This window comes from Streptomyces sp. NPDC055013 (assembly GCF_053608645.1).
The window spans coordinates 170,881-228,551 of sequence record NZ_JBSGVW010000006.1; the positions used below are offsets into that span (position 1 = coordinate 170,881).

Annotated in this window: 43 protein-coding genes, 3 tRNA genes and 1 pseudogene (3 of these 47 cut by a window edge); 14 read left to right on the plus strand and 33 right to left on the minus strand. The window is 72.3% G+C overall.

Annotated features, from left to right (window positions below):
* Positions 1–11 carry the 3' portion of a winged helix-turn-helix transcriptional regulator gene (locus ACWGDB_RS10510; protein ID WP_453822076.1) on the plus strand. It extends 436 nt beyond the left edge of the window, so only the last 11 of its 447 coding nucleotides appear in the window; the start codon falls outside the window, past its left edge; its stop codon occupies positions 9–11.
* Here ACWGDB_RS10510 and ACWGDB_RS10515 read toward each other — a convergent pair.
* From ACWGDB_RS10515 to ACWGDB_RS10530, 4 genes are all read right to left on the minus strand, one after another.
* Positions 1–647, minus strand: partial view of a class F sortase gene (locus tag ACWGDB_RS10515; protein WP_453822077.1) — the 5' portion only. 52 nt of this gene lie to the left of the window's left edge; the window shows 647 of its 699 coding nt (coding positions 1–647); its start codon is at positions 645–647; its stop codon lies off the left edge, out of view. The two genes, ACWGDB_RS10510 and ACWGDB_RS10515, sit on opposite strands and share 63 nt — an antisense overlap.
* A gap of 117 nt (positions 648–764) precedes the next feature.
* On the minus strand, positions 765–1,283 hold the full coding sequence (locus tag ACWGDB_RS10520; RefSeq protein WP_453822078.1) for a hypothetical protein: 519 nt from the start codon (positions 1,281–1,283) through the stop codon (positions 765–767).
* Between the two features lie 275 nt (positions 1,284–1,558).
* Entirely contained in the window at positions 1,559–2,491 is a 933-nt protein-coding gene (locus ACWGDB_RS10525) for an aminoglycoside phosphotransferase family protein (protein ID WP_453822079.1), read from the minus strand.
* Between the two features lie 197 nt (positions 2,492–2,688).
* The gene (locus tag ACWGDB_RS10530) at positions 2,689–4,335 is read right to left on the minus strand and encodes a M4 family metallopeptidase (RefSeq protein ID WP_453822080.1); all 1,647 of its coding nucleotides are present in this window, start codon (positions 4,333–4,335) and stop codon (positions 2,689–2,691) included.
* 282 nt (positions 4,336–4,617) lie between these two features.
* Between ACWGDB_RS10530 and ACWGDB_RS10535 the strand changes: the two genes are divergently transcribed.
* The gene (locus ACWGDB_RS10535; protein ID WP_453822081.1) at positions 4,618–5,052 is read left to right on the plus strand and encodes a gamma-glutamylcyclotransferase family protein; all 435 of its coding nucleotides are present in this window, start codon (positions 4,618–4,620) and stop codon (positions 5,050–5,052) included.
* A 552-nt stretch (positions 5,053–5,604) separates the two neighbouring features.
* On the opposite strand, the gene ACWGDB_RS10540 is transcribed toward ACWGDB_RS10535, so the two are convergent.
* The 3 genes from ACWGDB_RS10540 to ACWGDB_RS10550 form a co-directional block, all read right to left on the minus strand.
* On the minus strand, positions 5,605–7,785 hold the full coding sequence (locus tag ACWGDB_RS10540) for a molybdopterin oxidoreductase family protein (protein ID WP_453822082.1): 2,181 nt from the start codon (positions 7,783–7,785) through the stop codon (positions 5,605–5,607).
* A gap of 202 nt (positions 7,786–7,987) precedes the next feature.
* Positions 7,988–8,284 carry a hypothetical protein gene (locus tag ACWGDB_RS10545; RefSeq protein ID WP_383595498.1) on the minus strand — a complete coding sequence of 99 codons (297 nt, stop codon included), beginning with the start codon at positions 8,282–8,284 and terminating at the stop codon, positions 7,988–7,990.
* Positions 8,285–8,459: 175 nt separating this feature from the next.
* Positions 8,460–9,146, minus strand: coding sequence for a SanA/YdcF family protein (locus tag ACWGDB_RS10550; protein ID WP_453822083.1), 687 nt, complete (start codon positions 9,144–9,146; stop codon positions 8,460–8,462).
* A 223-nt stretch (positions 9,147–9,369) separates the two neighbouring features.
* Here ACWGDB_RS10550 and ACWGDB_RS10555 point away from each other — a divergent pair, with 223 nt between their 5' ends.
* The 5 genes from ACWGDB_RS10555 to ACWGDB_RS10575 all read left to right on the plus strand — a co-directional run bounded on the left by ACWGDB_RS10555 (position 9,370) and on the right by ACWGDB_RS10575 (position 16,480).
* Positions 9,370–10,242: a sirohydrochlorin chelatase gene (locus ACWGDB_RS10555; protein WP_453822084.1), complete on the plus strand. Its 873-nt coding sequence runs from the start codon at positions 9,370–9,372 to the stop codon at positions 10,240–10,242.
* An 89-nt stretch (positions 10,243–10,331) separates the two neighbouring features.
* Positions 10,332–11,585: a deoxyguanosinetriphosphate triphosphohydrolase gene (locus tag ACWGDB_RS10560; RefSeq protein WP_453822085.1), complete on the plus strand. Its 1,254-nt coding sequence runs from the start codon at positions 10,332–10,334 to the stop codon at positions 11,583–11,585.
* 172 nt (positions 11,586–11,757) lie between these two features.
* On the plus strand, positions 11,758–13,023 hold the full coding sequence (locus ACWGDB_RS10565) for an NAD(P)/FAD-dependent oxidoreductase (RefSeq protein ID WP_453822086.1): 1,266 nt from the start codon (positions 11,758–11,760) through the stop codon (positions 13,021–13,023).
* Between the two features lie 130 nt (positions 13,024–13,153).
* On the plus strand, positions 13,154–15,055 hold the full coding sequence (gene dnaG, locus ACWGDB_RS10570; RefSeq protein ID WP_453822087.1) for a DNA primase: 1,902 nt from the start codon (positions 13,154–13,156) through the stop codon (positions 15,053–15,055).
* 114 nt (positions 15,056–15,169) lie between these two features.
* Complete coding sequence (locus ACWGDB_RS10575) at positions 15,170–16,480, plus strand: RNA polymerase sigma factor (protein ID WP_453822088.1); 1,311 nt, start codon at positions 15,170–15,172, stop codon at positions 16,478–16,480.
* Positions 16,481–16,599: 119 nt separating this feature from the next.
* Here the strand turns inward: ACWGDB_RS10575 and ACWGDB_RS10580 are convergent, their stop codons facing one another.
* The 4 genes from ACWGDB_RS10580 to ACWGDB_RS10595 all read right to left on the minus strand — a co-directional run bounded on the left by ACWGDB_RS10580 (position 16,600) and on the right by ACWGDB_RS10595 (position 22,397).
* A complete protein-coding gene (locus tag ACWGDB_RS10580) occupies positions 16,600–18,528 on the minus strand; it encodes an ABC transporter ATP-binding protein (RefSeq protein WP_453822089.1) in 1,929 nt (642 codons plus the stop codon).
* Entirely contained in the window at positions 18,528–20,261 is a 1,734-nt protein-coding gene (locus ACWGDB_RS10585) for an ABC transporter ATP-binding protein (RefSeq protein WP_453822090.1), read from the minus strand. The genes ACWGDB_RS10580 and ACWGDB_RS10585 overlap by 1 nt, the downstream gene beginning before the upstream one ends.
* Positions 20,262–20,432: 171 nt before the next feature.
* The gene (locus ACWGDB_RS10590) at positions 20,433–21,887 is read right to left on the minus strand and encodes a xylulokinase (RefSeq protein ID WP_453822091.1); all 1,455 of its coding nucleotides are present in this window, start codon (positions 21,885–21,887) and stop codon (positions 20,433–20,435) included.
* A 201-nt stretch (positions 21,888–22,088) separates the two neighbouring features.
* Positions 22,089–22,397: a YtxH domain-containing protein gene (locus ACWGDB_RS10595; RefSeq protein WP_328881859.1), complete on the minus strand. Its 309-nt coding sequence runs from the start codon at positions 22,395–22,397 to the stop codon at positions 22,089–22,091.
* A 156-nt stretch (positions 22,398–22,553) separates the two neighbouring features.
* On the opposite strand from ACWGDB_RS10595, the gene ACWGDB_RS10600 reads away from it, so the two are divergent.
* From ACWGDB_RS10600 to ACWGDB_RS10610, 3 genes are all read left to right on the plus strand, one after another.
* Positions 22,554–22,626 (plus strand) — tRNA-Asn (locus tag ACWGDB_RS10600).
* Between the two features lie 5 nt (positions 22,627–22,631).
* Positions 22,632–22,704: transfer RNA gene (locus tag ACWGDB_RS10605), tRNA-Asn, on the plus strand.
* Between the two features lie 178 nt (positions 22,705–22,882).
* A tRNA-Ile gene (locus ACWGDB_RS10610) sits at positions 22,883–22,959 on the plus strand.
* A gap of 46 nt (positions 22,960–23,005) precedes the next feature.
* On the opposite strand, the gene ACWGDB_RS10615 is transcribed toward ACWGDB_RS10610, so the two are convergent.
* From ACWGDB_RS10615 to ACWGDB_RS10635, 5 genes are all read right to left on the minus strand, one after another.
* Complete coding sequence (locus ACWGDB_RS10615) at positions 23,006–24,745, minus strand: VanW family protein (protein WP_453822092.1); 1,740 nt, start codon at positions 24,743–24,745, stop codon at positions 23,006–23,008.
* 647 nt (positions 24,746–25,392) lie between these two features.
* Positions 25,393–25,788 (minus strand): universal stress protein, encoded by a 396-nt coding sequence (locus ACWGDB_RS10620; RefSeq protein ID WP_362382568.1) that lies wholly within the window; start codon positions 25,786–25,788, stop codon positions 25,393–25,395.
* A gap of 49 nt (positions 25,789–25,837) precedes the next feature.
* Positions 25,838–27,343 carry a tripartite tricarboxylate transporter permease gene (locus ACWGDB_RS10625; RefSeq protein ID WP_453822093.1) on the minus strand — a complete coding sequence of 502 codons (1,506 nt, stop codon included), beginning with the start codon at positions 27,341–27,343 and terminating at the stop codon, positions 25,838–25,840.
* Positions 27,344–27,350: 7 nt separating this feature from the next.
* A complete protein-coding gene (locus ACWGDB_RS10630) occupies positions 27,351–27,890 on the minus strand; it encodes a tripartite tricarboxylate transporter TctB family protein (RefSeq protein WP_453822094.1) in 540 nt (179 codons plus the stop codon).
* Positions 27,887–28,849: a Bug family tripartite tricarboxylate transporter substrate binding protein gene (locus ACWGDB_RS10635; RefSeq protein ID WP_453822178.1), complete on the minus strand. Its 963-nt coding sequence runs from the start codon at positions 28,847–28,849 to the stop codon at positions 27,887–27,889. Before ACWGDB_RS10635 ends, ACWGDB_RS10630 begins: the two co-directional genes overlap by 4 nt.
* A gap of 145 nt (positions 28,850–28,994) precedes the next feature.
* Between ACWGDB_RS10635 and ACWGDB_RS10640 the strand changes: the two genes are divergently transcribed.
* Together ACWGDB_RS10640 and ACWGDB_RS10645 are read left to right on the plus strand one after the other, a co-directional pair.
* Entirely contained in the window at positions 28,995–30,686 is a 1,692-nt protein-coding gene (locus ACWGDB_RS10640) for an ATP-binding protein (protein ID WP_453822095.1), read from the plus strand.
* On the plus strand, positions 30,683–31,387 hold the full coding sequence (locus tag ACWGDB_RS10645) for a response regulator (RefSeq protein ID WP_383595538.1): 705 nt from the start codon (positions 30,683–30,685) through the stop codon (positions 31,385–31,387). The genes ACWGDB_RS10640 and ACWGDB_RS10645 overlap by 4 nt, the downstream gene beginning before the upstream one ends.
* On the opposite strand, the gene ACWGDB_RS10650 is transcribed toward ACWGDB_RS10645, so the two are convergent.
* The 8 genes from ACWGDB_RS10650 to ACWGDB_RS10685 all read right to left on the minus strand — a co-directional run bounded on the left by ACWGDB_RS10650 (position 31,384) and on the right by ACWGDB_RS10685 (position 45,202).
* Positions 31,384–31,680: a DUF1876 domain-containing protein gene (locus ACWGDB_RS10650; RefSeq protein WP_453822096.1), complete on the minus strand. Its 297-nt coding sequence runs from the start codon at positions 31,678–31,680 to the stop codon at positions 31,384–31,386. The two genes, ACWGDB_RS10645 and ACWGDB_RS10650, sit on opposite strands and share 4 nt — an antisense overlap.
* Before the next feature lie 351 nt (positions 31,681–32,031).
* On the minus strand, positions 32,032–33,066 hold the full coding sequence (gene mreB / locus ACWGDB_RS10655; protein ID WP_453822097.1) for a rod shape-determining protein MreB: 1,035 nt from the start codon (positions 33,064–33,066) through the stop codon (positions 32,032–32,034).
* 170 nt (positions 33,067–33,236) lie between these two features.
* On the minus strand, positions 33,237–37,865 hold the full coding sequence (locus tag ACWGDB_RS10660; protein ID WP_453822098.1) for an SAV_2336 N-terminal domain-related protein: 4,629 nt from the start codon (positions 37,863–37,865) through the stop codon (positions 33,237–33,239).
* A gap of 85 nt (positions 37,866–37,950) precedes the next feature.
* On the minus strand, positions 37,951–38,967 hold the full coding sequence (locus ACWGDB_RS10665) for an AAA family ATPase (protein WP_453822099.1): 1,017 nt from the start codon (positions 38,965–38,967) through the stop codon (positions 37,951–37,953).
* 56 nt (positions 38,968–39,023) lie between these two features.
* Complete coding sequence (locus tag ACWGDB_RS10670) at positions 39,024–40,907, minus strand: VMAP-C domain-containing protein (protein ID WP_453822100.1); 1,884 nt, start codon at positions 40,905–40,907, stop codon at positions 39,024–39,026.
* 66 nt (positions 40,908–40,973) lie between these two features.
* Complete coding sequence (locus tag ACWGDB_RS10675; protein ID WP_453822101.1) at positions 40,974–42,314, minus strand: carboxyl transferase domain-containing protein; 1,341 nt, start codon at positions 42,312–42,314, stop codon at positions 40,974–40,976.
* Entirely contained in the window at positions 42,307–43,752 is a 1,446-nt protein-coding gene (locus tag ACWGDB_RS10680; protein WP_453822102.1) for an acyl-CoA synthetase, read from the minus strand. Before ACWGDB_RS10680 ends, ACWGDB_RS10675 begins: the two co-directional genes overlap by 8 nt.
* A 73-nt stretch (positions 43,753–43,825) precedes the next feature.
* Positions 43,826–45,202 (minus strand): SLC13 family permease, encoded by a 1,377-nt coding sequence (locus ACWGDB_RS10685; RefSeq protein ID WP_453822103.1) that lies wholly within the window; start codon positions 45,200–45,202, stop codon positions 43,826–43,828.
* A gap of 234 nt (positions 45,203–45,436) precedes the next feature.
* On the opposite strand from ACWGDB_RS10685, the gene ACWGDB_RS10690 reads away from it, so the two are divergent.
* Positions 45,437–46,147 carry a FadR/GntR family transcriptional regulator gene (locus ACWGDB_RS10690; RefSeq protein WP_427841209.1) on the plus strand — a complete coding sequence of 237 codons (711 nt, stop codon included), beginning with the start codon at positions 45,437–45,439 and terminating at the stop codon, positions 46,145–46,147.
* Positions 46,148–46,157: 10 nt separating this feature from the next.
* On the opposite strand, the pseudogene ACWGDB_RS10695 reads toward ACWGDB_RS10690, so the two are convergent.
* Positions 46,158–47,208 (minus strand): annotated as a pseudogene (locus ACWGDB_RS10695) (MerR family transcriptional regulator).
* Between the two features lie 193 nt (positions 47,209–47,401).
* Here ACWGDB_RS10695 and ACWGDB_RS10700 point away from each other — a divergent pair.
* A complete protein-coding gene (locus ACWGDB_RS10700; protein ID WP_453822179.1) occupies positions 47,402–48,283 on the plus strand; it encodes an ATP-grasp domain-containing protein in 882 nt (293 codons plus the stop codon).
* Here the strand turns inward: ACWGDB_RS10700 and ACWGDB_RS10705 are convergent.
* The 8 genes in view from ACWGDB_RS10705 to ACWGDB_RS10740 are tightly spaced (at most 24 nt apart) and all read right to left on the minus strand, a layout consistent with a single transcriptional unit that may run on beyond the window.
* A complete protein-coding gene (locus tag ACWGDB_RS10705) occupies positions 48,280–48,879 on the minus strand; it encodes a hypothetical protein (RefSeq protein ID WP_453822104.1) in 600 nt (199 codons plus the stop codon). The two genes, ACWGDB_RS10700 and ACWGDB_RS10705, sit on opposite strands and share 4 nt — an antisense overlap.
* Positions 48,845–49,648 carry an FkbM family methyltransferase gene (locus ACWGDB_RS10710; protein WP_453822105.1) on the minus strand — a complete coding sequence of 268 codons (804 nt, stop codon included), beginning with the start codon at positions 49,646–49,648 and terminating at the stop codon, positions 48,845–48,847. The genes ACWGDB_RS10705 and ACWGDB_RS10710 overlap by 35 nt, the downstream gene beginning before the upstream one ends.
* Entirely contained in the window at positions 49,645–49,884 is a 240-nt protein-coding gene (locus ACWGDB_RS10715) for a Trm112 family protein (RefSeq protein WP_383624420.1), read from the minus strand. The genes ACWGDB_RS10710 and ACWGDB_RS10715 overlap by 4 nt, the downstream gene beginning before the upstream one ends.
* Positions 49,881–50,807, minus strand: a complete 927-nt coding sequence (locus ACWGDB_RS10720) for a hypothetical protein (protein WP_453822180.1) — start codon at positions 50,805–50,807, stop codon at positions 49,881–49,883. The genes ACWGDB_RS10715 and ACWGDB_RS10720 overlap by 4 nt, the downstream gene beginning before the upstream one ends.
* Before the next feature lie 24 nt (positions 50,808–50,831).
* Positions 50,832–51,587, minus strand: coding sequence for a class I SAM-dependent methyltransferase (locus tag ACWGDB_RS10725; RefSeq protein WP_453822106.1), 756 nt, complete (start codon positions 51,585–51,587; stop codon positions 50,832–50,834).
* A complete protein-coding gene (locus ACWGDB_RS10730; RefSeq protein WP_453822107.1) occupies positions 51,584–52,981 on the minus strand; it encodes a condensation protein in 1,398 nt (465 codons plus the stop codon). The genes ACWGDB_RS10725 and ACWGDB_RS10730 overlap by 4 nt, the downstream gene beginning before the upstream one ends.
* Complete coding sequence (locus tag ACWGDB_RS10735) at positions 52,978–57,444, minus strand: alpha-(1->3)-arabinofuranosyltransferase domain-containing protein (RefSeq protein ID WP_453822108.1); 4,467 nt, start codon at positions 57,442–57,444, stop codon at positions 52,978–52,980. Before ACWGDB_RS10735 ends, ACWGDB_RS10730 begins: the two co-directional genes overlap by 4 nt.
* Positions 57,441–57,671 carry the final stretch of a class I SAM-dependent methyltransferase gene (locus tag ACWGDB_RS10740; protein WP_453822181.1) on the minus strand. Its footprint extends 588 nt past the window's final position, so the window shows 231 of its 819 coding nt (coding positions 589–819); its start codon lies beyond the right edge, outside the window; it ends in the stop codon at positions 57,441–57,443. Before ACWGDB_RS10740 ends, ACWGDB_RS10735 begins: the two co-directional genes overlap by 4 nt.

The following is a 57,671-nucleotide window of genomic DNA, read 5'->3' on the forward strand; positions in this document are numbered from 1 at the left end:
GTCGTCCGTGAGTAACCGCCACCGCAGGTGATCACCCGCAGCTCGGGGCGCGGCGCCGGGCCGTACACCTTCTCGTCGGGGAAGGCCTCGGCGTCGTAGACCTCGACGGCGTCGACCGAGAAGAGCGCCGTGCCGCCGTCGCGCCGCTCCACCTCGATCGTGCTGCCCTTCTTCAGGGCCCCGAGGCGGTAGAAGACAGCGGGCCCTTCGGCGTTGTCGACGTGGCCGGCGACGATCGCGGTGCCGGTCTCACCGGGCGTGGTGCCGGCCTCGTACCACCCGGCGAGGTTCTTCCGCTCGGCGGGCGGCGCATCGAGGCTGCCCGCCTTCGTCAGTCCGAGGCCCATGAGGGGAGCGGAGACGCGGATCGAGGGGATGCGGATGTGGTCGGGAGGGGACGGTGGGAGTGCGGGGGCGGCGGTCCGGTCGGCTCGGGGGGTCTCGTCGGCGGCAGCGGTCTCGCGGGCCTCTGCGTGGGCCCTCGCGTCGGCACCCGTCCTGGCACCTGCCTGCGCGGCCGACGGCTGCGGCGGGGCGTGCGTCTCGGTGCCGTTGGTCAGGAGCCAGGCGCCGGAGCACAGGGCGAGGGCGGTGGCGGCGGCTATGGCGGCGTTGCCGACGCTCCTGCGACGACTGCGACTGCGCACGTGAGCCTCCCGGGACTCTCCTCGGTTCGCCCTCGTCCCCCTCCGGGCCGCGAGGGGCGTCGGACCCGGAGGGGGAGGGGACGTGCGGTACCGGCGACGGACAGCGGAGGGTGTCCGTCAGATCCCGTCGCCTCTCGCCCGGCGATGCAGGAGCCAGGTACCGCCCGCGGCGGCGACGGCGAGAGCCGTCACGCCGGCCGCGGTCTGCACGGGGTCGCGGCCGAACGCGCCGCCGACCCCCGTCTTCACACTTCCTTTCGGATGCACCTGCCCGCGCGCGGCCGTCAGCGTGACGACCAGGTCGCCCGTCACCTTCCGCCCGCCGTCGGCGCAGGTCGCGACGATCTCGTACGTCCCCGGCTGCGCGCTCGGCGGCACCCGGAACTGCCCGGTCGCGTCCTCCTCGTCCGCGCCCGGCGCCAGCGAGAACGAACCGGCACCGACCGCGCTCGCGTCGCCCGCCGCACCGCCGTTCCGGCAGGCGGCCGTGTCCACGGAGACCTGCCCGCCCGGTACGACCGAGGCCGGGGAGACCTTCAGGTCACCACCGTCGCCGCCGTACGCGGGTGCGACGACGACACCGACGGCGCCGACCGCCAGCGCGGTCCCGGTCAGCAGACGGGCGGTACGTCGCATCGAAGCTCCTCCGAGCGCACGGACTCACGACCCGCGGCACCCCCAAGTGCCGCCGCCTCGGCCGAGCCCTGCCCTTCCGAGCAAAGGGCCACCACGCCACGAGCGCTTCCCGAGAAGGCGCCTGAATGGGGTGAACGGGTGTCGTGCGGGAGGGGGGACAAGGTTGGGGCAGGCGCTGTTTCAGCAGGTCAGTGCCGGGTTCGCGGTGGGTCGGGGGAAGAGAATGGGTTGGGTGGGGGAGGGGGGTGTGAACGGGTGACTCGGTGTCGGCCGGTTCAGCCGGACGCGTCCCCCGTAGCCCACTCCGCCAGCACCTCGGCCACCGCACGGCGCCCCACCGCCGCCAGCACCGGATTCGTGCCGTTCCCGCAGACCTCGCCGTAGTAGTGCTCCGCCGTCAGCCCGAAGCGCAGCGCCCACCCCCGCCCCCGCGCCCACGTCGCCTCGTCGACGTCGGCCGCCGCGCGGAACACCTCGCGGCTGCCGGCGTCGAAGACCGTCCACGCCGCCATCGTGTCGGCGGCCGGGTCGCCGAGCCCGAAGCAGCCGAAGTCGATGACCGAGGTGAGGCGGCCGGAGGAGGTCAGGAGGTTGCCCGGGAGGAGGTCGCCGTGCAGCCAGACGGGGGCGGCGTCCCACTGCGGCCGGCGCAGGACGTACTCCCAGGCCGCCGTCGCCGCCGTCGCGTCCAGCGTGCCCGCGGCACCCAGGTCACGGATCGCGGCCCGGACGCCGGCGTCATCCGCGCCGACCGGTCCGCCTCGGTAGGACGGCGGGCCCTCACCCACGTCCACGCTCCGAAGTGCCGCAGTGAAGCGCCCCAACTCCCCGGCAGCATCCCGCAGTTCTGTCAGCGGTGCGTCGTACGCGTTCTCGCCGGCCAGCCACTCGTACACGCCCCACGGGAGCGGGTAGCCGTGCCCGGGTGCGCCCTTCGCGAGCGGCGCGGGGACGGTGAGGGGGAGATGCGGGGCCAGGCGCGGCAGCCAGCGGTGCTCCCGGTCGACCTGGCGTCCCCCGCCGGGAAGCCGGGGCAGCCGTACGACCATGTCGTCGCCCAGCCGGTACATGGCGTTGTCCGTCCCGGCGGAGCCGACCCGCACCACCGCCAGCCCACCCCAACGCGGAAACTGCTCCGCGACCAGCCGGGCAACCAGCCCCTCGTCGATGTCCAGCTCGTCGGCGTGCATCTTCGTGGGCGAGGACATATGACTCCAAAGCGGCGAGGGAGGGGGGCCGGCCGGCAGCGGAGCGTATCCGAACCCCTGCCGACCCCGCTGCCCAACCTGCGGTGACCCAGCCAACCCAGGGGCGCGGGGAACTGCGCGACCAGCCACGGATGACCCACACCCGGCCACGCACCTCCACCCTGCGGCGCGTTGCCGCCCCTCAACTCCCCAGCAACTCAGCCCACGTTCACCGCACGCCAGGCAGCCCCCACCGCGGAGTACTCCGCACTCCCGGCCCCGTAGAGGTCCTTCGCCGCGCTGAGCGTCGCGGACCGCGCCCCCGCGTAGTTCGTCGAGGACGTCATGTAGACCGTCAACGCCCGGTACCAGATCTTGCCGAGCTTGCCCCGGCCGATCCCCGTCACCGAAGAGCCGTCACAGGTGGGCGAGTTGTAGTTGACCCCGTTGACCGTCCTCGCCCCGCTGCCCTCGGCCAGCAGATACGCGAAGTGGTTGCCGATGCCCGACGAGTAGTGGACGTCGAGGTCCGCCGTCCCCGTGCTCCAGCAGTCGACCGAGACGCCGTCCTTCGACGGCTTGTCCATGTACCGCAGGGCGCTCCGCCCGAGCCCCGACCTGACGACCTTCTCGCCGATCAGATAGTCGCCCGGGTCCGCGGAGTTGCCCGCGTGGAACTCCACGAGCGACCCGAAGATGTCCGACGTCGCCTCGTTCAGGCCACCGGACTCGCCCGAGTACGTCAGCGCGGCCGTCTTCGACGTCACGCCGTGCGTCATCTCGTGGCCGGCCACGTCCAGCGACACCAGCGGTCCGAGCTGGGTGCCGTCACCGTCGCCGTACGTCATGCAGAAGCAACTGTCGTCCCAGAAGGCGTTGTTGTAGTCGTTCCCGTAGTGCACGCGGTTGAACGAGCCCTTGCCGTCACCCGCGATGCCGTTACGGCCGTGGACACCCTTGTAGTAGTCCCACGTCACGTCCGTGCCGTACTGGGCGTCCACCGCGGCCGTCGCACGGTCGCTCGCCGCGCCGGTGCCCCAGCGGTTGTCGGCGTCCGTGAAGACCGTCGACGGGGCGCGGCTGAGGCAGATGGTCAGGATGCACAGGTCGGTCTTGTTGGTCGCGTCGCCGGTGTACGTGCCTCCGCGCGTGGCGTCCTTCAACTGGTACGTCGACCCCGACTTCGTCGTCTCCAGCGGCACCGTGCCCGCGTACAGCGACTTCCCGTCGCCCGAGGCCTTCTCGATGCTGTCCCACGCGTCGATCCGCGCCCCGGTGCGGGCGTCGGTCAGTACCGTGTGGGCGACCGGGTTGCCGGCGGAGTCCTGGGCGACGGCGTCGGTCCGCCAGGCCAGCTTCGGGGCGCCGTGCAGGGCGTCGACCACCAGCTCGGGCTTGGACGTGAGCCTCTTCAGCGTCTCGCCGACGTTGGCCGCACGCAGCACGGTCGCCGCGAGGTCGGCCGCCTTCGGCGCCGAGACCTTGGGCGTCACGCTCGACAGGGAGAGCGCGTCCCCGGTCGCGCGGGTGGCGCTGCGGTACGTACCGTCCTTCGCCAGGTGGACGACGAAGTCGCCGCCCAGGACGGGGAGTTCGCGGTAGGTGCGGTCGTAGCGGACGTGCTGGGTGCCGTCCGCGTCCACGATCACGTCCCGCACGGTGGTGCCCTGCGCGGCCGTCAGCCCCAGGCTCCCCGCCTGCTCCTTCAGGGCCGACGCCGCGTTCTTCAGCGCGGTGGCCCTGGTCGGACTGTCGTCCGCGCCGGCGTTGGGGGACAGCGTGGTGGCCAGCAGGGTGGCGGTGGCGGCGACGATGCCGGCCGTGGCGAGTCGGGAACCGCGCAGGTGCGGCCGTATTCGGCTCATCGGTCTCCTTCGAGCGGGCGGGAGCACAGAAGATGACCAAGATTCAAGGGGCCGTGCGCATGCCGTGGACAGGGTGAGTACGTGCAGGTGTGTGAGGGGAGAGGACCGTTTCTGCGAAGGCGGTGATCCTGGTGTGCGCACCTGTGCCCACCGCGCCGCCAGGCCGGTACCCCGACCGCGCGCCCCCGGCCGGTACGCTGCGCCTCGGCCGGCCGCCCAGGCCCCCGGCCATCCGCCCAGCCCCAGCCCCGCGCCGCGCCGGCGCCGAGGAGACGGCCCGAAGTGACCCCGCCGCCCCTGCCCTTCTTCGTCTACGGCACCCTCCGCCCCGGCGAGCCCAACCACGACGCCTTCCTGCGCGGCCGCACCCTCACCGAGGAACCGGCACGACTGACCGGGGCGCTGCTGTACGACGGCCCCGGCTACCCGTACGCCGTCGAGGCCCTGGGTGGGCGCGGCACGGTGTACGGCGATCTCGTCACGGCGCGACCCGAGGAGTACCCCGCGCTCCTCGCCGCCCTGGACCACCTGGAGGAGTACGCCCCGAGCGACCCGAGCAGCCTCTACGAACGCGTCGCCCGCGAGGTGCTCCGCGACACCGACGGAACGGCCGTACAGGCGTGGGTGTATGTCGCGGCACCCCCGGTCGCGGCCCGCCTGCGTACCCGCGGCAGGCTCATCGAGAGCGGCGATTGGGCGAGACGGCCGCTTGGCTGAGTCGGGTGCGGCACGGCTGGGTGACGGCGGTCTGGCCGTGTCGATCGTCGGTGCCGGTGAGTCGGGTGTCCGTGTGGCTGTGTTGAGCGTCGGTGCCGGTGAGTCGGGTGTCCGTGTGTCTGTGTGGCTGTGTCCAGCGTCAGTGCTGCTGTGTCCGGTGTCCGGCTGCCGAGTCAAGTGGCCGCCTGGCTGAGCGGAGCGTGGGCGCGGCTGAGGTGGGTGTCCGCCCGGCTAATCCGGGCGCTTGTCCAACGAGCCGGGCGCCCGCCCAATCAAGCCGGGCGCGCCCGCCCGACCGAGCCGAGCAGTCGCCCCGCCCCAACAGCTCCCTAACCGACCCCGACCGAGCCGAGCAGTCGCTCCGCCCCGACAGCTCCCTAACCGACCCCGACCGAGCCGAGCAGTCGCTCCGCCCCAACAGGCTCCCCAACCGACCCCGACCGAGCCGAGCAGTCGCTCCGCCCCAACAGGCTCCCCAATCCACCCCGACCGGAGCCGATCAGCCGCCCAACGGCTCGGCGGCCCAGCCCGCGCCCAACAACCCCCGCCCGCCTAAGACTTCACCGCCTCCACCCGCACCGCGCACGCCTTGAACTCCGGCATGCGGGACGTCGGGTCGAGTGCCGGGTTGGTCAGGGTGTTGGCTCGGCCCTCGCCCGGCCAGTGGAAGGGCATGAAGACGGTGTCCGGGCGGATGCCGGTCGTGATGCGGGCGGGGGCCACCGCACGGCCCCGGCGTGAGACCACGGCCACCGGGTCGCCCTCGGCCGCCCCGAGCCGCGCCGCCAGCCGGGGGTGCAGTTCCACGAACGGGCCCGGCGCGGCGGCGTTCAGTTCGTCGACGCGGCGGGTCTGGGCGCCGGACTGGTACTGCGCCACGACCCGGCCGGTCGTGAGGAGGACCGGGTACTCGTCGTCGGGTTCCTCGGCGGCCGCCCGGTGCGACACGGGGACGAACCGCGCCCGTCCGTCCGGCGTGGCGAACCGGTCGAGGAAGAGGCGGGGCGTGCCGGGGTGCACCGCGCCGGCGGTCTCGCCGTCCTGCGCCGGGTCGTCGTCACCGGCCGCTGCGGCCACGTCCAGCGAGGCGTCCTCGCAGTCCGTGGAGCCCTCGTCGCCGGCGTCGGCCACCGCAGGGCACGGCCAGAACACCCCGTTCTCCTCCGCCAGCCTGCGATACGTGATCCCCGAGTAGTCCGCCGCCCCGCCAGCACTGGCCCGCCGCAGTTCCTCGAAGACCTCCTCGGGGTCGGTCGGGAAGCCCTTCTCCACGCCAAGCCGCGCTGCCAGCTCGTGCATGACCTCCAGGTCGCTGCGGATGCCCTCGGGCGGGGTGATCGCCCGGCGGCGCAGCAGGACCCGGCCCTCCAGGTTGGTCGTCGTGCCCGTCTCCTCGGCCCACTGCGTGACCGGCAGGACGACGTCCGCCAGCTCGGCCGTCTCCGACAGCACGACGTCGCAAACGGCAAGGAAGTCGAGGGACTTGATGCGTTCCTCGATGTGTCCGGCGCGCGGCGCCGACACCACCGGGTTGGAGGCCATCAGCAGCAGCGACCTGATGTCCGTGCCGAGCGCGTCCAGCAGCTCGTACGCGCTGCGCCCCGGCCCGGGCAGGCTGTCCGGGTCGACGCCCCACACCTCGGCGACATGCCGCCGCGCCGCCGGGTCGTCCAGCTTGCGGTAGCCGGGCAACTGGTCGGCCTTCTGACCGTGCTCGCGCCCGCCCTGCCCGTTGCCCTGCCCGGTGAGACAGCCGTACCCGGACAGCGGCCGGCCCGCCCGTCCCGTCGCCAGGCACAGGTTGATCCACGCGCCCACCGTGTCCGTGCCCTTGGACTGCTGCTCGGGCCCGCGCGCGGTGAGCACCATCGCGTGCTCCGGCTCACAGAACAGCCTTACGGCTTCCCGGAGTTGAGGAACGGACACCCCCGTGATCCGCTCCACGTACTCCGGCCAGTGCGCCATCGCAGCGGCCCGCGCGTCCTCCCAGCCGGCCGTGCGCTCCTGGACGTACTCCTCGTCCACCCGTCCCTCGGCGACGACCAGGTGCAGCAGCCCGAGGGCCAGCGCGAGGTCGGTGCCGGGGCGGGGTGCCAGGTGCAGGTCGGCCTGCTCGGCGGTCTTCGTGCGGCGCGGGTCGACGACGATGAGCGTGCCGCCGTTCTCGCGCAGCTCGTTGAAGAAGCGGAGCGAGGGCGGCATCGTCTCCGCGAGGTTGGAGCCGACGAGGATGACGCAGCCGGTGCGCGGGATGTCCTCCAGCGGGAACGGCAGCCCCCGGTCCAGGCCGAACGCCTTGATCCCGGCCGCGGCCGCCGACGACATGCAGAAGCGGCCGTTGTAGTCGATCTGCGAGGTGCCGAGCACGATCCGCGCGAACTTGCCGAGGCTGTACGCCTTCTCGTTCGTCAGACCACCGCCGCCGAAGACCCCGCACGCGTCCGGGCCATGTTCCGTACGCGTGCGGGCCAGGCCCTCCGCGACGCGGTCCAGCGCCTCGTCCCAGGTGGCCGGCACGAGCGTGCCGCCCGACCGCACCAGCGGCGAGGTCAGGCGGACGCTCGATTCCAGCACCGCGGGCGCCGTACGGCCCTTGCCGCACAGCGCCCCCTTGTTCACCGGGAAGTCCGGCCGCTCGACCACCGCGACACCCCCGCCCTGCAAGGGCGTGAGGTTCATTCCGCACTGCAGGGCGCAGTACGGGCAGTGCGTGGGCGTCGCGGAGTTCGGCATGTCGTTCAGCGTGCTTCGGGCGTGTTACGTGCGGCACGGCTCCCTGTTACGCGTCCGGGACGGTGACCTCTTCGCCGGCGTCGGGGCGCCGTGAGGGGTGCCGTTCCTGTCGGCACGGCCCCGCATGCCGAAGGGCGGGAGCAGGGCATCGGCCCCGCTCCCGCCCGGTCAGGGACGGTCCTTGGTCAGAGGACGCCCTTGGTCAGCACTCGTAGGCGTAGTACGGGGTGTCGCCGGGCTCCAGACCGATCCTGGCGATCGCGCCGGGGCCGATCTGGATGCACGGCGGGTCGAACCCGTCGACCTCGACGGTCGCGTAGATCGTGTACCCGCACTCGTTCCAGATGTCCGCCCAGCCGTAGCCGTAGTCGACGACGTGGGCGCAGCCCGGCTCCCTCGCGTCAGCGGCCTCGGCCGCGGTGGCGGTTCCCGCGGCGGTCGCCCCGGTGAGCAGTGCCACCACGGCAGCCGTGGCGAACAGCGAGCGAAGACGAGTCATCACGTGTCCTTTCCCCCAGGTCGCGGCGGGCGGTCCGATCCGCCCCCGCACTGCTATGGAAACTATGGGTAGTTGACCGACTACGGATAGCTTCCGCCTGGCTCTTCACGCGGTTGGCTGGCGTGCGCGCGTCAAAACCTGCGCGTGAGAGCGTGCGCCGCCCCGCCCGGGCGCCTCACCGCTCCGCCGCCAACGCGTTCGCCACCCCCGCCTCCCGCCGCCCGAGGAACCGGGGATCCGGCTCGAACACGGCGTCCAGGGCCGCCTTTCCGGCCGCGAAGATCTCCCGCGAGCCGCCGTAGTACCAGGTGGCATCGTGCTTGGCGTCGACCCCGACGCCGTACGACGTCACCCCCGCCTCCTGACACAGCGCGACCGCCCGCCGGATGTGGAAGCCCTGGCTGATCAGCACCGCCTCGTCGATGCCGAAGATCTTCTTCGCGCGGACGCAGGAGTCCCAGGTGTCGAAGCCGGCGTAGTCGCTGACGATGCGGGAGCCGGGCACGCCGTGCCGGGTCAGATACGTCCGCATGGCGTCGGGCTCGTCGTAGTCCTCGCGGCTGTTGTCGCCGGTGACGAGGACGACCTTGACGCGCCCCTCGCGGTACAGCTCGGCCGCAGCGTCGAGCCGGTGCGCGAGGTAGGGGGACGGCTCGCCCTCCCACAGGCCGGCGCCGAAGACGACGGCGACATCGGTGCGCGGCACGTCGGCCGTGGTGTGCAGCCGGCCCCCGGTCACGACGTACATCCAGGTGGCCGGAAGCAGCCCCAGCACGCACGCCGACATCACGGCCTGCACCAGCCGCCGCTGCCCGGCGCGGGTGCGCGGCAGACGTGGTCTTCGCAGCTTCGGTCGGCGCATCTGGATGGTCCCTCCCCGGTCGGCGAACCGCCTGTCCTCGACACTCAGGGACGTCCTGTCAGCCCCCGCGGTTCACTCCGGGCGACGTGACCAGCTTCACTCCGGCTGCGAAACCGCAGGTCACCCCACCTCACACACCCCTGACCCCCCACGGTGAACCCGGTGTAAAAACCCGTCATTCCCGCGCAACGGGGAGGCAACGTCCCGCCGCCACCATCGGTTCATGACGGCGTCGAACCCGCTTCACGACGAGTCCACGACGGTCCACCTCGACAGTACGGCGCACCTCATGAACCGGATCAGCAGCCAGCTCGCCAGCCAGCTCAGCCTCGTCTCGCTCGACGGCAGACGGCGCCCCGAACCGCCCGCGCTCGTCGTCGTGGCCCACGGCAGCCGCGACCCGCGCGCCCTGAGCACCGTACGCGCGCTCCTCGACAAGGTCCGCGCCCTGCGCCCCGGCCTGCCGGTCCACCTCGGTCACATCGAGCTGAACGATCCTCTGCTCCCCGACACCCTCGCCGCCCTCGGCACCGGCGAGGCGATCCTCGTCCCCCTTCTCCTCAGCCGCGGCTACCACGTCAAGCGGGACATCCCCGAGATGGCCGCCGAATCCGACGTCCACGCGCGCGTGGCCCCCGCGCTGGGCCCGCACCCCCTGCTGGTCGAGGCCCTGTATGCCCGCCTCGTCGAGGCCGGCTGGCGCAGCCGCATGGACGAGCCGACCCGCCGCGCGAGCGCGGTCGTGCTGGCCGCGGCAGGCTCCCGCGACCCCGAGTCAAAGGTCGACACGGCCCGCACGGCCCACCTCCTGGCCAACCGCCTGGGCGTCCCGGTGATCCCGGCCTACGCGACGACGGCGACCCCGACCGTCCAGGAGGCCGTCACCGCCCTGGCAGCACGGGGCCGCACACGGGTAGCGGTCGCCTCCTACTTCACGGCCCCGGGCCGCTTCGCGACGGAGTGCGCGGCCGCGGCCCCGTGGATCGCGTCCGCCCCGCTGGGCACCCACCCGGCAATGGCGAAGCTGATCCTTCACCGCTACGACAGCACTGTCGTCACACCGTTGACGACAACACCGGAACTGGCGTCGGCCTAGCGCGCCGGGCCGGGCGACGCCCTTCTTTCAGGGGCGCGGGGCGAAACACAACCCCCCGTTTGTCACTGTCTGCCTTTAGTGTCGGGTGCATGTACTACGACGAGTCGGCAGTCGAACGCTGGGCGGCCGAACCCGACAAGCGCCCCGGCCGCACCGCCTTCCAACGTGACCGCGCCCGAGTACTCCACTCCGCGGCCCTGAGGAGACTCGCCGGCAAGACACAGGTAGTCACCCCAGGAACCCACAGCCAGGCCTGGGACCCCAGCCCCCGCACCCGCCTGACCCACTCCCTGGAGTGCGCCCAGGTCGGCCGAGAGCTCGGCGCAGCCCTCGGCTGCGACCCCGACCTCGTGGAAGCGGCCTGCCTCTCCCACGACCTCGGCCACCCCCCTTTCGGCCACAACGGCGAAGTGGCACTGAACGAATTCGCCGAGGACTGCGGCGGTTTCGAGGGCAACGCCCAGTCCCTGAGGCTCCTCACCCGCATCGAACCCAAGCGGTTCACCCCGGAGGGCTCCGTGGGCCTCAACCTCACCCGCGCCACCCTCGACGCCGCCACCAAGTACCCGTGGCCGCGCGGCGCCCACCCGACCGACCCGAAGTCCTCGAAGTTCGGCGTCTACGAGGACGACCGCCCCGTCTTCGACTGGGTCCGCAAGGACGCCCCCGGCACCCGCACCACCTTCGAGGCCCAGGTCATGGACTGGTCCGACGACGTGGCGTACTCGGTGCACGACGTCGAGGACGGCCTGCACGCCGGCCACATCGACCCCAACTGCCTGCACGCCGAGCCGGAGCGACAGGCGATCTTCGAGGTCGCCATCGGGCGGTACGCCCCCGAGGACACCGACCCGGCCGAGCTGGCCGCCGCCCTCGACCGGCTCCAGGAAGAACCGTGGTGGCCGCACGGCTACGACGGTTCGGCCGTCGCCCAGGCCCGCTTGAAGGACGCCACCAGCCAGCTCATCGGCCGGTTCTGCCTGGCCGCCGAGAGCGCCACGCGCACCGCGTACGGCGCCGGCCGGCTCTCCCGCTACGGTGCCGAACTCGTCGTACCGCACGAGACCCGCCTGGAGTGCGCGGTCCTCAAGGCCGTCGCCGACCGGTACGTCATGCAGCGCGCCGAGCAGGAGCGGCTGCGCGCCCACCAGCGCATCGTCGTCGCGGAACTGGCCGATGCGCTCACCGCCCGCGCGCCCGACGGGCTGGACCCGCAGTTCCGGGCCCTGTTCGACGAAGCCGAGGACGACCGCGCCCGCAAGCGTGTGATCGTCGACCAGATCGCCTCCCTGACGGACGCGTCGGCCCGCACCCTGCACACACGGCTCACGCAGCGGGCCTGAAGGGGCCCGGGACACAGGGGCGGTGCGCTCACCCGAGCGGTGCGGGTGAGACACCTGTGGCGAACGGGCACTCGAAAGTGACCCTCCGTGGCCTGATCGGGTCACCCCCTCTTCCCGCATCACGCTGCGTGCGGGACGCTCATGTGGCGGCACCCTTACGAGGAGGCATCAAGTGGTCGACGCGGATCAGACATTCGTCATCGTCGGAGGCGGACTCGCCGGCGCGAAGGCGGCCGAGACGCTCCGAGCGGAGGGCTTCACCGGGCGGGTGATACTGATCTGCGACGAGCGCGACCACCCGTACGAGCGGCCGCCGCTGTCCAAGGGCTACCTCCTCGGCAAGGAGGAGCGCGACAGCGTCTTCGTGCACGAACCCGCCTGGTACGCGCGCAACGACATCGAGCTGCACCTCGGCCAGACCGTCGACGCGATCGACCGTACGGCGAAGACGGTGCGGTTCGGCGAGGACGGCACCGTCGTCCACTACGACAAGCTCCTGCTGGCCACCGGCGCCGAGCCGCGCCGCCTGGACATCCCGGGCACGGACCTGACCGGCGTCCACCACCTGCGCCGGCTCGCGCACGCCGAGCGCCTCAAGGGCGTCCTGACCTCCCTCGGCCGGGACAACGGGCACATCGTGATCGCCGGCGCCGGCTGGATCGGCCTGGAGGTCGCGGCGGCGGCCCGCGAGTACGGCGCCGAGGTCACCGTGATCGAGCCGGAGCCGACGCCGCTGCACGGGGTGCTCGGCCCCGAGCTGGGCGGACTCTTCGCCGAGCTGCACCGTGAGCGCGGGGTGCGCTTCCACTTCGGGCGGCGGCTGACGGAGATCGTCGGCCAGGACGGCATGGTGCTGGCCGTCCGCACGGACGACGGCGAGGAGCACCCCGCGCACGACGTCCTGGCGGCCATCGGCGCCGCCCCGCGCACCTCGCTGGCGGAGTCGGCCGGACTGGAGATCGCCCACCGTGCCTACGGCCGCGGCGTCGTGGTCGACGAGCGGCTGCGCACCTCCGACCCGGACATCTACGCGGCCGGCGACGTCGCCTCCTTCCCGCACGCCCTCTTCGACACCCGGCTGCGCGTGGAGCACTGGGCCAACGCGCTCAACGGCGGCCCGGCGGCGGCGCGCGCGATGCTCGGCCGCGACGTCACCTACGACCGCGTGCCCTACTTCTTCTCCGACCAGTACGACTTGGGGATGGAGTACAGCGGATGGGCGCCGCCGGGGTCGTACGACGAGGTGGTGATCCGCGGGGACGCCGGGAAGCGGGAGTTCATCGCGTTCTGGGTGAAGGACGGCCGGGTGCTGGCCGGGATGAACGTGAACGTGTGGGACGTCACAGACCCCATTCAGCAGCTGATCCGCTCGAAGGCACAGGTGAACACGGACGCCCTGGCGGACCCGCACATTCCACTCGAATCCCTCGCACCGTAGGTGTCAGTCCGCACCCGTGCTGCAATTCCCGGGGGCCGCTGCATCGAAAGCCGCTCCGCGGCGGGCCGGCCCCCCGGCCGGAGACCCGACTCGCCCCAGGAGTGTCAGTTCTGCCCCGTAGAATCACCCTGTGGCAGGACGGATCAATGACGAGGACGTGAAGGCGGTACGGGACGCGGTCCCGATCGACGCCGTGGTGTCCGAGTACCTCCAGCTGCGCAACGCCGGGGGCGGGAACCTCAAGGGGCTGTGCCCCTTCCATGACGAGAAGTCGCCGTCCTTCCAGGTCAGCCCGAGCAAGGGGTTCTTCCACTGCTTCGGCTGCCAGGAGGGCGGCGACACCATCACGTTCGTGATGAAGGTCGACCACCTCTCCTTCTCCGAGGCGGTCGAGCGGCTCGCCGCCCAGGCCGGCATCACCCTGCGCTACGAGGAGGGCGGGTACAACCCGTCGCACCAGCGCGGCGAGCGGATCCGCCTGGTCGAGGCCCACAAGGTCGCCGCCGACTGGTATGCCGAGCAGCTGGCGAGCGGTCCCGAGGCCGACACCGGCCGGATCTTCCTCGCCGAGCGCGGCTTCGACCAGGCCGCCGCCGTCCACTTCGGCGTCGGCTACAGCCCCCAGGGCTGGGACCACCTGACCCGCTATCTGCGCGGCAAGGGCTTCACCGACAAGGAACTGCTCCTGTCAGGGCTGTCGCAGGAGGGCCGCCGCGGCCCCATCGACCGCTTCCGGGGCCGCCTGATGTGGCCGATCCGCGACATCGGCGGCGACGTCGTCGGCTTCGGCGCCCGCAAGCTGTACGAGGCGGACAACGGGCCCAAGTACCTCAACACCCCCGAGACGGCGATCTACAAGAAGTCCAACGTCCTCTACGGCATCGACCTCGCCAAGAAGGACATCGCGAAGTCGAGCCGCGCGGTCGTCGTCGAGGGTTACACGGACGTCATGGCCTGCCACCTCGCCGGCGTCACCACCGCCATCGCCACCTGCGGTACGGCCTTCGGCGGCGACCACATCAAGATCCTGCGCCGACTGCTCATGGACAATGGCTCGGCCCGCGTCATCTTCACCTTCGACGGCGACGCGGCCGGCCAGAAGGCGGCCCTGCGCGCCTTCGAGGACGACCAGAAGTTCGCGGCGGAGACGTACATCGCCATCGCGCCGGACGGCATGGACCCCTGCGAACTGCGCCTGGCGAAGGGCGACGACGCGGTCGCCGACCTGGCCGAACCGCGCACCCCGCTCTTCGAGTTCGCGCTGCGCCAGATCGTCCTGCGCTACGACCTCGACACCCCGGCGGGCCGCGCCGCCGCGCTGGACGAGGCGGCCCCGATCGTCGCCCGCATCAAGAACAGCGGCGCCCAGCACGAGGTGGCCGTCCAGCTCGCCGGCCTGCTCGGCATCCTGGACACCCAGTTCGTCGTCAAGCGGGTGGCACAGCTGGCGCGTTGGGCACGCGACCGGGGCGGCCGCGGCCCGGCCCCGCAGTCCCGCGACTCCCGGCAGTACGACGCCGCCCCCGGCCCCCGCAACTCCGGCCCGGCCCTCACCCTGCGCAACCCGGTCTACGCCACCGAGCGCGAGCTCCTCAAACTCGCCCTCCAGCGACCCGAGTTGGCCTCCCCGGCCTTCGACGCGTACGGCGTCGACGAGTTCACCGCCGCGCCCTACGCCGCCGTACGCCAGACGATCATGGACGCGGGCGGCGCGGAGTACGGCACCCAGGACCCGCAGGAGTACCTGGTCCGCGTCCGCGAGGCGGCCCCCGACGACCAGGTCCGCGCGATGGTCACGGAGCTGGCGGTCGAGCCGATCATGCGCCGCACCGTGGACGAGGTGTACGCGGGCACGGTGCTGGTCCAGGTCCGCCGCCGCGCGGTGGAGCGCCGGATCCGCGACATCCAGTCCCAGATGACCCGCCTGTCCACGGGCGGCGACCCCGCCCAATTGGCCGCCGTGCAGAACGAACTGTGGGTGCTGCAGCAGTACGACCAGGCATTGCAGGGGCAGGGCGCCGCAGCGCTCTGACCGATCCGCGGGCATCCGCGAACGGCAGGGTAACCACGCGGTCACGGACCGGACGCAAAAAGTCACCGCACGCCCCTCGTGGCGGCGATGTGTCGTACTCCACACTGGGTTCCGGTGCCTGAGTCCTCGGAGCGCGGCCGACCCGTTCCCCACGGGTCCCACACCCCCGCGGTTCCGCTCATCGCGTACGGGACGGACAGCGGCGAGGCCGCCGACTCCGCCCTCGAAGCAGCGCTGCCGTATGCATCGGCAGCGATCATCCTGGAGGTCGCCCCCGTGCAGACCCAGACCCTGATCGAGACCGACAAGAGTACGGACGGCCCGGAGCCGGACGCGGAGACCGACGTTCTCGTCGCGGTCCCGCCGCAGAGCCGTGTCGCGCACCACCCCGAGTCGGAGCCGGGGGCCACGCCCGAGCCCGCGGAGCCGCCCGTCGGGGCGCTGGACGGCGCCGACGCCGCCGAGCCGGTGGAAGCACCGCTGCCGGCCCGCTCTCGCGCCGCCGACACCAGCGGACCCTCCTCCGACCTGTTCCGCCAGTACCTGCGGGAGATCGGCCGCATTCCCCTGCTCACCGCGGCGGAGGAGGTCGAACTCGCCCGCCGCGTCGAGGCCGGCCTGTTCGCCGAGGAGAAGCTGAGCACCACACCCGACCTGGAGAGCCGCCTCGCCCTCGACCTGGACCGCCTGGTCGTCATGGGCCGGATGGCCAAGCGCCGGCTGATCGAGGCGAACCTGCGTCTCGTCGTGTCCGTGGCGAAGAGGTACGTCGGCCGCGGGCTGACCATGCTCGACCTCGTCCAGGAGGGCAACCTCGGCCTGATCCGGGCCGTCGAGAAGTTCGACTACGCCCGTGGCTACAAGTTCTCGACGTACGCCACCTGGTGGATCCGCCAGGCCATGTCCCGCGCCCTCGCCGACCAGGCCCGCACCATCCGGGTGCCGGTCCATGTCGTCGAGTTGATCAACCGGGTCGTCCGCGTCCAGCGCCGCATGCTCCAGGAACGCGGCTACGAACCGACGCCGGAAGAGGTGGCCGCCCACCTCGACCTCGCGCCCGAGCGGGTCAGCGAGGTGCTGCGGCTGGCCCAGGAACCGGTGTCGCTGCACGCGCCGGTGGGCGAGGAGGACGACGTGGCGCTCGGCGACCTCATCGAGGACGGCGATGCGGCGTCGCCGGTGGAGTCGGCGGCGTTTCTGTTGCTCAGGGAGCACCTGGAGGCGGTGCTGTCGACTCTGGGCGAGCGCGAGCGCAAGGTCGTTCAGCTGCGGTACGGCCTCGCGGACGGGCGCCCGCGCACGCTGGAGGAGATCGGCCGCATCTTCGGCGTGACGCGGGAACGCATCCGCCAGATCGAGTCGAAGACCCTCAACAAGCTCAGGGATCACGCATTTGCGGATCAGCTGAGGGGCTACCTGGACTGAGGCCGTCTGCGGGCCGGTGGGGGTTGGTCGCGCAGTTCCCCGCGCCCCTGAGGTACGTGCAGCTCACGCCCTTTAGGGGCGCGGGGAACTGCGCGACCAGCCACAGCGGACCCGCAGCGTCAGTCCACCTCCGCCACCGCCTGAGCGAACTGCGCCTTGTACAGCCGCGCATACGCCCCGTCGGCCGCCGACAGCTCCCCGTGCGCGCCCTGTTCCACGATCGAACCGTTCTCCATCACGAGGATCGTGTCCGCGTCCCGGATGGTCGACAACCGGTGTGCGATCACGAACGACGTGCGCCCGTGCGCCAGCTTCGCCATGGCCTTCTGGATCAGGACTTCCGTACGGGTGTCGACAGACGACGTCGCCTCGTCGAGGACCAGGATCACCGGATCCGACAGGAACGCCCGGGCGATGGTGATCAGCTGCTTCTCACCGGCGCTGACCCCGCTGCCCTCGTCGTCGATCACCGTGTCGTACCCGTCGGGCAGCGTACGGATGAACCGATCGGCGTGGGCGGCCCGAGCCGCCTCCTCGATCTCGCCCCGGGTGACCTCCCGAGCGGCGCCGTACGCGATGTTCTCCGCGATCGTGCCGCCGAACAGCCACGTGTCCTGCAGCACCATCCCGATCCCGGCCCGCAGTTCGTCCCGGGACATCCGGGCGATGTCGACCCCGTCGAGGGTGATGCGCCCGGACGAGACGTCGTAGAAACGCATCAGCAGGTTCACCAGGGTCGTCTTGCCGGCACCCGTGGGCCCGACGATCGCGACCGTGTGCCCGGGCTCCACCGCCAGCGACAGGTCCTCGATCAGCGGCTTCTCCGGGTCGTACCGGAAGGACACGCCCTCCAGCGCCACCCGCCCCCGCAGCTCCTCCGGCCGCACACCCGGCACGGGATCCGCGTCCTGCTCCTCGGCGTCCAGCAGCTCGAAGACCCGCTCCGCCGACGCGACACCCGACTGCACGAGGTTCGCCATCGAGGCGACCTGCGTCAGCGGCATCGAGAACTGCCGTGAGTACTGGATGAAGGCCTGCACGTCACCGATGGACAGCGAGCCGGACGCCACCCGCAGACCGCCGACCACCGCGACCAGGACGTAGTTGATGTTCGACACGAACAGCATCAGCGGCTGCATGACCCCGCTGTTGAACTGCGCCTTGAACCCGGCCTCGTACAGCGCCTCGTTCTGCTCGGCGAACTGCTGTGCCGACTCCTCCTGCCGCCCGAACACCTTCACCAGGGTGTGCCCGGTGTACATCTCCTCGACGTGCGCGTTGAGCTTGCCGGTCGTGCGCCACTGCTGCACGAAGTGCGGCTGCGACCGCTTGCCGACGCGCGTGGCGACCACGAACGACAGCGGTACGGTCACCAGCGCGACCAGCGCCAGCAGCCAGGACACCCAGAACATCATCGCCAGCACACCGATGATGGTGAGCACGGAGTTGATCAGCTGGCCCATCGACTGCTGGAGGGTCTGCCCGATGTTGTCGATGTCGTTGGTCGCCCGGGACAGCACCTCACCGCGCCGGCTCTTGTCGAAGTACGACAGCGGGAGCCGCGACAGCTTCGTCTGGACGTCCTCACGCATCCGGTACATCGTCCGGTTCACGGCCCGGTTCACCAGCCGCGTCGCCACCGCCATCAGCAGACCGGCGACGAGGAACACCGCGAGCGCGAAGAGCAGTACGTTCCCCACCGCGCCGAAGTCGATGCCCTGGCCGGGCGTGAAGTCGGTGCTGCGCAGCATGTCGGCGATCTGGTTGTCGCCGCGCTCCCGCATGGCCGCGAGGACCTGCTCCTTGCTCATCCCGGACTCGAACTGCCGCCCGACGATGCCCGCGAAGACCAGGTCCGTGGCGGCACCGAGGATCTTCGGCCCGGCGACCGACAGGCCCACGCTCACGACCACGCAGACCAGCAGCGCGTAGATGGTGACCCGTTCGGGCTTGAACTGCGCGACCAGTCGCCTGCCCGAGACCTTGAAGTCCAGCGAGCGCTGATCGGGGCCGCCGCCGGCCATCATCCGCCCCATCGGCCCGGCCATCAGGCAGCCTCCGCTTCCGTCAGCTGGGAGAGCACGATCTCCCGGTAGGTCTCGTTGTCCGCCATCAGCTCGTGGTGCCGGCCCGTGCCGACGACCTGCCCCTCGTCGAGCACGACGATCCGGTCCGCGTCCCGGATGGTCGCCACCCGCTGGGCGACGATGACGACGGTCGCCTCGGCGGTCTCGCGCCCGAGCGCCGCACGCAGCGCGGCGTCGGTGGCGTAGTCGAGGGCGGAGAAGGAGTCGTCGAAGAGATAGATCTCCGGACGCTGGACCAGCGTCCGCGCGATCGCCAGCCGCTGCCGCTGACCACCGGAGACATTGGTCCCGCCCTGCGAGATCGGCGCGTTCAGGCCGCCCTCCAGCCGCTCGACGAACTCCTTGGCCTGCGCCACCTCGAGCGCCTGCCACAGCTCCTCGTCCGTCGCGTCCGGATTGCCGTAGCGCAGGTTGGTCGCCACCGTCCCGGCGAACAGATACGGCTTCTGCGGCACCAGCCCGACGGTCCTGGCGAGCACCTGGGGATCGATGGCCGCCACGTCCTCCCCGTCCACGAGCACCCGCCCGTCGGTCGCGTCGAACAGCCGCGGGACGAGCCCCAGCAGGGTCGACTTCCCGCTGCCCGTCGAGCCGATGACGGCGGTCGTCTCGCCCGGCAGCGCGACCAGGTCGATCGACTTCAGCACCGGCTCCTCGGCACCCGGGTAGCGGAACCCGGCACCCCGGATCTCCAGATGACCGTGCCGGCGCAGCTCCCGCACCGGCGCGACCGGCGGCACCACACTCGAGGACGTGTCCAGGACCTCCTGGACGCGCTCGGCACAGACCTCCGCGCGCGGCACCATCATGAACATGAAGGTGGCCATCATCACGGACATCACGATCTGCATGAGATAGGCGAGGAACGCCGTCAGGTCACCGATCTGCATCCCGCCGCTGTCGATGCGATGGGCGCCGAACCACACCACCGCGATCGAGGACAGGTTCACCACCGTCATGACGATCGGGAACATCAGCGCGAGCAGCTTGCCCGTCCCCGTCGCCATGTCGGTGAGCTCGACGTTGGCCTTGCGGAAGCGGTGCTGCTCGTACTCGTCGCGCACGAAGGCGCGGATCACACGGTTGCCGGTGATCTGCTCGCGCAGCACCCGGTTCACCGTGTCGAGGCGCACCTGCATGGCCCGGAACAGCGGCCGCAGCCGGCGAACGATCAAGGTCACGCTGATGCCGAGGACCGGCACCACGGCCACCAGCACCGCGGACAGCGGCACATCCAGGCCGAGGGCGAGCACGATGCCGCCCACGCACATGATCGGCGCCGACACCATCAGCGTGAACGTCATCAGTGCCAGCATCTGCACCTGCTGGACGTCATTGGTCGTACGGGTGATCAGCGAGGGCGCGCCAAAGTGGCCCACCTCGCGTGCCGAGAACGACTGCACCCGGTCGAAGACGGCGGCCCGCACATCCCTGCCGAGCGCCGCCGCGGTGCGGGCGCCGTAGTACACGGCACCGATGTTGCACACCACCTGCGCCAGCGAGATGCCGATCATCAGGGCGCCGTAGGACAGGATGTAGCCGGTGTCGCCGGTGACGACGCCCTTGTCGATGATGTCCGCGTTCAGCGTGGGCAGGTAGAGCGTGGCGCAGGTCTGCAGGAACTGCAGCAGCACCAGCCAGGCGATGGGTTTTCTGTAGGGCCTGAGGTAGGTCCGCAGAAGTCGTATGAGCACGCTGCTTCTCTCGGAGTCGACGACGGGGCGATTGGTTGCCCCTGGCCCCTATCGTCGAACACTCCGGCCGCGTTACCCCAACCGATTAATCCGTCAGAGCCGCTTCATACGGCCTTCCGGGTGCGAACTCCTACCGGTCTCTTACGTTCCACCGGGCCGCGGGCCCCGGCACTACGGCCGGAACGCCCCGGGATGCGTCTGCTCCCGCACCGACACGAACTGCTGCCGCACCGCCTGCCCCACCGCCAGCTCCTCACCCGGCTCCAGGACCTGCGCGGATGCGCCCTGCCAGACCGGCGGGGTCCGCGGGTCGAGCGTGCCCTGCGACACGCCCAGCGCCCAGGCGGCCTGCCGGGCCGCGCCGATCGCCGCGTAGTCCGCGGGCTGCGGTACGACGACCTGCGCACCGAAGAGCATGGGCGCCGCCGCCTGCACCGCCGACAGCTCGGCCGCCGCACCCAGCAGGAAGATCCGCCGCACCTCGACACCCCGGCCGCGCAGCACGTCCAGCGCGTCCGCGAGCCCGCACAGCATGCCCTCGAACGCGGCCCGCGCCAGATGCTCCGGCTTCATCGACTCCCGCCGCAGCCCCGCCAGCATGCCCGCCGTGTGCGGCAGATGCGGCGTCCGCTCACCCTCCAGATAGGGCAGCAGCACGAGGCCGTGCGAACCCGGCGTCGACTTCATCGCCAGGTCGGACAGACCCTCCAGATCGGCCACGCCGAGGAGTTCGGCGGCGCCACGCAGGGTGCGTACGGCGTTGAGGGTGGTGACGACCGGGAGGTGCATGCCCGTGGCGTCGGCCAGCGAGGTGATCATCCCGCTGCTGTCGACGAGCGCCTCGGGGTGCACCGCCATCACGGACCCGGAGGCGCCGAGCGACACCACCGCGTCGCCGAGCCCGATGCCGAGCCCGAAGGCGGCGGCCATGGTCTCGCCGGTCCCCGCCGAGATCAGCAGCCCCTCCGGCGTCGTACCGGCCGCTTCGGCGGGCCCGATCACCTCGGGCAGCATCGCCTGGTGGCCGAGCGCCAGCTCGACGAGATCGCTGCGGTAGGCGCCGGTCGCCGCCGACCAGTACCCGGTGCCGGAGGCGCCGCCGCGGTCCGTGGTCCTTCTCACAGGCCGGCCGAGCAGCTGCCACACCAGCCAGTCGTGCGCCTGCATGAGAACGGCGGCGCGTGCGGCGTTCTCCGGCTCGGTCTTGGCGAGCCAGCGCAGCTTCGTCACCGGCTGAGCGGCCTGCGGCACACACCCCACGGCCTGCGCCCACGCCTCGCGTCCGCCGAGCGCGTCGATCAGATCGGCCGCCGCGACCTGCGCCCGCTTGTCGCCGCCGACCATCGCGGGGCGCACGGTGTTGCCCTGCGCGTCGAGCGGCACCACCGCGTTCTGCTGCGCCGACACGCCGATGGCCTGCACACCTTCGAGCAGCCCGCCGCCCGCCGCCTCACCGAGGGAGAGCAGCCAGGCCTGCGGATCCACGTCGGAGGGGCGCGCGGTTCCGTCCGGCGACTCCACCGGGTGCGGGGCATACCCCTGCCTGAGCACGGCGCCTGTGTCCGCGTCGCAGACGACGATGCGAGTGAAATCGGGCGAACTGTCCAACCCGGCGACTATCCCCATGGCCCAAATTGTGCCGTAGCGCTGCGCTGGCTTGGGCCGTGGGCGTCGTAGGGGGTGCGTGCAGGATTTCGGGTGCGGGTTGTGTGGGGCTGGTCGGGCCACGCGGCGGAGCCGCACATCGATTCAGCCCCGCGCCCCTGGCGGCGTCGCAGGGACCGGCGCCCAAGAGGTACAGATACCCCAAGCATCCGACAGGTCCCGTTACGTGTTGCTGGTGCCCCAGTCGTCCTCTGCGCCTCCGTTGTGGGCGCTGCGTTCGCGCAGGGAGCGGACTCGTTGGGCGACGGACTCGGGGACTCGGTCGCCCACCTTGTCGCTCACCGTGTGGTAGGCCTTGCCGGCGAAGACGCGGCCCTGTTGTGCCGCCGTCTCCGCGGTGTTGCGGACGGCGGGGTTCTGCGCGACCTGGCGCGCGGACTTCTTGAGCTGCTCGTAGCGCTCGCGTCCGGCGCGTGTGCCGAGGACGTAACCGACGGCGAGTCCGATGACGAACGTGAGTCGGTAGCGCATGGCGGCCACCCTTCCCTTGCGTAGGTCCCTGGTGCGTCGGCGCCGGGGGGAACCGATTGGCGGAGCACCCCCCTGCTTGCGCTAATGTATGTGTCGCAGCGAGCGCACGCCCCCTGGCGAATACCCAGGTAGGTGCGTTCGATGCAAACGAGGCATTCCTCCGTAGCTCAATTGGCAGAGCAGCCGGCTGTTAACCGGCAGGTTACTGGTTCGAGTCCAGTCGGGGGAGCTCGGTCCTCCGTAGCTCAATTGGCAGAGCAGCCGGCTGTTAACCGGCAGGTTACTGGTTCGAGTCCAGTCGGGGGAGCATGCTGAAGAGGACCCCGATGGGGTCCTTTTTCATGTGTGATCACCTGTCGTGGGAACCGTGCAGGTCGTGGGGGAGTCCTTGAGGGCAGGCGAAGTCGACCATACGAAGCAGGAGATCGTATGAGCGGCTATGCTGCGGCAGACGGCGCGCACACTTGTACGCGACACGCCGCTATGGGGCGGTAGCTCAGCCGGTTAGAGCAGCGGACTCATAATCCGTCGGCCGTGGGTTCGAGTCCCACCCGCCCCACCACGCACCATCCGTGCAGAAACGATGCGACCAGCCCGTTGCCGGGAGTTCACTCGCAGACGATCTCGTCACGCGGCTTGTAGTGGGTGCGGAACGGCTCTCGTTTCAGCTCTCGGCCGTCGGCGACGAACACCCGTTGCACGGTGACGTCGAATCCCTCCAACGGAGTCTGCGGCACGCACTGTTTGTCGGTGCTGACCTTCTTCGCCGGCTCCTCCACGTTGGTGCGCGGTCCCGTGATCGAGCCGATCTCGTCGTACTTCCTGGTGCCGAGGAAGGTGATGGTGACGGACGTGTCGGTGGACTCGGCCTGGATGTAGATGGCGTTGCCGGAGTCGTTGTTGAACTTGAGGTCGAGGCTGCCCCAGGCGACCGTCGCCTCGCGGCCCTCCGGGTAGCGCTCGATGTAGAACGAGTGGGCGCCGTACTCCACGGGGTCGACCCCCGCGAAGAACATCGCGTTGAACATGGTCGTCGCCACGGCGGAGACGCCGCCGCCGGGGGCCTTGTGGAACTCGTCGTTGAGGATCATGACGCCGTCGACGAAGCCGTTGGCCTCGGTGCGCTCGCCGACGGTGCGGTTGAAGCTCCAGGTCTTGTTCGGCATGACGAGGGAGCCGTTGATGAGTTCCACCGCGCGGCCGATGTTCCGCGATCGGTACGGCGCCGGCTCGAAGTTGACGGTGAAGGACGACATCCGCTCGCGCAGCCCGAGTCGTTCGACGTTGTCGCGGGTCACCTGGGGCTCGTTCACGTGCGTGGCGATCTCGCCGCTGCGGGCGGCGCCCGTCCGCCTGAGCAGCGGCATGACGGCCTTGCTCAGCGCCTTGTCGGTGATCACGTGGCCGGCCCGGCCGTCCTCGGCCACCGCGACCCTGTTGCCGACGAGGCGCAGATCGGCGTTCCGGGCGGTGCTGGGCAGTACGGACAGCGGACGGTCCACCTCGGGGTCGGCGCGCAGGCCCTTGGCGTCCAGCCTCGGGGTGAGCCGGCCGCCGTCGTCCGGGCGCATCGTCAGGTACTCGCCGAGGACGGGCTGCTCGATCGTGAAGCGCTGGCCGGCCGCGACGAGGGTGACCGGCGCCGACATCGCCGGGCGCGCGAACTCGCGTACGGCTCGCTGCATCTCCCGGTTGGTGACCTTGGGCTTCGTCTCGCGGGTGGGCAGGGTGGTGACGGCGTCGGCCTTGCCGTTCCGGAAGGCCGTGCGCAGGGGGTCGACCGCGGCGTCCTTGTCCAGCGCGTGGCCGCTGTGCGGGGCGATCTCGTGGACCTCGCCGTCCGTGAAGGTGACGGCGCCGTCGCGGACCTTCTGGTCCAGGGACTTCGCCAGCTTTCCGAGGGCGGCGTGGGCCTTGTCCTCGTCGACGTCCACAGCTGGCTCGACGGGGCCGCCCGAGCGGAAGAGGCCGCCGATCACAGTGAACGGATCGGCGTCGTGGGTGCGCGCCGCCCGGTCGACGGTCCCCCCGAAGTCGAGGGTGATGCCGGCCTGCCGTGGATCGACCGTGCCCTTGCGGTCACCGACCGTCACGGCCAGCTCCCGCGAGCCGGTCGGGCCCAGTCGCTGCTCCAGCTTCTCGATGGCTGCCGCACGGCTCAGGCCCCCGATGTCCACACCGCGCACCGTCGTCCCGGCATCTATGTCGCCGCCCGCGAGCAGCAGCCCGGCGAGATACAGCCCACCGACACCCAGGGCCAGGGCGCCGCCGGCCAGGGCAAGGGGCGGAATGGCGGCGATGCGGGGTGGTGAGGCGTTCGGAGGTTCGGAGGGGGCGCGCAGGCGCATGGGTCTCCCGGGCGGACGATCGACAGGACGGCGACGCGTCGGATGACGCGCCGCTGTGCGCGAGGCAAACGCATCCAGCTAGCCACAATCGGGCGAAAACGTATATGTCCCAGGCCACGTATGTTTCGGATCACGCGCCGTGTCTCACCGACGGGCCATACGGACGCCGCCGACTGGGCGCCCTCGGGGGCGGCTGAACGCGTCGGGCGTGGTCGTGTGCCCGGTGCCGCTCGGGCGGAGGGTGTGCGGGATCACACAGGGGTCGGGCCGTGCCGGTGGTTCATGCGTTGCGCCGGGACGTGCGGGGTGGGCCGGGCAGGTCGGTCCGGGGTGGTGCCCAGGGTCCTGGTCCGGCGTGGGCTGCTCCGGCTTTGGCTCCGCGGACGCGGTCGACGGCGGTCTTCGTCGCCCGCGGCGGGCGCGTGGTCGGGTGGCGGTGCCGCTGGGCGGAGGGCGGAGGGCGTACGCCCGGGGCCGGTCGTTTGGGCGCTACCGGGCTCGACGGGTCCCGCACGCGCATCTGCCGCGTTGTCGACGCTCCGCGTCCCCGCCCTCCTCGGCCCTGCAACCGCACCCGCCGGAGCCCGCTCGGGTCGGCCGAAAGGCGCCGCACCCCCCAGCCGAGCTGCCCCGAACGACAGGTTGACCTAGCCCTCCGCCTTCACGGCGAGGACCGGACAGTCCACCCCCAGCAGGATCTGCTGGGCCGCCGAGCCCATGATCAGCTTGCCGACCGCGCTGCGGCGGCGGAGGCCGATCACGACCAGGGACGCGTCCATCGTCTCCGCCATGTCGATGATCTCCGCGGCGGCGTCGCGGGCGCCGAGGACCTGGCGGATGTCGAAGTCGACGCCCAGTGCCGCGAGGTCCTCGCGCACGTGCGAGAGGTCGGGTTCCTGGGCGAAGCGCGGGTCCACGTACGCGTCGCCCCGGGTCGTGTTCACCACCAGCAGCTTCTCACCGCGCCGCCGGGCCTCGTCGATCCCCGCGCGCAAGGCCGCCTCACCCTCGGGGGAGGGGACGTAGCCGACCAGGATGGTCATCTCGGTCTCCAGCTGTCTCGGATGTCTCGGGTCTGGGTGTCTGGATGTGTCACGCGGCGCTGCCCCGCGTGCGCAGGGGGCGTACCACGAACCTGCCTATCAGCGGCCACGCCAGGATCAGCACGATCGCCGTGTAGACCGTGTACGACACCGGGCCGCCCAGCAGCCCCGACGACTCGCCGCCGGAGAGCTGGAGGGAGCGGCGGCCCTGCAACTCCGCGCGCGGTCCCAGGATCACGCCCACGATCAGCGGCAGGACCGGCAGTCCGAAGCGGCGCATCGCGAAGCCCAGGAGGCCCAGGGTGAGGAGGATGAACAGGTCCAGGGGCTGGGCGTTGACCGCGTACGCGCCCATCGAGGCGAAGAAGAGGATGCCCGCGTACAGGTACGGCCTCGGGATCTGCAGCAGCTTCGCCCAGGCCGGGGCCAGCGGGAGGTTCAGGAGCAGAAGCAGCAGGTTGCCGATGAACAGGCTCGCGATCAGGACCCAGACCAGGCTCGCCTCGCGCTCGAAGAGCAGGGGGCCGGGCTGGATGCCGTACGACTGGAAGGCGGCCAGCATCACGGCCGCCGTGGCGTTGGTCGGGAGGCCGATCGCCAGCATGGGGACCAGGGTGCCCGCCGCCGACGCGTTGTTCGCGGCCTCCGGGCCGGCCACGCCCTCGATCGCGCCCTTGCCGAACTCCTCGGGGTGCTTGGTGAGCCGCTTCTCCGTGGCGTACGACAGGAAGGTCGGGATCTCGGCGCCGCCGGCCGGCAGTGCGCCGAACGGGAAGCCGTACGCCGTGCCGCGCAGCCACGGCTTCCACGAGCGCTTCCAGTCGTCCCGGCCCATCCACGGGCGGCCGACCGGGATCACCTCGGTCGGTTTGCGGCGCAGGTGTGCGGCCACCCACAGGGCCTCGCCGACCGCGAAGATGCCGACCGCGACCACGACGACGTCGATGCCGTCGGCCAACTGCGGTATGCCGAGCGTGAGTCGTTGCTGGCCGGAGACCGAGTCGATGCCGACCAGGCCGATCGTCAGGCCCAAAAGGAGAGAGATGAAGCCTCGGATGCGGGACGAGCCCAGCACCGACGTCACCGCTATGAACGCCAGCAGCATCAGCGCGAAGTAGTCGGGCGCGCCGAGGCTGACCGCGAAGTCGACCACGAACGGGGTGATCAGGACCAGCAGCAGGGTGCCGATCGTGCCCGCCACGAAGGAGCCGATCGCCGCCGTGGCGAGGGCCTGGGCGGCGCGCCCCGCCTTCGCCATCCTGTTGCCCTCGATGGCGGTGACCACGGACGACGACTCGCCGGGGGTGTTGAGGAGGATCGAGGTCGTCGAGCCGCCGTACATGCCGCCGTAGAAGATGCCGGCGAACATGATGAACGCCTGCACCGGCTCCATGCCGTAGGTGACCGGCAGGAGCAGGGCCACCGTCATCGCCGGGCCGATGCCCGGCAGGACGCCGACCGCGGTGCCGATGATCACGCCGACCAGGGCGAGCAGCAGGTTCAGCGGGGCCATGACGTCCGCGAAGCCCTGCATGAGGTTGTTCAGGTTGTCCATCGCGGCCTCACAGGATTCCTTGCAGGACACCGGCGGGGAGGTTCACGCCGAGGCCGATCGCGAACGCGTAGAAGGTCGTGAGGGAGAGCGTCACCGCTATCAGCAGGTTGCGGACGTAGTGGCGGTTGCCGAGGGCGAACGCCGTGCCCCAGAAGAGCAGGGCGCCGCTGATCACCCAGCCGAGCCGCTCGATGAGCAGCGCGTTCGCGACGAACACCGCGACCAGCAGGAGTACGGTGCGCCAGTCGCTGCCGCCCGACAGGTCGACGTCCTCGCCGGCTTCCGGCTCACCGCGGCCGCCCCGGGCCACGTCGACGGCGTACAGCACGGCGAGCAGCACGAGCAGCGCGCCCAGGATCAGCGGGACCGCGCGCGGGCCGACCGGGTCGGTGCCGCTGGTGATGTGCGGGATGCCGAGGGCGTCCACGATCACCGCGGTGCCCAGCAGGGCGAGGAACGCGCACACGCCGTACTGTGCGCGGTCCCCGCCCTCCCGGGGCGGAGGGGAGTCCTCCACGGTCCGTTCGTCCTTCAGCTCGGAGCTCATGCCAGCCCGAGCTCTGCCAGCAGGTCGGCGACCGCCTTGTCCTGCTCGGTGAGGAAGGTGCCGAACTCGTCACCGGTGGCGAAGGCGTCGACCCAGCCGTTCTTCTCCAGCTGTGCCTTCCACTCCTCGGAGTCGTGCATCTTGGTCATCGCGTCGACCCAGGTCTGCTTCTGCTCGTCGGTGATGCCCGGAGGGGCGACGATGCCACGCCAGTTGGTGAAGACCAGGTCGATTCCGGAGTCCTTGAGGGTGGGGGCGTCCTTGAGCGCGTCGATCGGCTTCTCGCTGGTCACCGCGAGGACCCGCACCTGCCCGGCCTCGATCTGGTCGAGGAACTCACCGAAACCGCTGGCCCCGAACGCGATCTTGTTGCCGAGGATGGCCGGAAGCAGCTCGCCGCCGCCGTCGTACGAGATGTAGTTGACGTCCTTCGGCTTGATGCCGACGGCCTTCGCCAGCTGCATCGGCAGGAGGTGGTCGGGGCCACCCGGCGACGAACCGCCGCCCACGGCGAGCTTCTTGGGGTCCTTCTTCCAGGCGGTGACGAGGTCGTCCATCGTCTTGTACGGGGAGTCCTTCGGCACGACGATCGCGCCGGCCTCCTCGATCAGCCTGGCGACCGGGGTGGTGTCGGTCAGCGTCGCCTTCGACTTGGAGGTGTACGAGGCTCCGACGACGCCGAGGCCCATCTGCATGGCCATCTTGCCGTTGCCCTTCTCGTTCACCAGGCGCTGCAGGCCCACGGTGCCGCTGGCGCCGGGCAGGTTGAACACCTGGATGCCGGAGGCGACCTTGGTGTCCTGCATGACCTGGGAGACGGTGCGGGCGGTGAGGTCGTAACCGCTGCCCGGGGTGTTGGGGACCATGAGCCTCAGGCCGGTCACCGGCTTGCCGGACCCGCTTCCGCTTCCGGACTCCTCCTTGTCGGCGGTGGCGCCGCAGGCGCTGACCGCGACCATCGACACGGCGGCCAGTGCTCCGACAAGTGCGGCTCGTCGAGTTCTCATGGCTCATCTCTTTCGCTCGGCCCGTTCCGGCGCCATGATTGTGCGGTTCCTGAGACACCCCGTCTCGGTTGTGTGACCATTGAAGGTTGAGTTCATAGTGGTCATAACGTCACGGTCACCGTCCCGAAAACAGCGGCGTCAGACTCTCGCCGGCGAGCTGCTCGTATGGCAGCTCGCCATCGTCGTGATCGTGCTGGCCGCCGTGGCCGCGGTGTCGCTGGCGCAGTCGAAGGCGACGTTCGACCGGGTCGAGGGGCGCCGGGTGACCGCGCTCGCCGAGGAGATGGCGGGCAACCCCCTCGTGCGCACCCAGCTCGTGCGGCCCGCCCCGGCCGAGATGCTCGCCCCCCTCCTGCAGTCCACGCTGACCAGGTCCGGCGTCACCTCCGCCGCGGTCGCCGACGCCGACGGCGAGATCGTCGCCGCCACCGACCCCACGCTGGTCGGCACGCGGATGCCGTCGGACGGCCCGCGGATCGCCGGGGGCCGCGGCTGGTCCGGCGAGCTGCCGGTGAACGGCGTCACCCAGCTGGTCGCGCAGGCGCCGGTGCTCGGCGCGGACCTGGACAACGCCGGGGACCACCTCGGCACGGTGATGATCGGGCGGGCGTCGCCGTCGGTCTGGCAGCGGCTGGTGGGCGCCTCGTCGTATCTGCTGGTCTACCTCGGCGTCGCCAGCGTGCTCGGGGTGGCCGGCTCCTGGCTGCTGACCCGGCGGATCAAACGGCAGACCTTCGGCATGGAGCCGCGCGAGATCGCCGGGCTCGCCGAACACCGGGAGGCGATGCTGTTCGGGATCGCCGAGGGCGTGGTGGCGCTCGACCCGCAGCAGCGGCTCACGCTGGTCAACTCGGTCGGCCGCAGACTCCTGGACCTGCCCGAGGCCTGCGTCGGGATGAGCCTGGCCGACCTCGGGATCGAGGGGCGGCTGTACGACGTCCTGGCCGGGACCGCGCCGGAGGGGGAGAGCGCCGATCCCGCGCGGCGCGACGAGGTGGTCGTACGCCGGGGCCGCGTGCTGGTGATGAACCGGATGGACGTCACCAAGGACGGGCGCCGCCTGGGCTCGGTGACAACCCTGCGAGACCGCACCGAACTGGCCCAGCTGGAACGGGAGTTGGGCTCCTTTCGCAGTACCACCGAGCTGCTGCGCGCCCAGGCCCACGAGTTCTCCAACCAGCTGCACACCATCTCCGGGCTCATCCAGATCGGCGAGCACGATGAGGTCGTACGGTACGTCCGGGCCCTGCGCAAACACCGTGAGTCGCTCGACCTGAACCTCACCAGCCGGGTCCGCGACCGGGCCGTCGCCGCGCTGCTCATGGCCAAGTCGGCGCTCGCCGCGGAGCGCAAGGTGCGGTTGAAGATCTCCGAGCGCACGGCACTGGACCGGCTGGAGCCGACGGACTCCGCGGACGTGGCGACCGTACTCGGCAACCTCGTCGACAACGCGGTCGACGCCGCCGCGAGCGGCTCCCGGGCGGGGGACGACGACCACGAGGCCTGGGTCGAGGTGGAACTGCGCCAGGACGCCTCCAGCGTGGAGATCGTCGTACGGGACTCGGGGCCGGGCGTGGCTCCGGAGCTCGCGCAGGAGGTGTTCTCGCACGGGTTCACCACCAAGGCCGCGCAGGGCGGCGACCGGGGGATCGGCCTGGCGCTCACCCGGCTGGTGTGCAAACGCCGGGGCGGCGAGGTGTCGGTGACCAACACTCAGGCAGGCGCCATGTTCACCGCCCGGATGTCCGTCGGCCGCCCGGCCGAACGAGTGACGGAGGCAGTCCGATGATCGACGTACGGGACGCACGGCACGTACTGGACGTGCTGATCGTGGAGGACGACTTCATGGTGGCGCGGATCCACCGCGGATTCGTCAACGACGTCGACGGGTTCCGGGTGATCGGCACGGCGAACTGCGGGGAGCAGGCACTCACCGCGGTGGCCGAGCTGCAGCCCGACCTCGTCCTGCTCGACCTCTACCTCCCCGACATGTTCGGGCTGGAGATCATCCCGCGGCTGCGGAGCGCCGGGCACGACTGCGACGTCATGGTGATCAGCGCGGCACGCGAGTCCGAGGCGGTCCGGGACGCCGTACGCCAGGGCGTCGTCGACTATCTGCTCAAGCCGTTCGACGCCGAGGACCTGAGGGCGCGGCTCGAGCAGTACGCCGCGCGACGGAGCAACCTGTACGCGGCCGTGGTCAGCGGGCAGTCCGACGTCGACCGGGCGCTGGCACGGGGCGCGGCGCCGACCGCCGCGGCCACCCTGCCGAAGGGCATGAGCGTGGAGACCGCCGAACTGATCGAACGCGAGCTGCGCACGGCCGACGGCAGCCTCTCCGCCGCCGAGTGCGCGGCCCGCCTCGGGGTCTCACGGGTCAGCGCCCGACGCTACCTGGAGCACTTCAGCGTCACGGGGCAGGCCGAGGTGTCCCTGCGGTATGGGCATGCGGGGCGGCCGGAGCGGCGGTACAGCTGGCTGGACGGTTAGGGCCTCTCCCACGCCAGGCTGCCGTCCTGATCGACCGGGCCGGCCAGCTGGACGATGTCGTCGGAGGCGAGGTCGCGCAGCCTGGTCGCCAGGTCCTGCAGAGCGCGGCTCGCGGCGAGCTCGTCGCCGATCTCGGGGACGGACCGGTCGACCGGGTTGCGGTGGGCGGTGCCCCGGCCGGTGACGGCCTGTCTGTCCTCGGGCGTGCCCTGCGTGGTCAATACGGCTTCGGCGCGGGTGTCGTCGCCGTCCTCGGTGATGTGGATCCGGACGGTCCAGTGCTTGTCTTCCATCGAGATCACTTCCGTACGGGTTGGGGACCCCCACTGACGAGGGTGCGCCCGTTTTGCCGGGCCGGGCCGGCGCAGGTCGCCGAGTTCCCCCAGGGGTGCCCTCCTCCCGTGGAAGTAGCCCGGCGCGCACCCGCTCCTGCCGCGGAGGCATGACAAGTGCCTCCGTGGGCACGATGTGCCGAAAGGTTGCGGAGAGAAGGCTGGTCGCAACGGACCCCGGATACGAGGAGGGCGCCATGAACCGCCAGACCCACGTTCGCGTTCGTGTCACCCGCCGGCCTGCCGCTCCCCGTGACACGAGGGGCGAGATCGACCGGCGCACTCCTTCGGGGCGGATCCTGCCGTACTGACTCAGGTGACCGGGTCGAGCTCCAGAGGCTCGACCTTGCCCTCCAGCATGGTGCCGAGGCCCTGTACGGCGCAGACGTCCGGCCGCTCGGCGATGTGGACCGGCATGTTCGTGGCCTGCCGCAGCATCTCGTCGAACCCGGGCAGCAGCGCACTGCCGCCGACCATCATGATCCCGCGGTCGGCGAGGTCGGCGACCAGGTCCGGCGGGCAGTCCCGCAGCACCTTGCCGATGCTGTCGAGGACGGCGGTGAGGGGGGTCTGGATGGCGTCCCGTACGGCGGCGGTGTCGACCTGGACGGAGCGGGCGAGGCCGGTGCAGACGTCCCGGCCGTGGATCTCGGTGGAGGTCGGGCCCTGAGGGGTGAGCCCGTTGCCGGACAGGGCGAGCTGCAGGGGCCGTACGTTCTGGCTGGGCAGCATCAGCTCGTGCTGGTGGCGCAGGTGCTGCACGATCGCGTGGTCCACGGCCTCGCCGCCGACGCGGATGCGTTCCGCGGTGACGATGTTGCCGAGCGAGAGCACGGCGACCTCGGTCGCGGCGGCCCCGCACACCATGATCATGCTGGCCTCGGGCTGCTCCACGGGCAGACCGCACCCGACCGCGGCGGCGATGAGGGTGTCGACGAGCTCGACGCGCCGGGCCCCGAGTCCGACCAGGGTCTCTATCGCGGCGCGCTGGGCGAGCGGGTCGGGGTCGTGCGGCGTGCACACGGCGGCGCGCAGGAAGGGCTTGCGGCGCAGGGCGCGCCGCATCTTGTCGCCGAGGAGGTGCCGCAGCATGCGCTGCGCCATCTCGATGTCGACGACGGTGCCGCCGGAGACGGGCCGTACGACGCGGATGTAGTCCGGGGTGCGGCCGGTCATCTTCTCCGCGAGCTCGCCGACCGCGATGAGGGCGCCGGTGCGGGTGTTGACGGCGGCGGCGGAGGGCTGGTCGACGACGAGTCCGGCGCCCTTCACATAGACGCGGGTCCTGGCAGCCCCCAGGTCGACGGCGAAATGGCAGCGGCGCAGCTGCTCCAGTGTGGCGGTCATGGGGGTCCTCCCGAGAGCGCAGACCGTGGGTCCGCCGGGTTGGGTGGCGGGCCTCCGTGACATCGATCGTGCGGGTGGCGGGGAGGGGGGCGCCTTCTGGAGGGGGCCGGGTGGGGTGCGGCTGAATGGGGGGTTTTGCATCTGATGGAGGGTCAGGTCGGTGTGTCGGGTCACAGGGAGCGGGTGGCGTCGAGTATGGGCCGCAAAGAGTCGACGATCACGTCGCAGCCGGCCTTGCGCAGGCGGCGGTCGGCGGCGGGGGAGTCGGCGTAGCCGATGACGGGGAGGTCCAGTTGCCGGGCGGCGGTGACCTCGGCGGCCGTGGAGGAGATCACCAGGCCCCTGGCTGAGCGGCCGAAATGGTTCAGCGCGAGGCGGAGGCACTCCGGATGGGGCATCAGCAGCGGACCGCGTCCGTAAGCCGCCGTCAGGGGCACACTCCGGAAGTCCACTTGGCGCTGGACGGCCTGCTCGCAGAAGTCCGTGACAACGGCCACCTGGCGACCTGAGTTGTGCAGACTGCGGACGAGGTCGGCGGCCTGCGGGGTCGGGCGGGTGCTGGACACGGCCCGCAGTTCGAGTTCGTCGAGGCGGTCACGCAGGACGGGCGCGAAGCTGCTGTCCGCGAAGGCACGCAGAACGTCCAGGGGGTGTACGAACTCCTCCTGGAGCGGGACGGGACCACTGCTGTCACCCATGAGCGGACGGCCGGCCAGCGCGTCCTCCGGGTCGCGGTGATCGACGACGAGGGAGAGCAGGTCGAGAGCGGCGCTGCGGGCGGCCTGCGTGGAGAACGGCCTGGCCAGGGGGCCTTCGAAGCCGAGGAGCACGTATTCGGCGGGGAGCAGGAGGTCGGTCAGGGGCGGGGGTGTGGCGAACGACCGCGGCGGTGCGGCAGGCGTCGGCCGTTCCTCGGCTGTCAGCCGCACCGAGCATGTCGCGGAGAGCCCCGGCACCGGCCACGACCTGCGCAGCCCGGTCTCCACGGCCTGCTGCGCGGCGCCCGCCCGGCGCAGCGGAAAGCGACGGGTGATGCGCGACGCCTCGCGGAGGAAGTGGTCGAGCAGGCCGTTCGCCACGTGCGTGACCTCGCTGCGGACGAAGGCGGCCGGGGAGGCCACATGCCAGGAGATCTCGACCGCCGCGGCGAAGGTACCGCCGGAACTCGGGAGGGCGACATGGTGGGTTGCCCGGTGGGTGGTGAGGTCGACCTCGTAGTAGGTCACGTTGCGGGGGCGGCGTACGCCCCAGGGGCGGGCAGGGTCCAGGACGGTGAGGGGCCCGTCGGGCTGGGTGTGGACGATGGCCATGCGGCCGGGGTCCGAGGACAGCAGGGCCAGGTCGGGGGCGGTGAAGGGGCCGCGTACCAGGTCGCGGGGCGCGGACTCCTGCTCGGCTGCCCGCAGGGACAAGGGGCAGTACCAGGCGATGGGCGGGGACCCTGCGGTGCTGCGATGCAGTGGCAGGAACGCCGAAGTGCTGGAGAGCTCGGCGCGCAGCTCCGGAGAGACGACGACCGTGATGTCCGCGGTGATGGACTCCAGGGCGGCCCGCACGTCGACGGGGATGGCCGACTCGTCGTTGCCCGCGATCCACGGCGTGTGCCAGAACGTCACCCGGAACCTCGGTGGGTCGGTCAACTCGGCGAGCGCGACCGGAAGCTGGAGCAGCGCAGCGCTCACGACCGGCAGGACGGCGGCGTCGGGCTCGGCGAGGACGACGTAGCCGTTGTCGCGGGCCAGCACTTCGTACTGGTCCTGCGGCAGTGCGGCGGACAGCATGCGGTCCGTGGCTCGGCCGAGGACGCGGTGGGCCTCCGGATGCTCGCTCAGACCCTCGGCCTCGAGGACGATCGTCGGGCGTGGGGCGGCACGCAGTTCGTGGTACAGCTCCCGCAGGTCCGGTTCGATGGGTTCGCCGTACTGCCGTTGCCGGTACTCCTCGTACGACTCGTACGCCTCGATCGCCTCCGCGATGCGCCCCGACCGTTTCAGCGCCACGATGTGCAGCCGACGGAAGTCCTCGCGGTCCGGGTGGTCCCGGACGAGGGCGGTGAGATCGGTTGCCGCCCATCCGAAGAGGCCCATTTCCAGGTTGATTTCGGCGCGGGTGGCGTACAGGCTGAGGCGCAGGCCGCGCAGTCGGGCGCGGGCTGCCTTGGCGGCGGGGCCGGGAATGCCGAGCAGCGGATCGCCGTAGAACAGGCTCAAGGCATCCTGAATCAGGGAGCGTTGGGCATCCAGGGCCATGTCGTCGGTGCGGTCGGCGATCAGCTCCTCGACGTGCTGTACGTCGATGTAGTCGCCCGGCAGATGGAGCGCGTAGCCGTCGGGGAGTTCGGCGAGGGTGCCGGGGCCGAGGCATTGGCGCAGGCCCGAGGCCATCCCGCGAAGGCGGCGTACCGCCTCCGTGGCCGGCGGAGGCTGCTCCCACAGTCCCTCGGTCAGTGTGTCGAGGCCGACGCGGCGACCGTGCTGGAAGAGGAGCATGCACAGCAGGGCCTGGGCCTCCGGGGACGGGAGGGTGAGGAAGCGGCCGGCGCGTCGGATGTTCAGCGGGCCGAGCATGGTGACGCGCAGCCGATCCGCCTCCATCTCACCCGTCGCCCATGCGAAGGCGGTCGAGGTCGGCAGCCGTCGTACGGTGTCGGCCAGGTCATCGCCCCGCGTCAGTTCCGCCATCGTCCGCTGGAAGCGCAGGCTGACCGGGCTGTGCGAGGCCAGGTCCCTGAGCAGCGACCGGAACAAGAGGAAGTCCGACGTCGGGTCGTGTGCCTCCGCCTGCTCCCCCAGCGCGAACCTGCTGATCACCGCTGATCCGTCCGGCCGCAGCAGCAGGCCGTCCCAGCCCTCCTGCCCGCGCACCAGGCCGCGCTCGTGCAGGGCCTCCAGCGCGGGCACGACATCCACGACCAACTGGGCGAACACCCGGAAGGAGACCCCCGGCCCGCTGCCCAGCTGCAGTTCGGCCAGGGTGACGCCGTCCGTGAACTCGGCGACCAGATAGGGCGTTTCGCCCTCGACGCCGTAGTCGAGTACGCGGACGACGTTCGGATGCCGCAGCTCAGCCAGTGCCCGTGCCTCCCGCAGGAACCGTTCCTGCGGGGCGTCCTGGGGCGGATAGCGGTGCACGACCACGGGCACGTCGGTCCACGCGTCGACGGCCGCCCACATGCGCCGGCTCGGCCCCCGCCGCCTCAGCAGCCGATAACGCCCGGCGAAGAGGCCCGCCGTCGCACCGTCGCCGAGCCGCCGTACCGTCTCCGCACTGACCGTCGCGAACGCCGGCCCCGACCCACCGTCTCCGTCCGCCCCCCGTCCCCGCCTGACCTCCGCCCGGAACTCACCCGCCGCGACCCCCGCCCGCTCGTCGATCAGCCCGCCCACCCGGGCCAGGAACTCCCGCGTGCGCGTCCGAGCCGTGCGTGGCAATGACCGCAGCAGCAACTCCCGTACGCCCGGACGGAACGCGTACGACCCCGGTGGCCCGCCGGTCGCCGTCAGCATGCCGCTCAGGATGATCTCGGCCAGGTGCTGGGGGCGGGGACTGCGGTCCAGGGCGCGTTGGACGAGGCGCATCACCGGCAGGGAGGGGTCGGCCAGGGCGAGATGACCCGCGATGCGGAACGCCTCCGGGGACGCGGTCGCCCGGAAGCGCAGCACCAGGTCCTGCGCCGGCAACGACGCGACGTCGGGGGCCGGTTCGGCGGGCGGCACGGGCGCGGGTGGCAGCCAGGCGAGGGAGCCGGGTGCGTGGCCGCCGCCCGGCGCGGCGATCAGGGCGGCCCAGTTGGCGAGCCAGGCCGGTGCCGGTTCCAGGACGGGGAGGGGGACGGCCCGGTCGTCCGCGTCGTGCGGGTCGTACGGCGTGAAGGCGAGCGCGGCGGACGGTGCCGCCGAGGCCGGCGTGGTGAGCAGGCCGGGGGCAGCGGGCAGGGCCGTGGTGTGCCAGAGGTGTTCGGGCAGTGGCTGGACGACGGCCAGGGGCATGCGGGACGCCCAGCGGCGCAGGGTGCGGTACCAGCGGTCGCCCGCCGGGCCGGGGCGCCATTGCGGGCCCATGCAGTCGCTGACGATCAGGGTGACGGTGCGGCCGTCGGCGAGCGCGGGGACGTGCGGCGCGCGGCCGTCGGGGCCGGCGCGGTGCACGGTGACCGTGCGGAAGATGCCCGACTGGGCGAGCGCGGTGTGCAGTTCGCGCACGAGGGGACGCCAGACGGGCATCGTCGGGCCCGCGTCGTGGACCAGATTGAGGCGCAGCCAGCGGTCGGGGGCCGGGCGCAGGACCGGCAGCCAGACGTCCGGGTGCGCGCCCAGCCGTGCGATCCGGTCGGCGGTGGCGTGCTCGTCGAGGAGTCGGGCACGGGGCGCGGGCACCTGGCGCTTGAGGGGACGTAGGGCGCGTTGCAGGGCGAGGGGGTGGGGCAGCATCGGGGGCGCGGGGGCGAGGAACGGGGTGCCGCCGCGCGGGCGCTGCGGGTCGGGGTGCGGGGACTCCGGGAGATGGAGGGGGATGCGGTCGTCGCGGGGTGGGGTGGGGGGCCGGGGGTGTTCGGGGGGTGGTGGGGCGGGGTGTGGTGGTAAGGCGGTGGGGGTGCGGGGCGTATCGGCGGGCGCCGTGGGGTGGGTACGGCTGTCGGGCGCCGCCGCCCGACCGGGACCGCCGCCCTTCTCTGCGGTCAACTGCTGGGCGAACCACAGCAGTTCGGCGATCTCACGGGACGTGGGTCCGGCCTCCGGGGAGGCGTCCGCATGCGCGCCGGCGGCCAGGACGGCGGCCAGCCGGGCAATGGCAGGCAACTCCCGCCCGTCAGAGTCCCTCCCGTCCGGCCCCCGTTCGTTCGGACCCGGTGACTCGGCCCTCAGCCCTTCAGGACCTCGCCCCTCAGACCCCATCGCCCTCAGCCGCCGTGCTCAGATACGGCATCAGCTGTTCGGCCAGCTTCTCGCGGGAGTCCGCTTCGAGGCCTGCGACGCCCGTGAGGTAGATGGCGTTGAGGAGCTGGTCCGTGGCCAGTTCGCCGGTGCCGGCACGGGTCAGGAAGTCGGTGATCAGGGTCTGTGCCTGTGCGTCGGGTTCGCCGAGGTGGGCGCGGACGATGTCGGTGAGCTGGGTGTGGTCGGGGCGGCGCAGCCGCAGGCGGACGCAGCGGCGGAGGAACGCCGGCGGGAACTCGCGTTCGCCGTTGCTGGTCAGGACGACGAAGGGGAAGGCACGGCAGCGGACCCGGCCGCGCAGGACCGGCGCGGGGGTGTCCGTGCCGTCGGCCAGGACCTGGGCCCTGCTGTCGGGGGAGTGGCGGGCCGCGCGTACCAGTTCGGGGATCTCGTACTGGCCCTCCTCCAGGATGTTCAGCAGGTCGTTCGGCAGGTCGAGGTCGCTCTTGTCGATCTCGTCGACGAGGAGGGCGCGGGGGCGGTCGTAGGGGAGGAGGGCCGTGCCGAGCGGACCCAGCCGCAGGTGGTCCTCGACGCCGTCGGGGGCCGGGCCGTGGCCGCCGTCCCGCCGCGCCGCGTACAGGCGGGACAGCGGATCGTACTGGTAGAGCCCGTCGGCGAGGGTGCTGCGGCTGGTGATGTTCCAGCGCAGGACGGGGCCGAGGCGCAGCTCGCGGGCGACGGCGTAGGCGAGGGACGACTTGCCCGTGCCGGGCGGGCCGGTGACCAGCAGCGGGCGGCGCAGACACAGGGCGGCGTTGACCAGCTGGATGCTCTCCGGTGTCGGCACGTACGTCCTTGCCCGGTGTGCGCGGTCCGGTGAGACGGCCGACTCGTCGTCGGTGTCGGCGGGCGGCGGCAGCGCGGGGCCGCCGTCGAAGGCCCGCCAGGGCGGCGGGACGGGCAGCTCGGCGATGCCGTCGTGCGGCTCGTTGGTGCCGGTGTAGACGGACCAGTGCGGCATGGTGCGCTCTCTCCGGGGGCGGGTGCGGGTGCGGGGCGGGTGCGGGGCGGGGCGGGTCAGGCGACGGGTGACCGGGTGTGTACGGCCGTGGCGTGCGGGTCGGTGAAGCGGCGTGGGTCGTCCCACAGAAGCTGGATGTCACGCGCCCAGTGGTCGTCCTCCGCGTCGGCCCGCTGACGCAGACTCAGGACGCGGCGCGGGAGCTGGGCGGGCGGCACTCGGGAGACGAGTCCGTCGAGGGCGTCCAGGAACGCCGTACCGGGGCAGTCGTCGCTGCTCGCGCAGTCCGCCTCCTGAGGGTCGCAGCCCCGCCGCGTCCACACGATCACCGGTGCCGGTGCGGTGACCGACGTCTCGAAGTGCGGGCGGGTGCGGGCCGCGCGGGGCGTCGCGCCGAAGCCCGCCAGACAGATCTCGGACTGCAGCAGGGCCAGCCGGAGCTTTCTGGGGTCCTCGGCGCCGCCGCAGGACACGCGGTGCACGCGGGCGCCCGCGCGGGAGTCCAGGCGTTGCCAGGCGCTGGTGAGGACGTGTCGGGTGCTGGTTCTGCGCCGGGCGTGGTCGGTGACGACCACCGGGTGGACGCAGCCCAGCGGGGTGTCGTCGTCGGGACCCTTCTCCCAGCGGTCGACCGGCCAGTCCAGCCAGTCGCGGGGCAGCGCGAAGGCGATCAACTCGTCGGCGCCGGGCGTCAGATGACAGAACGCGTCCTCGATACGGTCCTGGACACACGCCCGCAGCCGGGCCTTCGGGACGGTCTCCGCGGGGACCGGGTGCCGGCGCCCCGCGCTGTACGCGGACACCTCGACCCGCACCAGGTCGTCACCGGCGCCGCTGTGACCGAGCTCGACCAGGATGGCGCCGGTCTCGGCCCGGGGCGGGGCGGTGAGCAGGGCGTCGAGCCGGTCCGTGAACCGCGTCACGGTGGCCGGGTCGTCCACCTCGCACAGCGCGAACCATGCCGCCGCCCACAGCGACCCGAACCCCTCGGCCGGCGGCAACGGATCGAACGGCCCGGCCGCGCCGGCGTACAGCCGCACGGGATCGCAGTCGAGACCGGCACGGGCGGCCTTCTCGACGAGGGCGCGCAGCCGGGGGCCGTCGGGATGGCCGGCGACCGCGGCGGGCGCTCCGGGCGGGCGCGCTGGACCGGGGGCGGGCGTCCAGTGGGAGCGCACCGGACGTGGAGCGGGCGGCCCGGACACGTCATGGGCGTGTCCGGTGCCCGGTAACGGTGCGCCCCGGACGTACCCCGGCCCCGGCGTCCCCCACGGGCGTGCGGACCCCGGCACCGGTACAAGCGCGCTCAGGTCGGGCCAGTAGCGGGCCAGGACATGTGTGGGCATCATCCGGCCGGTGCGCACGTCGTGCGGGCGGGCCGCTGCCGTGACCATGCCGATGACCTCACCGGTGTCGACCAGGGCGACCGCGGCGCCGCTGAAGCCGACGGCGAGCGGCTGGCCGTGGCCGCTCCAGGCCTCCAGCTGGATCCACTCCCCGCTGATCAGCCACTCGGTCACGCCGCGGAACTCGGCGATCGTGCCGTCGACGTCGTACCCGGCCGGGAACCCGTAGGCGACGAGCTTGCGGTCGCCGAGCGCGACGTCGGCGGGCGCGAGCGGGGCCGGGGTGATCGGCACCTCGCGGTCCAGCTCCAGAACCGCCAGATCGCCCAGTTCGCAGGCGCGGCCGTCCCAGCCGCCGTGCACGACGACCCGCGCGGCCACGGGAGCGTCCGCCGGACGCTGCGGGAAGGTCACCGTCACCGGGTCGAGGTCGCTGTTCTCGACGACATGCGCGCAGGTCAGCACCTTGTCGCGGGCCACCAGGAAGCCCGCGCCGGACACCCGGCCGCCGCACTCGATCCGGGCGTGCCACTCGGCACCCTTCAGGCCTGTCATGACGCCCCCGTCATCCCGCTGCTCGTCGTCGTTCGTCAAGCATGCCCATTGTCCTGGAAGGCAGTTGGGGTTGTCCCGGTTTCCCACCCCTCCCCGCGACACCGCCTACCTTTCGACGACTCCCCGGATCACCCCCAACTCCACCAAATCCTGCGGCCGAATCCGAAGCTGATCCGCCGTCGCCTCCACCTCCCCCACCCCTCGCTTCAGAATCGCCGCCGCCAACTCCGGCGCGATCACCGAGAAGTAACTGTCGGGCGTCGCCCAGGTGTTGCCCGGTGCCGCCAGTGCCAGCGCGCCGCCCGAGCCGCCCTCGCCGATGAGCAGCGTGGTGATCGGGACGCGGGCGCCGGCCACCGCGGCGAAAAGGTCCGCGATCGCCGCGCCGACCCCCTGCCGCTCCGCCTCCGCGTCGTTGGCGGCGCCCGGCGTGTCCACCAGGGTGAGCACCGGGATGCCTAGCCGGTCCGCGAGGCGGATCAGGCGGGTGGCGGTGCGGTAGCCGGCGGGGCGGGTGGCGGTGCCGGTCTGGGCGGCGTAGGCGACCGTACGGCCGTCGTGGGTGCCGAAGCCGCAGCGGATGCCCGCGTTGTCGGTGCCGCCGCAGCGATCGCCGCTGATCGTGACGCGGGTGGTGAAGCAGGCGTCCAAGTAGGCCTCGGCGTGCGGGCGTTGCGGGGCACGGGCCCGCCGGACCGCCTCCCAGCCGGTGGCCGGCAGGTCGGGCGTGCCCAGGGCGGGGGGTACCGGCGCCTCCAGCGCGGGCGGTCCCGCCAGCAGCCGCAGCCACCGCCCCAGCTCCGCCCGCAGCTCCTGCGGCCGGACCACCGCGTCGACCGCCCCCGCCGCCAGCTGCGCCTGCGCCGTGTACGCCGCCGGATCGGCATCGGGCGGGCGGACCCGGGAGCCCGCGAAGCCGACCTGGGCGCCGGACAGGGCGAGGGTCACGTCGGCGCCCGCGCCGAGGGTGGCCCAGCCGCCGCCGGTCGTCGGGTCCCGCAGGACCGCGATCTGCGCCAGGCCCGCCTCCCGGGTGAGCGTCGACTGCCGTGCCACGCGCTGGAGTTGGGTCAGCGCGAACATGCCCTCCTGCATCCGGCTGCCGCCGGTGGCGACCAGCGGGACGACCGGGAGGCGGTGGGTGCGGGCATGGGTGTACGCCGCCTCCAGGCGGTCCCCGGTGCGCCGGCCGAGTGAGCCGCCCAGGAAGCCGAACTCGAAGACCAGCAGCACGACCCGGGTGCCCGCCACGCTCGCCGTGCCGCAGACGACCGACTCCTCCTCACCGGTGCGCTCGCCGGCACGCGCGCGTGAGGCGTCGTAGCCCTGCCAGCCGAGCGGGCCGTCCGGCCCGGAGTCCCCTGCCGGGTACGGGAGTTCGGTGAAGGTCGAGTCGTCGGCGACCAGCGCGATCGTCTCGCGTGCCGAGGGGCGCCGCTCAGTCATGGGCCAGGGCCCGCTTCATGATCTTCCCCATGTCGTTGCGGGGGAGGGCGTCGAGGTAGTGGACCCGGCGCGGCCGCTTGTGCGGGGCCAGGCGGGCGGCGACATGGTCAGCCAACTCAACGGCTCCCGGAGGTGATTGGGGATCCGCCGGGACGATCCACGCCACGATCCGCTCGCCCAGGTCGGCGTCCGGTTCGCCGGTGACGGCCGCCTCCCGCACGCCCGGGTGCTCGAGGAGGGCGTTCTCGATCTCGCCCGCCCCGATCTTGTAACCCCCGCTCTTGATCAGGTCGGTGGCCTTGCGGCCGACGATCCGGACGTACCCGTCGGGGTCGCGCATCGCCATGTCGCCGGTGCGGAACCAGCCGTCCTCGGTGAACGCGGCCGCCGTCGCGTCGGGGCGGTTGAGGTACTCGGTGAACAGGTTCGGGCCGCGCACCTGGATCTCGCCCACGGTCTCGCCGTCGTACGACGTGATCGGTGTCCCGTCCTCCTCCACCAGCCGCAGCTCCACGCCCGGCAGCGGCACGCCCACCGCACCGGGCCGCGGCTCGCCGTCCGCGCGGACGCTGGTGTTCATCAGCGTCTCCGTCATGCCGTACCGCTCGATGACCCGCTGTCCGGTCGCGGCCGTGATCCGCTCGTGGTCGTGGACGGGGAGCGCGGCGGAGCCCGAGACCAGCAGGCGGGCCTTGCCGAGTGCCTGCGCCAGCCCCGGGTCCGCGGGGAGCACCTGGGCGATGCGGTGGTACATCGTCGGCACGCCGAACAGCATGGTCGCGCCGTCGTTCAGCTCGCGTGCGACGCCGTCCGTGTCGAACCGGCCCAGGTGGCGCACGGATCCGCCGCGGCGCAGCGGGCCCAGGATGCCGAGGACCAGGCCGTGCACATGGAACAGCGGCAGGCCGTGCACGAGGGTGTCGTCGCCGGTCCACTGCCAGGCGTCGGCGAGCGCGTCCAGGGTGGCGGTGATCGCCCGGCGGGGGATGACCGCGCCCTTGGGTGGGCCGGTGGTGCCGGAGGTGTAGACGACGAGGGCCGGGTCGCTCTCGCCGGCCTGCTCGGTCGGGCGGGGCGCGGCGGCCCGTACGTCCACGTCCACCCGCGCCAACTCGCGGACGGGTGAGGGGAGTTCATCGCCGGGTGCGGCGAGTACGAGACTCGGCGTGCTGTCGGACAGGATGTGCCCCAGCTCCTTCTCGCCCGACTTCGGGTTGAGCGGTACGGCGGCGATCCCGGCCTCCAGCGCCGCGACCACCGCGACGGCGGTCTCCAGGGTCGGCGTCGCCCACACGGCGACCCGCGCCTCGCCCGCGATCCGGCCCGCGAGGGCACCGGTCGCGGCGGAGAGCTCCGCGTAGGTCAGGGCCCGGTCACCGAACCGCAGGGCAACTCGCCCGGCCGGACCGGCCGTCAGGGCCGGGAAGAGAGTGGACACGCGTCGTACTCCTCAGCTGTCTCTGTCTGTTGTCGCCTGGTCGCCCGTCGTGTCGTGCTCGTAGGTCTACGACCTACCCCCAGCCCGGCACGACCAGCACCAGCCACACCACCGCGGGCACCGCCGCCACCACGATCCCTCCGTACACCATCAGCTGCCGGAAGAAACGCTCACGGTCGACGTCCGGTGCCGCGGCGAGTACCAGCGCGCCGTTCGTCGAGAACGGACTCACGTCCACGACAGTCGCCGACACCGCGAGCGCCGCCACCATGCCGACCGCCCCGATCTCGCCCTGCGCCAGAAACGGCACGGCGAGCGGGATGAGCGCGCCCATGATGCCGACGGACGAGGCGAACGCCGACACGAGCGCGCCGATGTAGCAGAGCAGGACGGCGGCCAGCAGCGGCACGCCGATGCCGCCGACACCCTCGCCGGCCCAGGTGATGGTGCCCATCTCGTCGAGCACGCCGACGTACGTCAGCACACCGCAGATCAGCAGCACCGTGGGCCAGGCGATCTCGCCGACGGCCTTGCGGCTGTCATCCGGCCAGACGGCGCTGAGGACGACGGCGAGGGTGATCGCGGTCAGGCCCGCGTCCAGGTCGAGGACGAGGACGGCGATGACGAGGGCGACCAGGGAGAGGAGGGTCGCTGTACGGGGTGGGGTGAGGGGGAGGGCGGAGGTGGTGGTGTGGGCAGGGGTCGTTTCGCGGGTGGCGGTCGTGGTGGGGGAGGGGTGGGTGCCAGGAGCTGTCGTCGTTCCTGTGCCGGCCCGTTGTGGCTGGTCGCGCAGTTCCCCGCGCCCCTTCAGGGCGCCTGCGTCGCCCTCTGGCATCGAGCCCTGCCGCCACAGCCGGAGCCCCCCGCATACGACGAACACCACGCCCGCGATGACGACGTTGACGACCAGCGAGGCCAGGAACAGCGCGATCTCGTTGCCCGGCAGCTTCTCGCGTTCGACGATGCCGTTGACGATCGAGCCGTAGATACTGATCGGCGAGAAGCCGCCGGCCTGGGCGCCGTGCACGACCATCGCGCCCATCAGCAGCGGGCTGATCCCGTAGCGGGCGGCGAAGCTCAGCGCAATCGGCGCGACGATCGCGACCGCGGCGGGGCTCACGGCACCAATGGCGGTGAGCGCGCCGGTGAGGGCGAACATCACCCAGGGGATGAGCGCCACCCGGCCCCGGACGAGCCGGATCGAGGCGTGCACCAGCCAGTCGGTGGTGCCGTTGGCGCGGGCGATCGCGAAGAGGTACGTGACGCCGACGAGGACGACGAAGAGGTCCCCGGGGAAGCCGGCGAAGATGCCGTCCGCGTCGAGGTCGGCAACGAGGGTGCCGACGGCGAAGGCGGCGGCGAAGGCGAGCGCGCCCATGTTGATCGAGCGGGTGGTGGCGATGACGAACACCACGGCGAGGACGAGGATCGAGATGAGTTCGGGGGACATGCGGGCTCCCGTCTTTGGGTCCCGAGCGATGGAAAGCGGAAGGAAGGCGAAGGAGAGGGAGTGAGAGCGCGGGAAAGTGAGGGGATGAGTGGACGAGTGGCTGAGCCAATCGGGGCGCCTGGCTGGTTAGCGTGGGTGCGCTCGGCGGGCGCGTCAAGGGGTCGCGCGCAAATTGGCTGAGCCACTCTTCCACTCGGGGTCCCGGTGTTACGCTCCCGACGAGAGGGGGAGCCCGTGACCGACGCCCTGCGCCCCATGGCCAAACAGCGCCTGTACGAGCAGGTGCTCGACCGGCTTCGGCAGTACGTCACCGAGGGCGGCCTGCGTGCCGGTGACCGCCTGCCGCCCGAACGGGACCTGGCACAACGGCTGGGCGTCAGCCGCGCCTCGGTGAAGCAGGCCATCGTGGTCCTGGAGGTCCAGGGTCTGGTGGAGGCGCGGCACGGCGGCGGCACGTACCTGGTCCGCGACAGCCTCGACGTGGAGCCGGTCGAGAAGCTGGTCGAGCGCCGCAGGCGCCTCCCCGACGTATTGGAGGCCCGCGAGGCCCTGGAGACGAAACTCGCCGAACTCGCCGCGGAGCGCCGTACGGACGACGACCTCGCGGCGATGCGGGCGGCCCTCGCGCACATGGCCGGGGAGATCGAGGGCGACGGTCACGGCGTGGAGGGCGACCGCCTCTTCCACGCCGCGGTCACCGCCGCCGCCCACAGCAGCATCCTCGCCGAGTTCATGCGCTCCATCGCCGACCAGATCGCCGAGAGCCGCACGGAGTCGCTCCGCCAGCCGCACCGCCCTGCCCGCTCCCTCGCCCAGCACCAGGCCATCCTGGACGCCATCGCCGACCGGCGGCCCGGTCGGGCGGCAGCGGCGATGCGCCGCCATGTCCGTACGGTCGCGAAGGTGCGGTTGCTGGACTGGCAGCCGGAGGAAGAGGACCGGTAGAGAGCGTCGGTCAGGCCGGCGCCCCCACCACGTCCGCCACCACACAACTCACGTTGTCCGGGCCGCCCGCCTCGTTCGCCGCGTCGATCAGGGCGTGTACGGCGGTGTCGGGGGACGGGGCGGTGGTGAGCAGATGGCGGATACGGGCGTCGGGGACGACCGTGGACAGGCCGTCGGAGCAGAGGAGATAGCGGTCGCCGGGCTCGGCGTCCCGGAGGCGCAGGTCCGGGGGAGTGGCCGGGGAGAGGGTCTTCAGGAGCAGGGAGCGCTGGGGGTGGCTCGTGGCCTCCTCCGGTGTCAGCCGGCCCTCGTCGATCAGCGACTGGACCAGCGTGTGGTCCTCGGTGACGCGGAACAGGGCGCCGTCGCGGAGCAGATAGGCGCGGGAGTCGCCGATGTGGACCAGGGCCAGCCGGGAGCCCGTCCACAGCAGTGCCGTCAGGGTCGTACCGGCGTCCTCGGAGGTACCGTCCACCGCGTCCCGGACCGCCTCCGTGGCGCCCCGCACCGCCTCCTCCAGCAGGTTCAGGACGTCGCCCGCCGGGAGTTCGGCCGTGTCCAGGAAGCGCAGCGCCTCCACTGCCGCGCTGCTCGCGGGGACGCCCGCGGGGCCGAAGCCGTCGGCCACCGCGAGCAGCCGGGTGCCGGCGTAGGCGGTGTCCTGGTTGGCGGGGCGGGTCCGGCCCCGGTCGGAGTGGGCGGCGTAGCGGAGTTCCAGCATGGTGGTCCTTCCTCGGTACTGCGACGAGTTGGTCGACGAGGAACGCGGCGAGATCCCGCCGTACGGCCGTCTCCACCTCGACCTGCGCCCAGTAGGCGCGGATCGCGTGGGCGGCGTCGGCCGGCGGCAACGCGCACACCTGACGGATGCGGGCCAGCGGCATGCCGAGCCGCCGCAGCCACGCCACCAGGCGGGCCCGCTCCAGCTGGTCGACGGCGTAGTACCGGTACCCGGTGTCCGGGTCGACCCGGCGGGGCTTGAGCAGCTCCAGGTCGTCGTACAGCCGCAGTGCCTTCGGCGACAGGCGGCAGGCCTTCGAGAAGGCCCCGATCGTCAGCATGGTCTCGCGCATCCAGATCCCCTCCGGTTCCTCGGCACCGATGCTGTGGCTTCACCGAAGGTGAAGGTCAAGCGGCCCGCCACGGTTCCGGGAGCGCTGCCCGGGAAGCGCTTGTTAGCCTGCGGATCGCACAGCCGTGCTACCGGCCGTGCTGCCTGCCGTCCTGTCTGCGTCCGACCTGGAGGAACCCACCGTGGCCCGCATCGCCCTCGTCACCTGCCGTCCCGGCCCCGAGGTCGCCGTCGACCGCGACCTCCCGGTGCTGGTGCGGGCGCTGCGGGAGGCCGGGGCCGAGGCGGAGACCGTGTACTGGGACGACGAGCAGGTCGACTGGGGCGGGTACGACCTCGCCGTGATCCGCTCCACCTGGGACTACAGCTGGCGCGCGGACGAGTTCCTGGCCTGGGCGGAGCGCTGCGGCAAGGCCACCCGGCTGGCGAACCCGGCCGAGGTGGTCCGCTGGAACGCCGACAAGCGCTACCTCGGCGACCTCGCCGAGGCCGGGCTGCCCGTGGTGCCCACCCGCTACTTCGCCCCCGGTGACACCCCCGACCTCCCCCTCGACCACGAGTACGTCATCAAGCCCACCTCCGGCGCCGGCGCCCGCTTCGCCGCCCGGTACACGCCCGACGGGCACGACACGGCCGTACGGCACCTCGCGCGCATGCATGCCGAGGGGCTCACGGCGATGGTGCAGCCGTATGTGCAGGGCATCGACGTCAGCGGGGAGCGAGCCCTGCAGTTCTACGGCGGCCGCCTGCTGCACGCCAGCCGCAAGGGTGCCGTCCTGACCCCCGGCACGCCGTACGACGAGCACAAGGTCGCCCACCCCGGCCTCGGACCCTGGACCCCCACCCCGGCCGAACTCACCGTCGCCGAACGCGCCCTGGCCGCCGTACCGCACACCGCCGAGCTGCTGTACGCGCGCGTGGACCTCGTCGACGGTGAGGACGGGCCGGGCGGGCAGCCGCGGGTGATGGAGCTGGAGCTCGTCGAGCCGAATCTGTTCCTGTCGCTGCATCCCGGGTCGGTGCCGGGGGTCGTGGCGGCGATTCTCGCCGCGGCCGTCGGCTAGCCGCGAACCGCCACCCGCTGCAACAACCCCCACGTGAACTCCGCCACCACCTCACGCCGCACGCCCTCCCCGTCCGGCGCGGCGAACGCCAGACCCCAGCGTGTCGGGGCCGTTCCCTCCAGGGGCCGGGCGGGGGCGAAGGCGCGGGCCGCCTCGTCGACCGTGCAGGACCAAGGGGTGAGGTCGGACAGGGTTCGCAGGGGTGGGGCCTCGGCTCCCGGGGCGCGGACGAGCCACTCGTTCCAGACCGCGCCGTTCGGGGCGAGCAGCACCTCGAAGCGGAGGCCGGGCCAGAGCGGGACCGGCCACAGCCAGGCCTCGCAGTCCAGGTCGCCGACCTTGCGGGTGATGACCGACTCGGGTGCGCCCAGCACGGAGCGGTAGCGGGAGGCGGCCCCGCGGGCTCGCGGGGAGCGGACCATCGCCTGCCAGCGCTTGTTGGCCTCGCGCATGTCGGCGATTGAGACGCCCAGTTCGTGGCGGGCGCCGTCCACGAGGTCCGGGTTGTGGTCGGCCATGCGGCGCAGCAGCACCAGCTGGAAGTCGAGCGGCGTGAAGGGGCTAGCGGGGTGCTTTCCGGAGGGCATGCGATCCATCGTCGCCCACGGGGCGGCGGCCGTCGGGGAGAAAGAGGACCGAGTTGACGTACCGGGGGCCGCGGAACGGCAGCACCCGGCGCAGCAGGCCGTGGGTGACGACATGGGCTGCCTCGGCCTGGTGGGCCTCCAGCGGGAAGGCGGACAGGGGGATCCAGTCGCGGCCCGGCAGGACCCAGCCGTCGTAGCCGAGCAGGGAGAGATACGTCAGCACCGGGGCGATCGGCTGGATGCGGGACTCCAGCTCGACGAACAGGGCGGGCCGGTCGCGCGCGAGGAGTCCGGTCGCGCCGCGCAGCACAGCGAGCTCGCTGCCGTCCACGTCGACCTTGACGAAACCGACGTCCTTGAGGCCGAGTTCGTCGAGGGTGACGCAGCTGACCGGCAGCGCCGTGGCGTGGATGTTCCGGCGGACCAGGGAGGACACCCCCCGGTCGCCCGCGTCGTGCGGCGGCAGCCAGAGCCGGGCCGCGCCGGGGCGCTCGGCCGCCGCGGCCTGTACGACCCGGACGTTGGGCGGTGCGGTCGCGGCGAGGAGCCGCGCGAGGTGCGGGACCGGTTCCACGGTCACCACCCGGCGGGCCCTTCTCGACAGTCGCCGCGTCCACGGGCCGTACCATCCGCCGACGTCCACGGCCGTCCCGCACCCGGCGGGGCACAGCTCCGCCAGCCGGGCCAGCTCGGGCTCGAAGCGCGGGTACACGGCCCGGGCGACGGCGGCGACCAGGCGGGTGGGCAGCAGGGGGGCGATGCTCGCGGCCAGGGTCATGGGGCCATCCGTTTGAGTAGTTCCTCGTGTTCGTCGTCGGAGACCTGCTCCCCCGAGGCCGGCAGCAGCTGGGGGATGCCGTCCACGATCGGGTAACGGCGGTGCAGGCGCGGGTTGTAGAGCGCCTCGGCCGCCGCCTCCTCCGCCGCACCCGGCCCGTCCGGCACGACGAGGTGCAACGGCCCTTTGTCGAGTGGGCACGCCAGGATCTGGAGCAACGGGTCGTCGGGCTTCATGGTGGGGTCAACTCCTTGGCTCCGATCGGGGATTGGGGAGACGGTGCGGCCGGTGGGTCGTGCCTCGGCATCGACAGCAGTACGACGACGGCGAGCGCCGTACCCGCGACCCGCAGCGCCAGCCGCAGCGGTTCCTCGGGCAGCGCCTCGCCGAACGACAGCGTGCCGAGTACGGCCGTGTACAGGCAGGTCACCGTCGTGCACACCGGCACGATCAGCGAGGCCCGGCAGCGTTGCAGCGCCGCCTGCGACATGACCAGCCCGAACGCGCCGGTGAACAGCAGGAGGTACGGGTACGGCGAGCGCAGCAGATCCAGTACGGCGCCGCCGATTCCGCTCGTCGTCAGATAGCTCGACACTCCCTTGATGGCCAGCGAGCTGACCCCGTACAGCAGCCCCACCGCCACCCCGTACTCGACGCCGGTCGTCGGCAGCCGGTGCCGGTGCCGGGCCCTGCGCTCGGCGGAGTTGTACAGCCACACGCCCGCCGCCAGCGAGGGCACGCACACCAGCAGGATCAGCGGATACGGGGCGGCCCGGCCGACGGTCTCGCCGCCGCCCGGTCCCTCCCGCAGGGACAGCACGACCATCAGCAGCGCGGCGAGGATCGCACCGAGCGCGTACCGCTCCCGCCCGCTGGTCTCCTCTCCCAGCAGCCGTGCCGAGAGCAGCACGAGGAGCACGAGTCCGGAGACGAAGATGCCCTGCGCGGCGGCGATGGGCAGCGTGCGGTAGACGACGAGCTGCGCTCCGAAACCGGCGGCGAGGGCGAGCGAGCCGCCGATCCACAGCGGGCTGCCGAGCACCAGCCGCAGCAGCCGGGCGGGCTGCCGGATGCTCACCTGCGGAAGTGAGGTGAGCGCCCGTTTCTCCAGGACGAAACCGAGGCTGTACAGGGTGTTCGCCATCAGGGCCGCGCCCACTCCCCACCACATGGTGTACGCCCCCTAGGTCCGTCGTGCGTGCAGCAGCAGGATCGACGCGAGCGGCGGTCTGGCGCAGGCCAGCCGGTCCAGGGGGCGCAGCGGGCGCGGTACGCCGTGGAAGGGGGCGCCCGCGAGGCGTACGACCTCGAAGCCGGACGCGGCCACGAACTCCCGCAGCGCGCGGGCGGTGTAGAGCCGCAGATGTCCCACGACCTCCCGCCCCGGCCGGCCGTGGATGCCCCGCAGACTGACCTCGGAGAACACCGGCTGCACCCCGGCCAGCAGCAGGGCACGGTTGTACCAGGCGGCCAGGTTCGGGGTGGAGAGCATCAGGTGGCCGCCGGGGCGCAGCACGCGGTGGATCTCGTCCAGGGCGGCGTCCGGGTCGACGAGGTGCTCGATCACCTCGCTGAACAGCACGGCGTCGGCGGAGCCGGTCCGGAACGGCAGCCCGCCGTCGGTGAGTTCACCGCGGACGGCGTACGGGATCCGGGTGCGGGCCCGGCGCAGGGCGTCCTGGGACCAGTCGATGCCGACGATGCGGTGGCCGGGGAGGTAGGGGGCGGCGGTGGCCGCGGCGGTGCCGTCGCCGCAGCCGATGTCGAGGATCGTGCGTGCACGGCCGGCTGCCCCCGCCTCCGCTTCCGGCCCGGACGCCAGGGCCTCGGCGAGCATGCGGGCCTGGCGGCGGCTGCGGGGGGTGCCGGAGGCGACGGGGACGTCGGGGTTCTCGTAGAAGTCGCGCAGTTCGGGGGGTTTCACGGGGGAGGTCGTCACGGGGTCACCTCCGTGCGGTGCAGGTAGTGCTCGAAGAGGTCCCGCAGGTGGGCGCCGTCGCCGTGGCTGAGCAGGGCGCGCGACCAGCGCAGGGCGAGGTGGAGACGGCCCGCGGTGGAGGCGGTGGTGACGGTCAGGCCGCGGGGCATCCGGGCGGGCGCCGAGAACCACACGGCGTGCGCGCGACCGGCCTCCTCGCCGAAGTCCAGGGGGTACGGGATACGGCCGATGTTGCTGAGCAGCGTGGTCGAGGTCCAGGGCGCGGCGGCTCTGCGCAGACCGCGGGTGAGGGCGGCGCGGACGCCGACCGGAGCCCAGGGGGCGGTGAGGAGGGAGGCGCCGTGGCCGAGTTGGGGGCGGGGCAGGGACTTGAGGGCACGGGTGCGGGTGGCCGTGCGGTGCAGCAGGGCGGGCATGTCGTCCGGGCCGTGCGCGGCCAACTCCGCCGTACTGAAGGGGACTTCCACGAGCCGGGTGCCGTTGCCGATGGGCATGGTGGCGTCACGGGGGCGGTCGTCCACGGGCATGGTGATGCGCAGGGGGCGGGGCCGGGCGCCGTGCTCGCGGTTCCAGTGGGCGAGGGTCAGCGCGGTGGTGACCATCAGCTGGTCGTTGACCGTGTACGGGGAGCCCTTGGGGCGGTGGGGGAGCGGGAGTTCGGTGACGAGCATGCCGTTGCCGGGCGAGGGCTCGGGGGTGCCGGGGGCCACTCGGGCGGGAGGCGACCAGTTGGAGGGCGTCTCCTCGGTGAGGGGCTGGGTCTCTGTCGTCCGGGTGGGCGGGGCAGCGGGGGAGTTGTCCCTGCCTCCGTACAGCTCCGCGGCGGTGGCGACGACCCGGAGGCAGGCGGGGCCGTCCAGCGCCGTGTGATTGATGGTCAGGAACAGCACGGTCCCGTGCGACCCGCTCGGTGCGGCGGCACGGGTGGGCGCACCTGCCGCGCGCGCGTCACCCACGGCATCGGTGGCCTCGCTCCCTTCGACCGGCCCCGGCCCCTCCACCACCTCCAGCCGGATCGGCGGTGACAGCGACAGCGGCGGCGCCTGGGTCAGGGCCCGCGTCCGTGCGTCCCGCAGCGCGTCCCGTCCAGGCGCCGGGAAGGTCACCACCTCCACGTCCGGTTCCGCCGTCAGCTCCCACTCGTAGCGGCGCCGGTACCACTGCCCCGGCGCCTCCCGCATGAGGATCCGCGGATGCCGGCGCAGTGCCTCCCCGAACGCCGTACGCAGTCGCCCCGCGTCCAGCGGCCCCGGCAGGTGGACCTCGATGTGCACCGTCTCCGGCTCCTCCTCCTGGAGGCAGTGCCGGGCGACCTCGTCCACGACGGGGAACGGGACACGTGCCGGCGGCCGCAGCGGACCTTCGGCGCGTGCGGGCTGCTGCAGTGCGGTCATGTGGCTTCGCCCTTCCCGGTCTCGTCCGACTCCGGCGGGCTCTCGGAGCCGGTCACCCGCAAGCGCGGCTTGCGGGGCGCGATCCGCGCGGTCGGCGGATCCGGAACCGGCGCGCCGGGACCGCGCGCGGAAACGGTCGGCCCCGAGTCGGTACGGGGATCCGCCGGGCCGGGAGGTTCGGTTCCCATCGGACTGCGGCCCCGCTCCCGCTGCGGCAAGGGGCGCGTCGGCCGCTCCGGGGAGGCCGTGCCGGAAGCACCGCCACCTCCCGCAACCGGCGGCAGCACAGCCGTGGAGCCGGGCAGACCCGATCGACGGTCGGGGCCGCCCGCGGATCCGACCGCCTCCGCCGATTCCCGAACCCCCACCACACCGGCGAACAACCCGATCAGCGCCAGCAGTTGAGCCGCGGGCCCGAAGGCGCCGTCCTGCGCCCCCACCGGCTCCCCGGCTCCCACCGCCGCAGCGATCCCCGCTCCCGCAAGCGCCACGAGCGCGATCGGCACCAGCAGCGCACGCCTGCGCCACGCCACCAGCGCCAGGGCCGGTACCAGCAGGGCGAACCAGCCGGCGATGAGTACGCCCACCACCGTCACGGCCACCGTGCCGAGCCACAGGCCGGGCAGCGGCGGGGCGGGCTGCGGCTCGTCCGGGTTCGGTGCGCGGCGGCGCCACAGGGCCAGCCCGGCCAGCAGCGCGATCGCGACCGCGCTGCCGATCAGCCCGCCCTCGTACATCACCGCCGGCTCGTACGACAGCTCGACCGTGCCGCCGGCGCCCGCCGGGATCCGCCAGCCCTGCTGCCAGCCGTCCAGCCGTACCGGCGTCAGTTCCTTGCCGTTCAGCGTGGCGTGCCAGCCGTCGTTGAAGTTCTCGTACGTCGTGAGGTAGCTCGCCGCGCCCGACCCGACGGTCACCGCGCGCCGGTCGCCGAGCCAGTCCCGGATGCCCAGCTGACGCCCGGCGGTCGAGGCCTCGGAGATCGTGCCGCGCGTGAGCGTCACCGCGGTCAGCGCGAGCGGCCCCGCGTCTCCGCCCTCCACACGGTGATCACCCGCCGACAGCTGCAGCTCGGTGTCGTCACGCCCCTGCTGACAGAGCGTCACATCGACCTGCCGCCGCTCCATCAGGTCCCGTACCGTGCCGCGCACGCTCGTCCGGTACAGCTCCCCGTCCACCGCGACCACCGGCCCCTTCCCGCACGGCAGCGAGAACGGCCGGGACTCCCTCGGCTGCGGGGTCCGGTACTGGTCGAGGGCCGGGACGTAGGCCTCCGTCAGGCCCACGGGCAGCTGCAGGTCCTCGTCCACCATCGGGTTGTAGAGGGTGAGCGGGGCGGTCTCGGTGATGGTGATGTCCAGCCGGTCGGTCGTGATCGGCGGGAAGCGGACCCAGCCGTTCTCGTCGACCCCGGCGATCACCGCACCGTCCGGCGAGCTGATGTGCACCTCGGTCGGACGCGTGGCCAGACCGCCCGCCGGCGCCAGCACGATCTCTCCCACCGCCTGCTTTCCGGGCCAGCGGAGGTGGATCGTGGGCCGGTCACCCGCGATCCACGCCGTGGTCAGGTCGCCGTCGGTGAGGTTGCGCGGCGACAGGCCCGCCCCCAGCCGGGCGGTGGAGTCGGCGGTGGCGACGATCCGGTTCTGCTGCTCCGGCGCCACCTCGTACAGCAGCCGGTCCAGCTCCTCGCCCGCCACCGGCACCGCACTCGCCCGCATTTCGTACGACCCCGCCGCGGACGTCGTGAAGCGCCGGTGCAGACCGGCCTCCGTGCCCGTCGGTGAGAGGCCCGTGGGGTCGGCCGTGCGGGACAGGGAGACGATCTCGGCGGCGGCCCCCGGCTTCCCGGCGTCGGTGGGCAGCCGCAGCAGCCGGGTCACCTGTACGTCCGGCAGGTCGATCTCGGAGAAGCCCGCCCCGGTCAGTCCGGCCCGCCGGGAGACGGAGTCCGTGATCGTCAGCTTCATCCAACTCGTCTCACCCGCGGGCACCTTGACCGTCTGCGTCGTGCCGTCCGGCCGCAGGACCGAGCTCGCCGACCCCTTCTCCGTCTCCACCCGCACCCGCGTCGGCGCCTCCCGCACACCCTCCTGCGGCAGCGGCCTGACCTTGACCGACGACGGCATGTCGTACGAGCCGCCCGCGAACGCGATCCGCAGCCACTCCCCGACCGGCGACCCCTCCGAGCCCTCGGTCCACGCGGTGTCCGGGTTGCCGTCGAAGGCGTTCACCGGGTCGAACTGCGGGAGATGGAAGAGCCAGCTGCCGTAGGACGAGGCCGTCACCGACCGTGCGCCGCGCAGCTCGGCCACCGTCTGGTGGCCGAGGCCGGTCGTCGGCAGGATCTGGTGCGGCTTCTCGCCCGCGTCCTGCGCGGCGTCGGGCGCGTTGCGCTCGTCGCGCGTGTACGTGTACGACGTGTTGGCGTTGACCAGCCCGAACCGGGTGTCCGCCCGCCGCAGCCCGTCGCCGATCACCTGTACCGGAGGCGAGCCGAGCCCCGGGTGGTTGTCGCCGGTCAACACGCTTGCCCTGCCCCGCAGTTCGGAGGCCAGTGGCAGCAGCGCCTCCGGACCGCCCGAGACGACGGCTGTGTCGGCGACCGGTTGCAGCCCGGCCTGGTGCGGACGCGGCACGTCGGCGCCGGCCGGCTTGTAGATCTCGACCGCCCGCTGTCGCGGATACAGCCCCTCCACCTGCAGCGGAGTGCCCGGGGCGATCGTCCCGCCGGTCGTGACCGGCCCGAGGCCCGTCACCCGCTCGTACCCGGACTGCTCCAGGGTCCGCTTCACCGTCGTCGTCGGCACGTGGCCGATCTGGTCCGGGTCGAGGTCGTTGCGGACGACGACGTAGTGGATCCCTGCGCGGCTCAGGTAGTCGGCTAGGCCCGGCACTTGGCCGCCGCTGACCAGCGCCTGCTCCACCGCGTCCATCGCGCGGCGGTTGCCGGGGGTGCCGAAGGGGACGTAGTCCCGCTGCGCCCAGCGGGAGTCGGCCAGGACGTCCAGCGGCTGGTCGATGGTCGAGCCCCAGCTGTAGATGCCGTGCGCGGTGGCCGGCACGACGAGGGCGCGGGCGTCGGGGGAGTACTTCTCCAGCCAGTCGGCCGTGCCCTGCCAGTACTTGGGGATCTCCTTGAAGGACCCGGGGTTGAGGATCGAGCCGTTGAGGTACGGCCACATCAGCCCCGGCAGCACCAGCACGGCCGCGATCAGCGGCGCGAACCGCCGCCCCCGCACCGGCCGTGCCCCGCGGGCCTGGGCCGCCACGCCCGCCAGATGGGCGAGGCCCAGCACCAGCGCCAGGGCGAGCCCCGTTTGGAACTTGTAGATGTTGCGGAAGGGGACGAGCGCGCCGTCCAGCCAGTCCTGCACGACCCCGTGGAAGGGTGCCCCGAACGTTCCGCCGTACCCGGCGAGCAGGATCAGCGCGACCGTCACCACGGTCAGCACCAGCCAGCGCCGCTCCGGCATGTCCCGCCGGGCCAGCCCCGCAAGCCCCAGCCCGGCGGCGAGCGCCGAGCAGACGATCACGACGACGGACGCGGCGACGGTCCAGCCGGCCGGCAGCCAGGCCTCACCGAAGTGCAGATAGGCGACCCAGTTGCCGCCGCCGCGCAGCGCTTCCGTCGCCGCCATGGTCTCGGTCGTGGTCTGCGAACTCTCCACGTAGGGAAGGAAGTTCTCGCCGTACGTGCCGAGCAGCAGGAGCGGGATCACCCACCAGGCGGTCGCCAGGAGGACCCCCGGCACCCACCACGCGATCAGCTTCCGCTGCCGTGGCCCGGGCGGCCGGGAGAGCAGATAGAGGCCGACGGGGAGCAGTGAGGCGAGTGTGGAGGCGGCGTTGACGCCCCCCATGAACGGGATGATCAGCGCCGAGCGCAGCGCGGCGACCCGTGCGGCGTACCGCTCGTCGGTCAGCGGCAGCAGCACCCACGGCAGCAGGGCACCGGGCAGCGCGGCAGCGGACGTGGACCCGACGACGACGGTGAAGACGGGCCACAGCGCATACGCCACGGCCGCCACCAGCCGCGACGCCCCGCTCCCCACCCGCAGCCGCTCGGCCAGCCGCAGCGCACCCCAGAAGGCCACCGACACGATCAGCGACAGCCACAGCCGCTCCGCCAGCCACACCGGCAGCCGTACGACATCGGCCAGCCAGTAGAACGGCAGCATCGGCCACAGATAGCCCGAGTACTGATTCTGGATCCCGCCGAAACTGCCCTCGTCCTGCCACAACTGCCCGAGATCGGCGAGGAACTGCCCCGGATCGACGGTCACACCCAGCTTGGTGTCGAACGTCTGCCGCCCCGGCTGCACCGCCAGCAACAGCACGAACACCACGGCCCAGAACCCCAGCAGCCAGCGCCGCGAGCGCGGCCCCTCCGGCGGCCCCGAGGAGGGCGCGGAGGTGGGCACGGCTGCCGGGGGAGGAGCCTGGACCGTGGTCGTCGTCATGGTGGGCACCGCCTGAGGATGAGGAGGAGGTTCCAGGTGGCGAACTCGCGTATGCCGGGCGCCTTGACGACGGCCTCCGCGAGGAACGGCCAGTAGCGGGAGCGCGCCGAGACGACCTCTACGTCGTCACGGGCGCGGACCTGACGCAACGTGGCGCCGATGTGCACGGCGAAGAGGTTCTCGCCGAGGGTGTGCTTCGCGGCCCGCCCGGTACGGCGCCGGTAGCG

What these genes read in the sequence shown, in the direction of transcription:
- ACWGDB_RS10520 (WP_453822078.1), bottom strand. Translation starts at nt 1,283, where the DNA reads ATGCGACGTACCGCCCGTCTGCTGACCGGGACCGCGCTGGCGGTCGGC.
- ACWGDB_RS10525 (WP_453822079.1), bottom strand. Translation starts at nt 2,491, where the DNA reads ATGTCCTCGCCCACGAAGATGCACGCCGACGAGCTGGACATCGACGAG.
- ACWGDB_RS10530 (WP_453822080.1), bottom strand. Translation starts at nt 4,335, where the DNA reads ATGAGCCGAATACGGCCGCACCTGCGCGGTTCCCGACTCGCCACGGCC.
- ACWGDB_RS10540 (WP_453822082.1), bottom strand. Translation starts at nt 7,785, where the DNA reads ATGCCGAACTCCGCGACGCCCACGCACTGCCCGTACTGCGCCCTGCAG.
- ACWGDB_RS10545 (WP_383595498.1), bottom strand. Translation starts at nt 8,284, where the DNA reads ATGACTCGTCTTCGCTCGCTGTTCGCCACGGCTGCCGTGGTGGCACTG.
- ACWGDB_RS10550 (WP_453822083.1), bottom strand. Translation starts at nt 9,146, where the DNA reads ATGCGCCGACCGAAGCTGCGAAGACCACGTCTGCCGCGCACCCGCGCC.
- ACWGDB_RS10555 (WP_453822084.1), top strand. Translation starts at nt 9,370, where the DNA reads ATGACGGCGTCGAACCCGCTTCACGACGAGTCCACGACGGTCCACCTC.
- ACWGDB_RS10560 (WP_453822085.1), top strand. Translation starts at nt 10,332, where the DNA reads ATGTACTACGACGAGTCGGCAGTCGAACGCTGGGCGGCCGAACCCGAC.
- ACWGDB_RS10580 (WP_453822089.1), bottom strand. Translation starts at nt 18,528, where the DNA reads ATGGCCGGGCCGATGGGGCGGATGATGGCCGGCGGCGGCCCCGATCAG.
- ACWGDB_RS10590 (WP_453822091.1), bottom strand. Translation starts at nt 21,887, where the DNA reads ATGGGGATAGTCGCCGGGTTGGACAGTTCGCCCGATTTCACTCGCATC.
- ACWGDB_RS10595 (WP_328881859.1), bottom strand. Translation starts at nt 22,397, where the DNA reads ATGCGCTACCGACTCACGTTCGTCATCGGACTCGCCGTCGGTTACGTC.
- ACWGDB_RS10615 (WP_453822092.1), bottom strand. Translation starts at nt 24,745, where the DNA reads ATGCGCCTGCGCGCCCCCTCCGAACCTCCGAACGCCTCACCACCCCGC.
- ACWGDB_RS10620 (WP_362382568.1), bottom strand. Translation starts at nt 25,788, where the DNA reads ATGACCATCCTGGTCGGCTACGTCCCCTCCCCCGAGGGTGAGGCGGCC.
- ACWGDB_RS10625 (WP_453822093.1), bottom strand. Translation starts at nt 27,343, where the DNA reads ATGGACAACCTGAACAACCTCATGCAGGGCTTCGCGGACGTCATGGCC.
- ACWGDB_RS10630 (WP_453822094.1), bottom strand. Translation starts at nt 27,890, where the DNA reads ATGAGCTCCGAGCTGAAGGACGAACGGACCGTGGAGGACTCCCCTCCG.
- ACWGDB_RS10635 (WP_453822178.1), bottom strand. Translation starts at nt 28,849, where the DNA reads ATGGTCGCGGTCAGCGCCTGCGGCGCCACCGCCGACAAGGAGGAGTCC.
- ACWGDB_RS10645 (WP_383595538.1), top strand. Translation starts at nt 30,683, where the DNA reads ATGATCGACGTACGGGACGCACGGCACGTACTGGACGTGCTGATCGTG.
- ACWGDB_RS10650 (WP_453822096.1), bottom strand. Translation starts at nt 31,680, where the DNA reads ATGGAAGACAAGCACTGGACCGTCCGGATCCACATCACCGAGGACGGC.
- mreB (WP_453822097.1), bottom strand. Translation starts at nt 33,066, where the DNA reads ATGACCGCCACACTGGAGCAGCTGCGCCGCTGCCATTTCGCCGTCGAC.
- ACWGDB_RS10665 (WP_453822099.1), bottom strand. Translation starts at nt 38,967, where the DNA reads ATGCCGCACTGGTCCGTCTACACCGGCACCAACGAGCCGCACGACGGC.
- ACWGDB_RS10675 (WP_453822101.1), bottom strand. Translation starts at nt 42,314, where the DNA reads ATGACTGAGCGGCGCCCCTCGGCACGCGAGACGATCGCGCTGGTCGCC.
- ACWGDB_RS10685 (WP_453822103.1), bottom strand. Translation starts at nt 45,202, where the DNA reads ATGTCCCCCGAACTCATCTCGATCCTCGTCCTCGCCGTGGTGTTCGTC.
- ACWGDB_RS10705 (WP_453822104.1), bottom strand. Translation starts at nt 48,879, where the DNA reads ATGGATCGCATGCCCTCCGGAAAGCACCCCGCTAGCCCCTTCACGCCG.
- ACWGDB_RS10710 (WP_453822105.1), bottom strand. Translation starts at nt 49,648, where the DNA reads ATGACCCTGGCCGCGAGCATCGCCCCCCTGCTGCCCACCCGCCTGGTC.
- ACWGDB_RS10715 (WP_383624420.1), bottom strand. Translation starts at nt 49,884, where the DNA reads ATGAAGCCCGACGACCCGTTGCTCCAGATCCTGGCGTGCCCACTCGAC.
- ACWGDB_RS10730 (WP_453822107.1), bottom strand. Translation starts at nt 52,981, where the DNA reads ATGACCGCACTGCAGCAGCCCGCACGCGCCGAAGGTCCGCTGCGGCCG.
- ACWGDB_RS10735 (WP_453822108.1), bottom strand. Translation starts at nt 57,444, where the DNA reads ATGACGACGACCACGGTCCAGGCTCCTCCCCCGGCAGCCGTGCCCACC.